The 57,671-nt window shown below is 46.2% G+C and carries 35 protein-coding genes, 1 pseudogene and 1 riboswitch; of the genes and pseudogenes, 6 read left to right on the top strand and 30 right to left on the bottom strand.

Annotation, left to right across the window (positions count from 1 at the left end):
* The 13 genes and pseudogenes from J2Z34_RS08710 to J2Z34_RS08770 all read right to left on the bottom strand — a co-directional run.
* A pseudogene (locus J2Z34_RS08710) lies at positions 1 to 19,615 on the bottom strand (hypothetical protein); the annotation flags it as partial.
* A gap of 1,027 nt (positions 19,616 to 20,642) precedes the next feature.
* Entirely contained in the window at positions 20,643 to 21,965 is a 1,323-nt protein-coding gene (locus J2Z34_RS08715; RefSeq protein ID WP_209459479.1) for a 6-phospho-alpha-glucosidase, read from the bottom strand.
* A 64-nt stretch (positions 21,966 to 22,029) separates the two neighbouring features.
* A complete protein-coding gene (locus tag J2Z34_RS08720; RefSeq protein WP_209459480.1) occupies positions 22,030 to 23,661 on the bottom strand; it encodes a PTS transporter subunit EIIC in 1,632 nt (543 codons plus the stop codon).
* A 30-nt stretch (positions 23,662 to 23,691) separates the two neighbouring features.
* Complete coding sequence (locus J2Z34_RS08725; protein WP_209459481.1) at positions 23,692 to 26,253, bottom strand: glycoside hydrolase family 38 N-terminal domain-containing protein; 2,562 nt, start codon at positions 26,251 to 26,253, stop codon at positions 23,692 to 23,694.
* A gap of 134 nt (positions 26,254 to 26,387) precedes the next feature.
* Entirely contained in the window at positions 26,388 to 27,104 is a 717-nt protein-coding gene (locus J2Z34_RS08730; RefSeq protein WP_209459482.1) for a MurR/RpiR family transcriptional regulator, read from the bottom strand.
* A 36-nt stretch (positions 27,105 to 27,140) separates the two neighbouring features.
* Positions 27,141 to 28,070, bottom strand: a complete 930-nt coding sequence (manA, locus tag J2Z34_RS08735) for a mannose-6-phosphate isomerase, class I (RefSeq protein WP_209459483.1) — start codon at positions 28,068 to 28,070, stop codon at positions 27,141 to 27,143.
* Between the two features lie 206 nt (positions 28,071 to 28,276).
* Positions 28,277 to 28,984 carry a flavodoxin family protein gene (locus J2Z34_RS08740; protein WP_209459484.1) on the bottom strand — a complete coding sequence of 236 codons (708 nt, stop codon included), beginning with the start codon at positions 28,982 to 28,984 and terminating at the stop codon, positions 28,277 to 28,279.
* 15 nt (positions 28,985 to 28,999) lie between these two features.
* Positions 29,000 to 29,605, bottom strand: coding sequence for a TetR/AcrR family transcriptional regulator (locus tag J2Z34_RS08745; RefSeq protein WP_209459542.1), 606 nt, complete (start codon positions 29,603 to 29,605; stop codon positions 29,000 to 29,002).
* A gap of 11 nt (positions 29,606 to 29,616) precedes the next feature.
* Positions 29,617 to 30,030: a hypothetical protein gene (locus J2Z34_RS08750; RefSeq protein WP_209459485.1), complete on the bottom strand. Its 414-nt coding sequence runs from the start codon at positions 30,028 to 30,030 to the stop codon at positions 29,617 to 29,619.
* A gap of 169 nt (positions 30,031 to 30,199) precedes the next feature.
* The gene (locus J2Z34_RS08755) at positions 30,200 to 30,610 is read right to left on the bottom strand and encodes a p24 family protein (protein ID WP_209459486.1); all 411 of its coding nucleotides are present in this window, start codon (positions 30,608 to 30,610) and stop codon (positions 30,200 to 30,202) included.
* Positions 30,611 to 30,615: 5 nt separating this feature from the next.
* Positions 30,616 to 32,478 (bottom strand): alpha-glucosidase, encoded by a 1,863-nt coding sequence (locus J2Z34_RS08760; protein WP_245250582.1) that lies wholly within the window; start codon positions 32,476 to 32,478, stop codon positions 30,616 to 30,618.
* 14 nt (positions 32,479 to 32,492) lie between these two features.
* On the bottom strand, positions 32,493 to 33,854 hold the full coding sequence (locus J2Z34_RS08765; RefSeq protein WP_209459488.1) for a glycoside-pentoside-hexuronide (GPH):cation symporter: 1,362 nt from the start codon (positions 33,852 to 33,854) through the stop codon (positions 32,493 to 32,495).
* Between the two features lie 18 nt (positions 33,855 to 33,872).
* Positions 33,873 to 34,157 (bottom strand): hypothetical protein, encoded by a 285-nt coding sequence (locus tag J2Z34_RS08770; RefSeq protein WP_209459489.1) that lies wholly within the window; start codon positions 34,155 to 34,157, stop codon positions 33,873 to 33,875.
* A gap of 447 nt (positions 34,158 to 34,604) precedes the next feature.
* Here J2Z34_RS08770 and J2Z34_RS08775 point away from each other — a divergent pair, with 447 nt between their 5' ends.
* The 3 genes from J2Z34_RS08775 to J2Z34_RS08785 are packed head-to-tail and all read left to right on the top strand — an operon-like array spanning position 34,605 to position 38,138.
* Positions 34,605 to 35,402 carry an FAD binding domain-containing protein gene (locus tag J2Z34_RS08775; protein ID WP_209459490.1) on the top strand — a complete coding sequence of 266 codons (798 nt, stop codon included), beginning with the start codon at positions 34,605 to 34,607 and terminating at the stop codon, positions 35,400 to 35,402.
* Entirely contained in the window at positions 35,399 to 35,857 is a 459-nt protein-coding gene (locus tag J2Z34_RS08780) for a (2Fe-2S)-binding protein (RefSeq protein WP_209459491.1), read from the top strand. Before J2Z34_RS08775 ends, J2Z34_RS08780 begins: the two co-directional genes overlap by 4 nt.
* Position 35,858: 1 nt before the next feature.
* Positions 35,859 to 38,138, top strand: a complete 2,280-nt coding sequence (locus J2Z34_RS08785) for a xanthine dehydrogenase family protein molybdopterin-binding subunit (RefSeq protein WP_209459492.1) — start codon at positions 35,859 to 35,861, stop codon at positions 38,136 to 38,138.
* Between the two features lie 222 nt (positions 38,139 to 38,360).
* On the opposite strand, the gene J2Z34_RS08790 is transcribed toward J2Z34_RS08785, so the two are convergent.
* The 8 genes from J2Z34_RS08790 to J2Z34_RS08825 all read right to left on the bottom strand — a co-directional run bounded on the left by J2Z34_RS08790 (position 38,361) and on the right by J2Z34_RS08825 (position 44,428).
* Complete coding sequence (locus tag J2Z34_RS08790) at positions 38,361 to 38,648, bottom strand: MoaD/ThiS family protein (protein WP_209459493.1); 288 nt, start codon at positions 38,646 to 38,648, stop codon at positions 38,361 to 38,363.
* Complete coding sequence (locus J2Z34_RS08795) at positions 38,649 to 40,487, bottom strand: aldehyde ferredoxin oxidoreductase family protein (RefSeq protein ID WP_209459494.1); 1,839 nt, start codon at positions 40,485 to 40,487, stop codon at positions 38,649 to 38,651.
* Between the two features lie 35 nt (positions 40,488 to 40,522).
* Positions 40,523 to 40,624: riboswitch (molybdenum cofactor riboswitch) on the bottom strand.
* A gap of 106 nt (positions 40,625 to 40,730) precedes the next feature.
* A complete protein-coding gene (locus J2Z34_RS08800; RefSeq protein ID WP_209459495.1) occupies positions 40,731 to 41,021 on the bottom strand; it encodes a carboxypeptidase-like regulatory domain-containing protein in 291 nt (96 codons plus the stop codon).
* 154 nt (positions 41,022 to 41,175) lie between these two features.
* Positions 41,176 to 41,571 carry a BRcat domain-containing protein gene (locus J2Z34_RS08805; protein WP_209459496.1) on the bottom strand — a complete coding sequence of 132 codons (396 nt, stop codon included), beginning with the start codon at positions 41,569 to 41,571 and terminating at the stop codon, positions 41,176 to 41,178.
* Positions 41,572 to 41,667: 96 nt separating this feature from the next.
* Entirely contained in the window at positions 41,668 to 42,798 is a 1,131-nt protein-coding gene (locus J2Z34_RS08810) for a 4Fe-4S dicluster-binding protein (RefSeq protein ID WP_209459497.1), read from the bottom strand.
* Between the two features lie 26 nt (positions 42,799 to 42,824).
* On the bottom strand, positions 42,825 to 43,175 hold the full coding sequence (locus tag J2Z34_RS08815; protein ID WP_209459498.1) for a hydrogenase maturation nickel metallochaperone HypA/HybF: 351 nt from the start codon (positions 43,173 to 43,175) through the stop codon (positions 42,825 to 42,827).
* 18 nt (positions 43,176 to 43,193) lie between these two features.
* Positions 43,194 to 43,877, bottom strand: a complete 684-nt coding sequence (hypB, locus tag J2Z34_RS08820; RefSeq protein WP_209459499.1) for a hydrogenase nickel incorporation protein HypB — start codon at positions 43,875 to 43,877, stop codon at positions 43,194 to 43,196.
* Positions 43,878 to 44,002: 125 nt separating this feature from the next.
* Positions 44,003 to 44,428, bottom strand: coding sequence for a universal stress protein (locus J2Z34_RS08825; RefSeq protein WP_209459500.1), 426 nt, complete (start codon positions 44,426 to 44,428; stop codon positions 44,003 to 44,005).
* Positions 44,429 to 44,857: 429 nt separating this feature from the next.
* On the opposite strand from J2Z34_RS08825, the gene J2Z34_RS08830 reads away from it, so the two are divergent.
* Positions 44,858 to 45,784, top strand: a complete 927-nt coding sequence (locus J2Z34_RS08830; protein WP_209459501.1) for a DegV family protein — start codon at positions 44,858 to 44,860, stop codon at positions 45,782 to 45,784.
* Positions 45,785 to 45,873: 89 nt separating this feature from the next.
* Here J2Z34_RS08830 and J2Z34_RS08835 read toward each other — a convergent pair whose 3' ends face one another.
* Genes J2Z34_RS08835 through ygiD form a run of 3 tightly spaced genes read right to left on the bottom strand, consistent with a single transcriptional unit; the run spans position 45,874 to position 49,364 of the window.
* Positions 45,874 to 47,898 carry an alpha-amylase family glycosyl hydrolase gene (locus tag J2Z34_RS08835; protein WP_245250583.1) on the bottom strand — a complete coding sequence of 675 codons (2,025 nt, stop codon included), beginning with the start codon at positions 47,896 to 47,898 and terminating at the stop codon, positions 45,874 to 45,876.
* Between the two features lie 37 nt (positions 47,899 to 47,935).
* Positions 47,936 to 48,547: a DUF2238 domain-containing protein gene (locus J2Z34_RS08840; protein ID WP_209459502.1), complete on the bottom strand. Its 612-nt coding sequence runs from the start codon at positions 48,545 to 48,547 to the stop codon at positions 47,936 to 47,938.
* Between the two features lie 37 nt (positions 48,548 to 48,584).
* Positions 48,585 to 49,364: a 4,5-DOPA-extradiol-dioxygenase gene (ygiD, locus tag J2Z34_RS08845; RefSeq protein ID WP_209459503.1), complete on the bottom strand. Its 780-nt coding sequence runs from the start codon at positions 49,362 to 49,364 to the stop codon at positions 48,585 to 48,587.
* A 91-nt stretch (positions 49,365 to 49,455) separates the two neighbouring features.
* Between ygiD and J2Z34_RS08850 the strand changes: the two genes are divergently transcribed.
* Complete coding sequence (locus J2Z34_RS08850) at positions 49,456 to 49,962, top strand: ankyrin repeat domain-containing protein (RefSeq protein WP_209459504.1); 507 nt, start codon at positions 49,456 to 49,458, stop codon at positions 49,960 to 49,962.
* Positions 49,963 to 50,221: 259 nt separating this feature from the next.
* Here J2Z34_RS08850 and J2Z34_RS08855 read toward each other — a convergent pair whose 3' ends face one another.
* A complete protein-coding gene (locus J2Z34_RS08855) occupies positions 50,222 to 51,391 on the bottom strand; it encodes an aminotransferase class I/II-fold pyridoxal phosphate-dependent enzyme (protein ID WP_209459505.1) in 1,170 nt (389 codons plus the stop codon).
* Between the two features lie 123 nt (positions 51,392 to 51,514).
* Between J2Z34_RS08855 and J2Z34_RS08860 the strand changes: the two genes are divergently transcribed.
* Entirely contained in the window at positions 51,515 to 52,066 is a 552-nt protein-coding gene (locus J2Z34_RS08860) for a hypothetical protein (RefSeq protein ID WP_209459506.1), read from the top strand.
* A gap of 93 nt (positions 52,067 to 52,159) precedes the next feature.
* Here the strand turns inward: J2Z34_RS08860 and J2Z34_RS08865 are convergent, their stop codons facing one another.
* From J2Z34_RS08865 to J2Z34_RS08885, 5 genes are all read right to left on the bottom strand, one after another.
* A complete protein-coding gene (locus J2Z34_RS08865) occupies positions 52,160 to 52,603 on the bottom strand; it encodes an arsenate reductase ArsC (RefSeq protein WP_209459507.1) in 444 nt (147 codons plus the stop codon).
* Positions 52,604 to 52,712: 109 nt separating this feature from the next.
* Positions 52,713 to 53,906: a S1C family serine protease gene (locus J2Z34_RS08870; protein WP_209459508.1), complete on the bottom strand. Its 1,194-nt coding sequence runs from the start codon at positions 53,904 to 53,906 to the stop codon at positions 52,713 to 52,715.
* 231 nt (positions 53,907 to 54,137) lie between these two features.
* A complete protein-coding gene (locus J2Z34_RS08875) occupies positions 54,138 to 55,436 on the bottom strand; it encodes a DEAD/DEAH box helicase (RefSeq protein ID WP_209459509.1) in 1,299 nt (432 codons plus the stop codon).
* Between the two features lie 257 nt (positions 55,437 to 55,693).
* Positions 55,694 to 56,302 (bottom strand): alpha/beta hydrolase, encoded by a 609-nt coding sequence (locus J2Z34_RS08880; protein ID WP_209459510.1) that lies wholly within the window; start codon positions 56,300 to 56,302, stop codon positions 55,694 to 55,696.
* A 65-nt stretch (positions 56,303 to 56,367) separates the two neighbouring features.
* On the bottom strand, positions 56,368 to 57,525 hold the full coding sequence (locus J2Z34_RS08885; RefSeq protein ID WP_209459511.1) for a DUF362 domain-containing protein: 1,158 nt from the start codon (positions 57,523 to 57,525) through the stop codon (positions 56,368 to 56,370).
* Positions 57,526 to 57,671 lie beyond the last annotated feature (146 nt).

Genomic DNA, 57,671 nt, shown 5'->3' on the forward strand with positions numbered 1-57,671 from the left:
GGATCTCTGCATCGTCTCCACCTGTCATGATGTCAATTCCGCCGTCTCCTTCAAGTCCTGTCACTATGCTCTGGATTCCAGCTGTTCCAAATACCTTCTCTCCAGCTGAAGCTGTCCTGCTTATTGTTCCATGGTCACCTAGCATCACATTGTTGCCTGCACCACCAGTAATTTCGTCACCTCCGGTTCCGCCCATCATGATGTCTGCTCCAAGGTCTCCTGTCATAATGTCGTCTCCACCATCAGTTCTGACATTCGAGTCTATGGTTACTAGCGTTTCTGTGGCTGCAATATTTCCATGGTCTCCAAGCATTACGTCGTCTCCGCCGTTGCCATACATCTTATCCGCTCCAGGTCCGCCTATCAGGATCTCTGCATCGTCTCCACCAGTTAAGATGTCGTCTCCGCCATTGCCTTCGCTCGTTGACTCTATCCTTTCTATTGTTCCTGGGGCTGATACCTTGTGAAGACCCTGTGTCATACCATTGTATGTGATGTAGCCGTGGTCTCCGAATATAATGTTTTTACCTGCGCCACCATACAGGGTATCACCTGAAGCTGTTTCAGTTGTAATTACAGTGAATGTCCTTACCTCAAGGTCTGCATTTATCCCGGAATCTCCGAAGATTATGTCATCTCCGCCTTCGCCGTAAATTTCATCAGCACCGGATCCTCCAGCAATGTTGTCCGGTCCCTGGCTGCCATTTATAATGTCATTTCCAGGTCCACCATAGATTGTCAGTCCGTGTGATGAAAGTTTTGCATCGATTGTATCGATACCAGGATTAGTAAATGAATTAGCGTCGTACGAAAGCACATTGTATGTTCCATCGTACCTTGATCCATCCTCAGATGTGTCTCCATATACTACCAGCGGTCCTGAATTTCCACTTATTGTTATTTTGTCTTCTCCTCCTCCACCGTGGACTGCAGTTATTGTTCCTCCTGCAGTATCCGTTATGGTAAAGTTGTCGCTGCCGCTTCCAAGCATTATCTCCAGGATTTCCATGTTGGTATAGGTTACTCCACCCTTATGCGTTTTAATTATTGGAACTTCAACTGTTCCTTCGTTGACTGGAAGATCTCCTCCCATGCCTAGACCTGAAAGATTATCTATTGTCAACGTTGCTGATGTTCCTATATTTGTTCCGTCATTGAATGCATACAGCTTGTCCTTCATCTCGTTCTCATTTACCGCAGTAAATTCCGGATCTTCGAGTTCAGGGCTAATCTCATACGGAAGTCCTACTCCGCTCTTAAGCGTGAAGTCAGGAGCTCCGTCATAGTTGAAGCCTTCTAAGTACAGAGGTCCTTGTATGGTTTCCAGATTGTGATCGACTATAGTCAAGATGCTTCTTGTGCTTGAAATGTGTTCATTCACATCTCCCATCAGGTTGAATACATCAGATCCAAGTCCTCCAACAAGCCTTGTTACCATTCCTGCCCTTGTGCTCTGCACGTGGAATATGTCGTCACCCTCCATGCCGTATGCCTCAAAGCTTTCCTCTGCACCCTCGATTATGATGTTCAGTCCGGCACCGCATATTCCATCTGCTGTAACTATGAAAACATCATCCAACTCAGTTCCTACAGCTATTACCGTATCGTATCCGTCGCCTCCGTTGATTGTGACAGGTGCATTTATGTTGTACTCTATGTAATCATCACCTGTTCCTGAATCAACATTCATCAGAGCCTGCCCAGGGGCATTTGGATCTGCCAGCGCGAACGCTCTCAGTATGAATCTGTCATTGTCGTTTTCCCCTTCCAGTTTCAGTGGCTTCATGTTGGCGTATACGGAGAACGAGTCATTCCCGTCGCCTCCATAAAGCTCCATGTTGAAGCTGTTTCCAGGTGTCAGATATCCTCTTGTTGTAAGGACAGTCTTTATCTGGTCACCAGTTTGGATTCCATTGATATTATCAACTTGTCTGTCTGTTTCGAACATCTGGCCAATCTGGAAGAAGTCATCTCCGCCTCCGCTATAGATCTTTGTAATAGCGCTGTTGTCATCGCTGTAGAACCTGTCGTCTCCTCCAAGTGTGCTGATGTCAAGTGCCTCAATCTTGTCATTGTAGTTGATCCTCTCGAAGTAATTTGTATACCCTTCGCCTACGATATGCAGGATAGCTATGAACTTCTCCCTAAGGAGGAATACATCCGGATCAACAGTTCCATTGATATAGAGACTGTCTCCCAGTTCTGTTCCGTTATCCCACACATTTATGATGTTGTGGACATCCTGACCATTGTTGATGTTTATTGTGTAAGTATCGGCTCCGCTTTCACCATCAAGTGTCAGTGTATCCTGAAGTCCGCCATAAGTTTCAGTTTCAAGCGATGGCAGTCTGTTAATCAGGAAGCTGTCGCTTCCGCCCTTGCCGTGCATGCTTATGACTCCTGATGCTTCGTCTACCGTAAGTATGAACGAATCATTGTCGTCGCCACCATATACGTTAATTGAAGGTGCTATTGGAAGCTCCAGTATCTCGATGGTTGCTCCGGTTCCCTTGTCAGGGTCACCAGTATAACTGTAGCTTATTGCTTCGTATCCAGCTCCATTGAAGTCTCCGAAGAGTACTACCTCACCGACTGCTTCAATGATGCTTGTCTTCAGGATATGGATGTCGTCTCCAGACAGGAGGACAACCCTTCCCTCAGAATCTATTTCAGCAAGTGCAGCTATTGTTATGTCGTCACCTGATGCGCTGTCATTTGTCCTTATTATGGTATCTCCACCACTGTAGATGTAGCTCTCAAGTGTGAACGGGCTTCTTACCGTAATCTGGACCTTTCCATCTGCATCGATTCCACTCTTTCCGTCGGCAATTCCTTTAACCGTCAGTGCTCCATCATTGATTATCCATACATCCCCTGCAGCATCTCCTGCTAGCTCACTTACCTTTGTCATTACTGGAACAGCTTCTGTTCCAGCTGATCCGCCTGCTGCCATGCTCAGGCTCAGTCCCTCGGCGTTGTAGCCGGAGGTGAGTCCTATTGCATTCACAATAGCACCAGGAGCTGATATGAATATCCTTGAATCGCTTCTGAGCTTTCCAAGGCTGAGGCTTCCAGTAAGCTCGTCAATGAACATGTCAAGCTTTGCATCAGCATCAAGCTTTCCTGCTCCGCCGTTTGCAGAGTCAATCTCAAGATGGTTGCCTGCGGTTCCAATTGATCCGTTTGTCGCTGTCAGTGTAATGTTCCTTCCAAGTATGTTCGATGGTTTGGTCTCACCTTCAGTCTGAGCATCAAGAATTGATCCCTTTGCCTTCAGTATTAAATCTCCCGTGCTTGTACCGATGACAAGTGCGTTGATGTCGCCTTCAAGCTCCTCAACGTAGATGCCGCCGTTTGTCGCATGGATTTCCATATTTCCGCCAAGAAGGTCAGTCTCGAGCGTTCCTCCAGCTACTCCAACTGAGTCTGCATTAATTAATAGAGACTCACCAACTATCTTATTAAAACCGTCACCAGTCGAATCCTTTATCCAACCGTCCGCATTGATGCTAATAGCGCCAGGCGTATAGATGAAGTCAAGGTTGAACGATCCGGTATCAGCTCCTGATGCGATTCCCCTAAGCCAAATGCCTCCATTGCTCCTTGCTACAAGCCTCTCAGTACCGGCTGAAACTGCAGTTACTCCTATCGGCTTTGCTTCCGTACCAATTGCTCCATTTCCAGCTTCAATGACAAGGCTTCCGCAGACTATGTTCTGTCCTGCTGCCGTAAGTGCGCTTTGTATTCCCTTAGCGCTCCTTATCCTTGTATCCTGGCCCGTCATTGTCATGATCCTTATGTCTTCTTCAGAGCCTATGTAGCTGTCAGCACCGGCAATTACAGTCAGTGTTCCTGTCGATGTGATGTCAAGGTCGTCATGGATTGTTATTATAATGTAGGCTGAACTTGTGCTTCCACTTGAAACCTCTAAATCATTGACATCATAGAACCTGACGTCTCCACGCTCCGCTGCTGCAAGCATGAGCATTGTCTCCTCAGTGAGCAGTGCCTTGCCTTCCTCAAAATCTATCCTTGCAGTCCTCAGGTTTCCAATTCCGCCTGATGCCTTAAGCGATACATCCTGCCCGCTGACATTTACCAGCTCATACCTGTATTCAGTATCCGTCAGCCTCTTATGAAGCGCGTAGGCAAGAAGAGTTGATATCTCATTCGGTGTATACTTGCTGTCTGAGCTGGCAGCTATTCCTGCAGATGTCCACTGGTCCATGAGATTTCCTGCAGTCACATTGTCTCTCAGTACCACGAGCACTCCACCATTGTCACCCTGCTTCTCCGTCTCGTCTCCGTCCGTAAGGCTTCCAGATACAGCTTCGATGCTTACACTTCCGGTCGCTGACACAATACTCAGTATGAACATGTCGCCATCAATTTCCTTTAGGTTAATGCTTCCTTCCGCCTTTGCAATCATTCCGCTTCCAGCTTCTGTACCAGTATCAACTCTAAGAGCTGTACCTGACCCGATGCCTCCGGAACCTGCGTAAAGACTTATTAAATCACCCTTCACTAAAGTCTCCGATGATGCTGCGACAATCCCTGTCTGAGCAGTGAGCCATACGTTACCGTCGTCGGTTGAAACCTCAACGAGTTTAAGTGTTCCACTGATTTCCAGGATACTGATGTCTCCCTCGTCTGTTACAGCCTTAAGGCTTCCACCCTTAAGCTCAATATATATAGGCTGCCCGTTTCCGATTCCAGTTCCGGCAAGAAGCTCTATGTCCTTAGATGTTATTGAAGTGCTTGATGTCTGCAATATTCTTCCATCAGTGTCAAGAGTTGTTTTACCCAGCACATTAGTTACAGGTCCCATGATCACTATGTCCTTATCTGACACTATGCTTATGTTTCCTGCAAGACCTCCCGCAAACTCTATGGCTATAGGGTAATCCGCCTTTATGCTGTTGTAGTGAACGTTCTTCACGTAGGTTCTGTAAATAGCCTCAGTCCAGTATGTCTTCTTAAGTCCCAGGAATCCTCCGGACGTTGTCCATTGCCTTTGGGAAATGAGAATCTTTGCACTCTGTGTTATTGACTGATACCAGTACATGTACGGTATGCTGCTGCTTCCAGGTACATATGCCAGATATTCTCCGTTTTCCAGCGGAACCGGAGTTCCGTAAGTCTGGTAAGCGTAGCTGTACAGAGATCCAGGGTCCTTTGCCAGCCAGTCTATCCCTGCCCAGGATGATGTGGCGTAAGTGTACGTTTCTTTTATTCCTGAATCCTGACCGAGCACATATACATACCTGTAACCGACTGTAGGCTGATATGTAGTGGAGCTTGCATCTGCGATGTTCGTAACAACTGTCGTCGCTGCGTCCTCACTCGTGTTCGACCACCAGGTCTTGACTGTAACTGTGTACTTGCCTGTTCCTGTGTCGTATGCCCTTGTGTACTTGGTGATTTGGTAGTATGTAAAATCATCTGTCTCCGTTTCTGTCTCAGTGCCTGTCTTTATCTGTTTCGAAGTGTCTGTTATCTTGATCGTTCCGTGGCTTCCTATTCCTACATCAAGTGCCTTAATCGCCAGGCTGTACAGCGTTTCGTTTACGACGCTGATTGTACCGAAGCCGTCAAGTGCCTTGATCCTACCTGTGCCTGTTGAGATGATCTGACCGAACAGCTCCACATATCCGCCTCTGACATTTACATCATCAAGAAGTATCCTGTCATTAACCGGATCATAGTAGAACTTCATGTCTGAAATCTGTACCAACGGATAATCAAGGTAGTTCCTAGACAGGAGCCCCCTGTTCTTATAGGTTTGGATCTTGGTATCTATGGAGCCTGCAAGGTAAGCGCTTTGTGTCGCATGTCCAGCTTCGATAAGCCCATTTACGTTCAGGTACCTTGCTGCTATGAATATGTTAGCTGCCCTTAACTCGCTGAGCTTTGCGTCCTGCCTGTTCGTAACTGAAAGTATCCCTGCAAGCAGAGAGTTCATTGCCGCCTTCTCAGCCGGGAAGAGAATATTGTCATAGCCATCAGGATACCTTAACGGTATCTGAATCAATGAAAGCAGATAGTTTGTATTGTTCTGCTGGCGCGTCGCCATGCTGCTGTATTGAACCCTGACCTCTCCACCTACACTCACGAATGTATCCTGGTAGCTCTGGACCATGCTTGCTGAAGCACTGATGCTCAGTGTCCCTGCATTGATGTCAGTCCTTACGTATACGCTTCCGGTGCTGTGTATTATGACTGCACCGACCCTCGATAAGGTACCAATGTTGCTAATAGTTCCAAGGAGAGTTACATCAGGTTTCTTTAATGATCCGCCGTATGCACTGTCTACTGTTATAGTTGGTGCCTTCGAAGTTCCGCTGTATTCTGCCATTATGAAGTTAGCTGACTTAATTCTGTTCAGGTTATTGAGATTCTGGTTGAACAGTTCAATTGATGTTCCCTCCAGATTCCCTCCATTGAATCTTATGTATCCGCCCTCGGTTTCAGGAATCGTAAGCCTGTTCACTATGAGGAATGCAGGACTTGAATTCTGTACTGTTATTTCAGCATCCCCTGGTGCAGACAGCTTTCCTGTGCCGATGAAGCTTGTTCCGATAACGTTGATGTTGGATGACTGTGCCCAGATATCATCAACCCTTATTACATCCACATACACGTCGAGGTCGATCGAGTAATACGTCAAGCCGTTTATGGTAGTTACTACCACGGTGTAGCCCTGCTGTTTCAGTTCTTCAAGCCTGAAGCTTAGCTCCTGCGCAAACGCTGCTCCTGCTTCAGTTCCGGCATACTGTTCCTTGAGCATCTGCAGCCTTTCAAGCTCAGCTATGATACTTGCTGACAGAAGCTCCCTTGTCTTTGTGAATGTGATTCCGTCGGACTTTAAGGTGACATTTCCTTCCGAGTCAAATATTAATCTTTGCTTGTTCCTGATTCCAACGTAAATCTCTCCGTCTACAGTGATCGTTCCGGTACTCGACATAGGTGTGCTCTCATAGCGTATCTCAGCTCCTATTGCGCTCCTATAGTAATCCTTCCCGGTTCCAAGGCTCTCAAGTATTGTTATGCCTGTCTCGCCAATAAGGTTCGCATCCTTCACTGCCTTGATAATGGCTCCGGAATTAACCGTTACGTTGTTTGTCTGGTCGAAGCCAGCTACCGCATCAGGATTTGTATTTACAGGAAGTGCCGTATAGTTCTCGAGATAAGTTGTAGACTTCAGGTTGTAGGTATTAACGTCTCCGTTGCTGTTAGCTCCTGCAAGAAGATTTACTTCTCCTTCTGAGAACAGGTCAGCTCCGGTACTAAGGGTTATTGTATTGACCGCTTTGACAAAGGACTTCGAATCTCCCTGGGCGGCACCTGCTCCACCTGAAGTGTGCACGAAGGTGTCTGTGATGATGTTAGCTATGGTCCTTGCCGAAAGGTCAATGTCGCCTACACTCTTTATGTCAGCGTTTCCTATAGTCACATAAGCTGTCAGTGCATTTGTTTCAACCTTCGAGCTTGCCTTGGCAAGTGCTATTGCTCCACCGCTTACAAGCTTTACCCTGTCTCTTGCGTATACGCTGTTCAGCGCCGAAAGTGCCAGGCTTCCAGGATAATACTTGTCTCCGATTACCTCCAGGCTTGCTCCATCTGCTACTTCGATCCCTGTGGTGTGGCTTATTGTGCTTAAGCTTCTTGTCGCAGGCACATCCACCAGGCCTCCGCCAGATCCTGACCATGCATTGTAGTCGCCGCCGATATAATCTTTGGATGAACTGTTGATGGCTGTCGCGACTATGTTGTATGCAGGTATGGTGACGTCTCCAATCTTGATACTTACCCCTGCATTAACGCTATGTATCGCTTCCGCTCCGCTGTAGCCTAAAAGGGATGCACTTGTGCTGTCCACCTTGCCGTCGAACCTTGAAGTATGGTCAGCATAGATAAGAAGCCCTATGAGGCTGATCCTATCAGCGCTGTTTCCGATTTCCGCCCTGGTTGTACTCGTGCTAGAAGTCTCTGCCTTTGCAGCTGACCCGGCCACAAGTCCTCCAGTTCCGGCTGTTGAATCAGATATGTTCTTCTCGTCTCCGAAAGCGGTTATCCTCAGCTCGTCTGCAGCTATCCTGAGTCCAGTTCCAGTGTATGCGCTTATTGTGCTTGTTGACTCTGCCCTTGCAGTGTTTCCTCCAACTGCCACGATTCCTCCCGTTTTAGAGGTTCCAACAGCCTTCTGATTCGTATATGCATAGGCATTGATTTCAGCTATCCCTGCAGCATCGATCCTGACTCCGGTTCCTGTATACGCATTTACCAGACTTGTCGTCGATGCCAGTGCATTTGTGCTTGAGACTCCAATCAGAAGAGCTCCACTGCTTGCCTTGGCGTCAGCGTTTGCCGTCATTCCGATTCCATTATCCGGTAACAGTACTATCGCGCTTACAGTCAGCTGAGGCTTTATTGCTTCAGGATCGACTATAACAAATGCAGCCGCTGTGGTTATCTCAAGTGTAAGTCTGTCGCTCGATTCAAGTACAAGGAACTTTCCGTCCGTTGAAACGGACTCGACAATATAGGTACCGTCGTTTGATGCAGTTCCCGATACCCTTATCTCCTGTCCTGCCCTGAATCCGTCGCTATACCAATCTCCTGAGCCTCTTCTTATCCTGTCCATGGTGTCCGCAGTCAATGTTATGTTACCTATGACCTCGTTCTTAAGTCCGTAGTTCTGCATGAGGATCAACTCGGTTTCAGTTACACCCTTTATTTCATATGCACCATTATTAAGAGCAGTGCCTGCCACCGTTATCGCCTGTCCGGCTTCGAATCCATCAATGAACCAGCTTCCTGAAGCCCTCGTTATGGTGTCCGACCTGTCCGAATAGACCTTGACGTTTTCTGCCGCACCTGCTGCTACCGCGCCTTTTTCAACTAGTGTGAGCGTTTCTGCCGTCAGTGTGTTTATGACATACTGAGTGGTTACTGTCCCTCTTACAACTACGATGCCGTCTTCAGCCTTGTAGCCATCTGCTATCCAGCTTCCTGAAGCCCTTGTAATGGTATCCCCGTTTACTGCATCCTGTGCAAAGGTCATGGTGCCTATGGTCTCCACGTAGTTGTCCTTGAAAGTCAACGTCGGTGCACCTGACAATATCACAGCGCTCATGAACTTGATATTCGGATTGCCATTAAGGAGTGTCGCTCCGGAATACACCTTCGAATAATCCCCTATCCATGCACTGACATCAGGTTCAGCCTTTGCTGTTGAACTGGAAACTCCTACGCTTACTCCAGCTGATGCTGTAGTACCCTGAACAACCGCTGAAACCTTTGGTGTCACGATCGCCGCTATCTCCACATCACCCTTCGAGAACACATATGCATTGCTTCCTACATAAGCCTTGACTGCAGGCTTTATCGAAACATCAGCGATGTTCGCTGTTATTCCTACAAGGAATCCCCCGGTTGCTGCTTTTCCAGTTGCCTGAGCTGATTCAGCTGATTCCGCCATTATGAGCAGGCTTCCTGCAAGTATATCCGCATAGTCTCCTATGAAGGCATTTGTCTTCTCGTTAGTCCTTACGACAGCTACGACCGCTCCTACTCCAGCTATGCCGAGTGCCAGGTTGTCCATGGAAGCGTCTATGTGTACAATGCTGTCAGCCTTTACTGTCAGCTTTCCGCCTGCCTTTACAACCACTCTGCCTGCTGATGATGCTGCAGCTTCAATGAATGCTGCGGTCACCTTTCCTTCAGTATTTGCAGTTGTTCCAACAAGTGCCGATATGTCAGGCTCCTCCATGGTACTAAGCATGGATCCTGCCCTTGATGATGTGCCGTCGCTTCCTAATCCCATTGACCCGATCTGCGTGTCTCCGCTTACCTGGGTCAGGAGGCTGTCCCCGTTGTCATTAGTGATCGCAAACTCATCACCGGCAGTCTCGTCCATTGCTTCACCGATGCTTATTACGGATACTGCACCGCTTACTCCAAGAAGTCCTCCTGCCTTAGAGGATACCTTTGAGTAGATATTCTTTCTTGACAGGGCTTCGATAGTTATATCGCCAGATGCATAAATCTCTGTTTCAAGTCCCACACTTGCAACTACCCTGTTCCTGATTGCAGCAACGTCTACTGTCGCGCCTATTCCTGCTCCGATTCCACCAGCAAGCGAACCTCCCGTTCCATCGATTGTGGAGGTATTGGTTGCTGAAACCTTTACCGTCTGCTGTGATGAACCCGGATATCCCTTGTTAATCAATGCCGCTGTTGAACCCTTTACTACATTTGCCTCAGTTGTTGATTCGATGGTATTGACCGATACCGCTCCTGCAAGGCCTGCTGCTCCGCCAATACCGATAGTTCCTAAAACCGTTTCGATTGTATCACTTGATACAGCCTTGATCTCCATTGCTCCGTATGCCTTCAGGTTACCACCCTTAGTCTCGGCTAAGGTTGAGCTCTTTATAGTATTCACTGATACTGTGCCGCCAGCTCCCGCGAAGGTTGACGCTGCGAGGAGATACGAGGTTGAACTAACCTTTGCAATGTCGTTTGCAAGTATTGACAGCTTATCAATAGCTGCTACATCCGAATCATTTATATAAGCTCTGTTGTCACAATCAACCAGTGCTACAGAAACCGAACCTGATACCGATACAGAGTACATCGACCCAGATATCGATACTCCTGCAACAACAACTCCTACATCTTCAAGTGTGTCTGTTGTGACCTCAACGTCCTGTCCGTATACTACGGACCTTGTGACATTATCCTTGTCAATATAGGCATATGTGGTGTTCTTTATGCTTGTGTGGTCAACTGCTGCTCCTACAGCGATAGCGCCTACTGTAAGTCCTCCTGCCTTGACATCGACTTCCGTACCCTGATGGACCTTTACCTTGACCCACATGCCAGGCTCAGACAGGCTGTTGATTGTGGATGCCACAATATATGCCTTTGTCGTATCGCTGACAAGTGTTACTGAAAGCTGTCCGGAAAGTGCTAATGCTCCGATTGAAAGAGATCCCGAATCTACAGTGATCTTATCATCACAGTCGGCAACTATGAACAATCCCTTTGCCTTGACCAGGCTCTCGACTCCCAGGTTATCCCATGACTTGACGTCAAGCTCTTCCTTCGTGCCCTTGGCCTTTATGTCAGAGTATGAGCTATAGGCAAGTGTGGTATTCTCCACGTTGTTTACAACCGCAACTGCACCTATTCCGATAGCGCCGCCAGTAAGTGCTCCTCCATAGGCATTTATCCTGTTTATAGAGTCTGCAAGTATATACACGTTTCCTGCCGCTTCAGCCGTCGAATGGTCAACGTATGATTCGGTGCGGTTTCCGATGAGGTTAATTGCTGTAGAGCCTGCAAGGGCTACTGAGCCTCCGCTTCCTCCAGCAGCTATCGTATCAATGGTCGTATCCGACTTCGCGATGATGAGTATGCTCCCTGAAGAAACAAGCTTGGACGCCAAATCAGCGTATGCCTTCACAGTATTGCCAATCTCGTTGTACGCCGCTCCGGCTCCTATTCCCGCGGTACCTGCTATGCTTACCTGGCCTGCTACGGACCTTATGACCGATGTGTCTGAGGCATTTATTCCTATACCCGGCACCGGACTGCCCTCTGCATAAGCCGAGGTGTTCTTTGAAGTGACATCGCTGTCCGAGATGAATGCAAGTACGCTGTTCTCGATCCAGTTCAGCGAAACTGCTAATGCAGCTGAATAGGATCCTCCTGCCAAAGCTGCAGATACTGTCTCAATGCTTGCTGAAGATCTTGCTACAAGTATCACATCACCTGAATCGGATGTCACATCCGAACCAGATATTGATGCTGCCACAGAATTCTTCACGTTGTTCGTAGCAACTCCTGCACCGACTCCTCCTGTTCCTCCTCCTGCAACTGCTCCGGCAAGTGACTGAATGGTCTTCAATGCATGAGTGGTTTCATTCTCATCGAGGGTTCCGTCATTGTCGTCAGGATTTCCATCAAAGCTTGAAGATAATTCGTCTCCACCATCAGCCTGAAGCATTGATGCAGGTATGGTCTCTCTCTTTGCAATAAGAGCTTCCAGCACTATGCTGTTCTTGGCTGTTACCACAGAACCATTTAGGATTTCCGCTGAAGTCTTTGTAGTGACGTTGTTAACTGCAACAGATCCCTGTAATCCGATTCCACCAACGCTTGCACCAGCAGCTATATTGAATATGAAGGAATTTGTCCTGGCCTTCAGGTTTATCGACCCGTTCGGGGATGTTACCCTTGAGCTGTCGATGTACGCCCTGGTCCTGTTGACATGGGTTCCGTCACCTATGTTCACTGTACTTACCGCTGCTCCTGCACCCACAGCTCCTACTGAAACATTTCCGGCAATGGAGCTTGCCGCTGAATTATCGTATGCTTCCAAAGATATGTCCCCTGCTGAGCTTACAAGCTTAACCGCCGGTTCAAGCATATCAATGCAGCCCTTGATGTAGCTTTCCGTATCCATATATATGTTGTTCATGGATATGGCGCCGTTCACCGCAACTAAAGCTCCGCCGCCTGCTGCAGATATGCTCTTTATCATCGAATCCGTCGATGCATTGAGCTTCACAACAGTTCCTGATATTATCCTTGAATTCTCGATCCAGCTCTTAGTTCCAACGGTTGCAATGTCACTTAAAGTTACCTTGGTGCCGTTGTCATTTGTCTGGTCACCCTCCACATACCCGTCATCAACCTCATTTGATTTGCAGCCTATATTGTTGATTGCCAGTGAGCCACCAATAGCTGCAAATGCAGAAGTGCTGAGTGACCCTGCAAGGGAAGATATCTCCGAAGAGTTGACTGAATCAAGGTAAACACCCTTGTCCGCAGATACTGTTGAATTGTAGATGCTTGTAAATACGCTGTTGGCAATTGTATTCTTCGCAACCGACCCGGTAAGGCTCACATACAGTCCGAAGCCTCCGCCTGCAGCTGTAGCCTTGATTTCCGAATCAGAATCCGCATCAAGTGACAGGCTGCTCTTGGATGTTACAGTGGAGTTCTCAACATATGCCCTTACTTCATTTGCAATCTCATTGAATGCACCAGCTGCTCCAAGTCCACCACCCTCTACCGCTACGCTAACCTGCCCCGATAAAGCAATTATGCTCGAGGTATCCTTTGCCGTGAGAACGACTCCCGATACCTTCAGCGGGTCAGTCTCCACATAGTTTGCTGTTACTGTGCTGTCCTTGATATAAGCATTTGTGTCATTTTCAATCTTGTTGATTGATCCAGCCGCTGCAACCGATACATATCCTGTAACGACTATGGCTGCTGACAGCGTCTCGATCGATGCTTCAGAGATGGCCTCGATACTTATCTGTCCATCAGATGAAGTGACTGTCGAGGATACTATAGCCGCATTGACATTCATCCTTACATCATTTGTAGCAACCGCTGCTCCTATGCTTCCTGAGCCTCCCCCTGCAACTGCTCCCGCAAGTGACTGTATTGTTGTTATACGCCGGTCATCCTCCGAATCATCGTCTGAATCCATGTCCAGTGAACCAGTGTTTCCATCCTGCTCTCCTACAGTTACCGCACTCGATGGAATGGAATCCCTGTTGCTTGCATGAGCCTTAAGGCTAACTCCGGTCTTTGCATTCACAACTGAATTGTTCCTGATTTCAGCGTTTGTATTCGTCCTTACATTATTAACTGATACTGAACCCTGAGCACCTGCGTTACCTCCTACTGCTACACCTGCTGTGAAGTTGAATATCACTGCATCAGCCTTTGCTGTAAGTTCCGCCTTGCCGCCTGTTGACTCGACCTTTGAATTGTCGATGTTAGCGCTTATGACATGAGGCTTTGCAAGTGTACCGATATTTACCGTTCCTACAGCTGCGCCTGCTGCAAACTTTCCTGATACTGCAAGTGTTGCGGATATAATACTGACTGTGGAGTGGTCCTCTGCCTTCATAATCAGGTCGCCCATGATGCGTACGTATCTCTCAGTTGTCCCGCAGTCCTTGATGAACGCTTCAATCAATGAATAGATGTTGTTTATTGAAGCAGCTCCGCTGATACCTGCGTCTCCTGCAATGGTTCCTGCTCCGGTCAGGTTCTTTATGACCGAAGTCGAGATGGCACTGATTGTAAGTCCGCCACCTGTTGAAACAACCTTTGAATTCTCGATGAAGCTCCTGGTATTGGTCGGCTTGTCAGCTGTTCCTATGTTGTTCGTAGCAATCGCTAATCCGAAAGCCGCCTTTCCTGCTCCTGCAACCGTACCGGCTATTGCTCCTATCTTCAGGTTGTCAGTTGCCTCAAGGGTTATGCTATTCACTGTCCCCACTTCAGAATTCTTGATATACGTCTCGGTGTCTGCTCCTATGTTATTTACTGATACAGATCCCCCTGCAGCCAGAGTCTTCGCTACTGCACCACCAGCTGTTATGTTGACTATTGTGGCATCAGATGAAGACTTCATTGCAAGTGAAGCAGCATCAAGCTTCGTATCCAGCAAATACGCAGTGACGATCTTGTCTATCTCGTTGTAGGACAATGCGATTCCAAACGAAGCCTTGTCAGATGCCGCAAGAGATCCTGCCAGTGAGAATATGTACGAGTTATCTATGGCATCCATTGTCACTGCACCTTCAATATCCTGACCAAGGGTCTTCTTTCCGCTAACAAACACCTTCGTATCCCCGATTATCGTGTTTACTGAAACTGACAGTGCACCAGCCATGCCTTCCTTGCTTGCACCAAGTGCAGCGGTTATCGCTATGATCTTACCCTTCGTCTCCGCATCCATGTCGAGGAACCCTGCCGCTTTGACATCCGATGCCTCGATTGTAGATACAGTTGAATTTCTCCCTCCAAGAGCCGGTACATCATTGAACGCAATGGATACTCCTATTCCGCCCTTGCCTCCGTATGCCAGAGCGCCTGCAATTGAGAAAATCAGCGAATTGTCCTTGCTCATCAGAATAACATTGTTTGCAGTTATATCCGAAAGGTTGATTATCGACGCTGCCGTCTGGCTTCCTATGGTGTTGATGCTTACCTGCCCTGCAATGCTTACGCTGTTTGAGCTTGTGGACGCTGATCCGCTGGCGCAGATTGATATTATCCTCTCGCTTCCGTCGGCGCTTGAATCATAGCTTCCTGTAAGTACTACATTGGAGTTGTCCGTCAGCGACTTCGTTACGTTTGTAATATCATTCAAAGCGAACGATCCTGCCAATCCTACTGACGTTCCCTTAGTGGTAACCAGAGACATTGATCCACCTGCACCGATGATGAGCGTCTTGTTGCCGGCCTTCATGGTAAGTGAGACAGCCTTAAGCGAAGCATCATGTATAAACGCAACCGCAGTGTCACCCATCTCATTTATGACTACCTCAGCCGATATACCCAGTCCGAACTTGCTCTCGCTCTTAGGCTCTGCAGGCTTGTTCGGATCAGGCGTCTTCTCCTTGACTACAGCCGCGGCGAGTGCCAGTGAGAATATGAAGCCGTCATTCTTCGCCTCAATGGTGACAGGTCCGTTTGCGATTACTGTGAAGAGCGAATCTCCAGGTTTCCCATCAGACGTAGTAGAAAGCAGATCGTTCCCTATGAAGGCTCTTGTATCCCTGGTAATCTCATCTATGGCTATTGACGCCCCTATACCGATGCTGTTTGATGTTGCGATACCGCCCGTAAGGTTAATTATGAAGCCTGAATCCTTTGCATGGATCCTTAATACAGACTCGGTCTTTGGAGTACTGTAATCCCCTATGATTATCCTTGCGCCGTTTTCTATGCCCGCCCACGTCTTGTTGTTGATGTCGATAATGGAGAAGGTTCCGTTGAACGCGAAATCTCCCGCTGAACCGCCTGAAGCCGAGAACGAGAAGCTGAATGAACTCGTATCCGCTGAAACATCAAGCTCATCTGCATATAGTACAACCCCGTCATATATCATCGCAGTAGACACGTTGTCATAGCTGATTATCATCACTGTTCCGCCCATTGCAGCTTTTTCTGCTTCATCTCCGGATGCTGGTGCCGTGAGCTTTATCTTAAGTGACTTCTTCTCTCCCTGTCCCTCCACTCCGACTCCAGGAATCTCGATGTTTCCGCCAAGGTGAATGGCTTCATTCACTACCATGGATGATACAGCAACCTTCTGCACGCCGGTCCTGTAAAGTGCATCTGCAATCTGGTTTATCTTTGCGTTCTTGTCGATATAGGCTTCTGCTGTTCCATTCATGTCAATCACCGACACTGCTCCGCATATGCTTACTTCTGCTCCCTTTGCTGTGCTCTGGGTCCAGGTGTTGACCAGATTGTTATCCACTCCATACTGGTCCAGATATGTTGTGAAAGTCCTTACGAGCTCTCCTCCCCTGTACATCCAGTCAGATCCAAGGTCTTCCCATCTTGCATCATCAGCAAAATTTTCAACAGACAGGTCTAGTGTTTCAGGAAAACTTCCCTTGAATTTGTATAGGTTTCCTTCATCTCCGCCTGCCGTGTGTCCTGCAAGCACTTCAACTATATCGCCTTGTGCTACGTCAGCAGCTACATCACCTGTATCTGCCTGCTCCAGTGATCCAAGGTCGAACCACATGCTGCCATTATAATCTACCGTTGCAAGATCAATTGTCTGTCCGTAGATTATCAGCCCGCTGTCATATTCAGCCAAGTACATGTAGTGATGTCCCGGGGTTCCATTATCTTCATTTTCGTCATCTTTCAGGACCACATCTCCGGTATAAACCATCTTGCTTCCTTCGCTGGCATTATAGGTAGGTTTCCCCCCCAGTGAAAGGTATGTCCTGTATGCATCCTGTATAAGGTTCAATCCCCAGGTGAATTCGAAGTCATTCAGCGACTCAGCCCTTACTATCAGGTTATAGGCGGCATCAACTGATGCATTCTCTGCGATAAACGCCTTGGCATCATTTGTAAATATGCCTATGGCGACTGCAGCTGAGCCTGCAAATTTTGTTCCATCATCCGCAGGTGGTTCTTCATCGATAGGAGGGTCTACCGGCGGGTCTGTTGGCGGCGCTTCCTCTGTCTCGGAAATTGCTCCTGAAGCTGTAATATATGGCTGGCTCTCAATTGTTGCGATAATGAGAACTGATCCCTGTGACTTCACTACCGCTGACGTCAGGCTTGGATAAATCGGATCTACAGGTAGTCCTATCCTTGCCGTTGCATGGTTTATGTCCAGGTATACAGCAACTGCAGCCGCTATTTCAAATGTAGCTGCCTGGTCCTTTGTCTTCTTGTCTGTCTGCTGCTGCTCTGCTGACTTTGAGGATACAAGGTTTTTTATCTTTCCAAAAAGCGCAGTAGCCTTTAATATAACCTGGTCAATTATGTTCCCCTGAGTGTCGTCTAGAATGCTGCCATAGGTACTTGTATTGACTCCAGCCTGTGCGCAGACTCCAACGTTGGTTGATGGTATTGATGCGAAAAGCTTGTTCATCTCTATGGATTCCTTTACCACAGATGCATTTACTTCAATATCCCCTGCAACCTCAGCCTTGCCATCAAGCAGGGCATTAGTGGTCCCATGCTCGTAGGATACTGCCGCAGACATTCCAAGCATTCCTCCATCTCCTGATTTAGACCTTGCTATTGTAACGTTCTTGTCTACAGTTGCAGCAATCAGATTAAGGTTTCCCCCGACTGTCAGGTTCGAGGTTTCTGTAGTCTGCACAGTTGCATCGGAATTTAAAACGCTGACGGCAACTGCAAAGGCTACGCCCTTTATGCCGCCTGCGCTACCAATTACCTGCAGCGTGTTATCGGTTGTTGCACTAAGGTAGCAATCGCCTGAGGTTGTGATGTTTCCATTAACCACTAAATCAGCATTGGAGTTTGCTATTCCGACAGCTACACCTACTCCAAAACTCAAAGGTGATGCTGAAGCCTCGGTAAGGCTCTCTGACTTGGCGCTGAATTTTTCAGCACTTATCTCGGTACCTTCCCCGACAGTAATAGTCGCATCGGCATTTGATATCGATACTCCTGCAAAAAGGTTGAAGTTTTCAAGCATTTCAAGTCCGGTATTTACAGCAACGTCAACAAGACTATTAAAATCCACAACATCTTCATTTAATCTGTACTGATTGATTGAAGATGCAAGAAGAACAATCTCCCCACCCTTCATAGTAACGTCTTCACCGATTTCTATTTTCGTCACTGTCTCATCGAAGTCAAATGACGGTATGAAGTCTCCTATTCCAATTACATTGCTGTCTTCTGCTGTCATCGTTATCGCACCAGCCATAAATGTGTTATCTGCATGTGTGAATATGCTCGCCCTGTCTTTTATGGTTATGAGTGGTGCGGTCATTGTTAAGGATCCTGAATCACCAGCTGACTCTCCGATCTCATGATCAGTTACACCTTCAGCAAGTAATCTTGTTGATATTGTCATGTCTTCTGCCAGAGTTATGCTCTTGATTGGGTTATCTGTATCAGCAGAAGATATTACCAGATTTTCGCCTGACAGCAATATATCCTCTGTTATCGTTACATCGCCATCAAAGCTAATCCATCCCGAGGTGTATGGCAGCAGATAGAAGTCTATCCTGTGAATCGAGATAAACTCAGGTGAAAGGAGTTGTTCGAACTTCAGGGAAGATTCAGCATAACCCTCTTTGCCTGCTACTATCTTGTATGATCCTGCTTCTACCATGTATTCATAGAATCCTTCAGAATTTGTAGACTGTGGATTGACCAAAGTGCCGTTAAGTATATAGTCATAAAGAGTGTAGTTTGCTCCTCCGTCAGTTGTCCTGAATACAGTGACTGTAGCATTCTCAATTGGAAGCTTCGTCATCGCATCATATACATATCCGTTCGGGTCTACAAGTTCCGGCTGAGGAGTTTCTTCATTAGTAACTACTTCAAGCCCTGCTCCGCCTTCAGGTACGGATACTGTTTCAGCAAGTATCTCTTCTCCTGTATCGGCAGGCAAGGCTTCATCAACCGGGGCTTCCGGAGCAGTGACAGCTTCTGTCAGAATCTCCGGTAGTGGCTCTGGTTGTTCGGCTGCTGGCAAAGCGGCTTCAGGAGCAATGTCCTCTGTCACTGCTTCCTCTATTGGCGGCAGTACCTCCTCTATTGGTGGCAGTACTTCCTCTGGCGGCAGTGCCTCCTCGATTGGCGGCAGAACTTCCTCTGGTGGTATCAGTACCTCCTCAATTGGTGGCAGTGCCTCCTCAATTGGTGGTAGAGCCTCCTCTGGTGGTGGCTCAGTCGTCTCCACTATTGGTGGTACCGGCTCCAAAGCCGTCTCCTCTGGTGCGGCAACAACCTCTCCAGTCGGAAGTGCCTCTTCCGGTGGAAGTTCGGTCGTCTCCGTTAATGGCGGTAGAGGATCAGCAGCTGTCTCTTCAGGTGCCGCAGTGACCTCTTCAGGCGGCAGTACATCCTCAGGTGCAGGTTCTGTAACTTCCGTTATTATGGGTACAGGGTCCACTGCAGTTTCTTCAGGAATTGTTTCAACCACAGCCGTCTCTTCAGGCAAAGGATCTGTACCAAGTTCACTAGCAGATACAGAGTGAGATCCAAACATCATCAGGGCCGTGATTACGGCCGCTATAAACATGAGAAGTTTTTTATCAGGGTCACCTCTCACTTGGTGCATACTATCGTCTCCTTTTGACGTAAAGGTAATAGCAGCAAGCTAAAATATAGCAGATATCATACGCAGAGGTCCTTTTCGCAGTCAAATTCAAGCTTCTGATATCGTCGGTCTAAAACTATGGCATTCAACCGAGCCCCTGTTCTCTTCATTTCTGCACCTGTAATAATCCAGTAGCGGTGGCTTAGTATCTGTGATGCGGAATCAATGCATGGATTTTCTCACCTGGCCATACAAGCCTTCAAGTATAGGAAGAATAAACCGGATACATCGCTTCCGTCGTGGCTCCTGCAATAACCTCAGTTCTAATGATTAGTCGACACTAATACGTATGATAATGCCTTGAACATGTCAGTCCGCAATCCTCTGAAATCAGAGCCGATGCAATACATTTAAAATCACACTTTTTTTTAGAACGTAAATATCTGAAGAATAGCAATAGAAAATCTCAAGGAAATTTTAGTGAAGAATAACCAAGATACTAACGAAAAATCGTTGTGCCATGACTTGACTAGCGGAATGGTGTTGCGGGAAAACAACAAAAAAGAGCAGAATATCCCCTAAATGACAAAAACCGACCCCCAAGGGTCGGTTGCCGCGAACATATGAAATAAGAGCTGATTATGGTCATGCGACCCCGGCTCTGATGCATCCATTAAAACCAAAGTAACACTAGAAATAAATAATATCAACATTATCACTTTTTGACATTTGAACGACATTTTATGAATAAATAGCAGTATTTATTGAACTCTCATATTTACTGTCAACAAACCATTGCGGCTCATATGTCCTAAAAAATACTTTGAATATCTTGTCAATAAGCATCAATAGTCATTATTCTTTTGTTCATTTGCTTAATATAATGTTTTTGAAAATTTCTCACTTTTACTGCTAAGTATATGACATATGCTCTAAATCAGCACGTAAATCGGACTTATTGCACTTATACTGAATAACCGGAAAAAGGTTCCGGCCACAATCAAACCCTCTTGATTTGCTAAATGGGCTTCTTAACATTCCGGATGAATTATTTAAGTTCAGGCCAGTAGCCTTCGTTGGCAACTATTAGAGCATCCAATATCTTTCTGGCCTTTTTCGCGTCCGTGACTATCCTGTTCAGTGTCAGTGCCTTAAGTGCCTTATTGTATGATTCTTCAAAATAGGCATCGACAGTAAGCTTTTCAAAAGCCAGCTGCTGTTCAATCATCCCTTTGTAGAAAGTATCTATCTTGCCTACACCGAATGGTCTGGGACCGTTTATTCCCAGGCAGGCTGTTACCTCTACCATGGCATTATCCTGTATGTTGCTTATCAGGCCGTTATTCTCAACAATAACCACATAAAGGCTGTTTTTATTGAATGCGATCGATTCTGCAACTTCAACAATCATGTCTCCATGTGCATCATTGTGAACTACATGTGCATTTTCAACAGTACCCTCTGCAGCAACTCTTCTGCATTCCTCGAAAACCCTTTTCTCTCTCCCATTCATGACCTCATTTGCCCTTGTATGGTTCGGGTCCATCTTTGAGACCTTATACTCAGGGTACAGATAATATTGGAGATATGTGTTTGGCAGGTATTCAGGGAAATCATTCAGCATGTCCTCTACCATTGCATAGGTATCCAGCCATGATTTGTCCCTCTGCTCAGCATCAGCAGGTGCAAATCCCCTTTCCTTGACGATCTTTTTTATGACTGGCACCATATCCACACCGTTCTTGTCATAAAGGTGCTTGAACCAGCCGAAATGATTGAGGCCGAAATATACTGGTTCGAATTCATAAGGATTCATACCAAGTATCTTCCCGTATGATCTAAGCAGATTCACTGGCTGGTCGCATATGTTCAGGATTCGCTTATCATCATTAAATACCCTGTTCACTGCTTCAGCCACAATTGCTGCTGGATTAGTGTAGTTAAGTATCCAGGCTTCCTTTGAATGTTTCCTGACATCTTGAATAAGCTGTATCATGTCCCTTATGGATCTCAAACCATAGGCAAAACCTCCGGGCCCGCATGTCTCCTGGCCTATCACACCAAACTGAAGAGGAATCTTCTCATCCTTTTCCCTCATTTGGTATCCGCCTGTCCTCATTTGACAGAATACGAAGTCAACTTCCTTGAAAGCCATTTCCTTATCTGTAGTGTACATGAAATCCAGGTCAGCGTATCTTTCCTTAAAAAGCACCCTGGCAAATTCTCCAATTACTGCCTGTCTCTCTCCGTTTGTATCATACATGATAAGTTTGCCGAGTGGAAATTCATTCTTCTTCTTTACCAGGCTGTTAAGAAGTCCCGGAGTCCAGGTGCTTCCACCTCCAACGATGACAATGTTATACTTTTTCATAAGTTCCCCTTTCGTGATTCGAACAGGAAAGACCTTCCATTACAAAAGGTCTTCCCTGATACATTTATCCCAATTTCTTGTCAGTATTTCTTAAATCAAATACATAATTATCAACTATGTTTCTGATTTTAGTGATTCTGCCGCCATACACAATATGAATTGTTGACTTGTCTGGTCTTATGATTCCATTGGGATTTGTCTTCTTTATGAGGTCCTCATTGATCTTGTTTGTATCAATGACTTCCACTCTCAGCCTGGTTATGCAATTATCGATATCTGTTATGTTATCAAGTCCGCCAAGGCCTTCAATGATATATTCTGCAGTTTTTTTGTCCTGTTCTGAAATGGAAGTTGCGGCTCCTGTTTCCTCTTCTTCTGTGAAATCAGTATCCTTCCTGCCTATAGTCATGACATTGAACTTGGTTATGATGAACCTGTATGTGAAGTAGTACATTGCAAAGAATATCGGTCCTGCGATCAGGTACAGGTACCACTTCGTCTGAGCACCCTGAAGTACACCGAATACGAACCAGTCTATTATTCCACCCTGAATATTTCCGATGGCTGCTCCAAAAATTGCTGGTACCAGGAACGCAAGTCCCGCAAATATCGCGTTTACTATCCAAAGTATCGGGGAGATGAATATGAATGTGAACTCTATCGGTTCTGTTATTCCTGTCAAAATGACAGCTGTGACACCGGCTATGAAGAATTTGAGAACTCTATCCCTCTTCTCCGGTAAAGCTGAATGATATATGGCCATTACTGCAGCAGGCATTCCAAATACCATATGGAGTATCTTTCCCTGTGCAAGGAACTGTGTAGCCGCTGGAGAGAAAGGCAGCTGATTGTCAAGTTGGTAGAGATATATCTGGAGAGCTCCGACCAGAGATTCTCCGTTGACAGTCTCAACACCGCCGAGTGCTGTAAATCTGAAGGTCTGGTTCAATATGTGATGAAGTCCGGTTGGATTGATCACCTTTTCTGTGAATCCATAAAGGAATACTCCAAACATCCCGCTTTCGCTGATCAGCTTACCCATTGTTATTATTGCAGTATTTACGATCGGCCAGACGAAAGTCAGTGCGATTCCTACAACTACCATGACAAGTGCTGCGACTATCGGAACAAACCTCTTGCCGCTGTAGAAAGTCAGCGAAGGATGAAGTTCGGTCTCCCTGAACCTGTTGTGCAGATATACACCCATAAGTCCTGCGATGATACCGCCTATGACATTCGTGTTGTATACAAAAATTCCAAGAACGTTTGTGAACAATGAATTCCTGAGAGTCGCATCAACCTGGGAAAGACCTCCGGTCTTCATCAGATAATCCACTGAAGTTGTAGCTCCTGTGAATCCCTGCATCTGAAGGACATAGCTCATACTCATGAGCATCGCGATATATCCGACAGCTCCTGCATATACTGAGACACCCTTGTCTCTTTTGACCATTCCCAGAGGAATTGACATTGCAAAGAGAAGAGGCAGTTGACCAAATGGAAGTCCGGCGATTTTACGAATGAGTCCTAATACGGTCTGAACTGTCTGATTGGCAAGGAATGGAATTGAACCAATAATGTTCTTGTTTTGAAGTGCAGCTGCAAGCCCAAGGAAAATAGCCATGAATGACAACAGGCTGATTGGAAACAGCAGTGACTTACCGAAGCTCTGAAAGTTTTTCTTAAAATTTGACATGATCTCGCTCCTTTAATATTGATTATTGGATTAATTACTAACAATAATATTAATGATCTCCTGTGGCTTCAAGATAACATGGTCTACGGACTCCAGCTTCTCTTCCATGGCACTGGCCCTATATGATCCATCTGGCAATACGACTGAAATTTCAATGTTTTCCGGGTTGAACAGCCTGATGAATATATCTCCGGTTTTTTCAGTAAGCTTTACTGCTGAAACAGCTGCTTTTCCAAGTTCCATATTCAGATGTCCTGCAGTTTCCTTCAGTTCCTTTCTCGCATTTATGTTGAACCTGTTGAATTCCTTTCTCTGATATCCAATCAGCGGAGACAGGAACTTCTTGCTTTCCCGTGAAGGGTTCACTTCATTCAGATTGAACGAAAATGCAAATCTGAATGAAAATTCAACATCCTTCAGCTGATTATCAGGTGTCTCGATTTCAATGCCTGAAGGTCTGCCAGGTCTGTTGACCAGATTCCTTTTGCCGAGGTGTGAGAAGCATCTGAACAGTGTAAGGTGAATCCTATCCTCAAGAACCTCATACTCTTTTAGACCATCTGTAAACAGATACGCATTCTTGTTATCCTTTGTCAGATGAACGAAGCTCTGGAAGGTCTCAACACTGATCGGTTTCTCAGCCCATTTTTCATTTTCCCAGACTGCCAGTTCCTCGGTCATATAGACTGGTTTATTGTGTGCAGACAAGAACCCGTCAACATGTGCCATGTCAGTTTCGATTCCAGTGGAAAATACCAACCTGTATCGTGAATCTTTGACTTTATTCACATGATTCAGTGTAGAATAGACTTTCGGGTCATTGTCGTAAAGCCTGAATGCAGCCGTAAATGTGACTAAGTTATCATCAGGTCCGTTCACTCGGCTATCCATATCTGAAGGTACGTCCATCGACCATGAAACCCTGAGTTCTTCAAAGCCTTTCCCGCTTACCTTTTCAGCACTGATCTTGCCTGATTGTGTTGTATCAAGGATCCTGTCCTGTACTGGTGGTGAATAATCATAGCTATCGCCGGCATCACCGGAGTTTTCGATGAACAGCACATTCTTTTTCAGCTGTCCGGTTCTTATGTCCCTGTAGTTCAATGAGTTATTTGAAACAAACAGCTCTCCCCATTGGTTCTTTATTGAGTTATCGGACACCTTTTCAACTGAATTGTATTCATCATTCTCCATGACCTTGAAATACCTTATGCTTAGTCCGTCAATCTCATCAACCTGGAGCAATATGACGCTTTTATACACGCTGAGATCCAAGAGCCTTGCAGCAACCTGACGGTCAATGAGTCCGGCATCAACTTCGCTCTGCTTTAATATGGTGAATTTGAGCTTCCTTCCAGCTTCATCAATTATGTCGAAGCCACGTGACCTGGTGATCATCTCAACCTCGAGATATTCGTCATTCCTATGTTCTGGCAAGGTGTTCACGATAGCAATAACATTCTTTTCATCTCTCTTCGCTAACGTAAGAAGCCTTAGATGCAATTCAATCTGTGTGTCTATCATTTCCCTGGCATTCATCAACCGTTGTTTGATGTCCCTGTTAACTTTGTCAGAGTTGCATCCGCCAAGGCTGTCGTGAGCATGTACCCCGAACAAAGTCTTGAGTATATTTTCTATTACTCCGTGAGGATAAGGAATGCCTGCACCAGCGCCAATTACAGCCAGGGGCTCCAATGAGTTATACAGCTTATGCTCAATTTCAGAATTCAGCAATTTGATGTCCATTCTTGTTGATCCGATTGTCCTGTGTATCCTTGAATGCTTGCTGTGAGTAAGTTCACCTCTTACAACCTCAAGGTCAAGACCTTTAAGTGTATCCATATAGCCTTCAAAATCAGAAACCTCAATATTGTCCTCCGGATATATTTCCCTTAGCTTCCCAACAATATCAACTATGTTGGATTGAATAGGCATCTGGTCATGGCCGTTCATCACCAGTCTTCCTGGCCCTGCTGAATACTTGTCCAGTACTGCCATTACTTTCTTTATTCTTGCTTCCAGCTGCGATCTGTCTTCTTCAAGATACTTTGCACCCTGATAGCCTGTAGAAAGGTTTCCTCCGAATATACGGGTCCCGTCTACCCCTTCCCATGTGAAATCTGATTTCTCCGCCTTCAGTTCACTGAAGCCTCTCCAGAAGAAGGTTGAATTTATCCCAAACTGTGAATATATCTGAGGCATTTGACTCGAGTGTCCAAAAGTATCCGGAGCATATCCTACCAGCATCGGTTTCCCGAAATCCTGTGCCCTTTTAATTCCGTAGTAAAGGTTTCTGTATACTGACTCGCCGTGAACGAGGAGCAGATCTGTTTGTGTGTACCACGGTCCGACCTTTAGCTGTCTGTTCTCTATCAGGTTCTTCATTCTATTTTCAGCATCAGACTCCAGTTCAAGATAATCGTCGATCATGATGCTTTGCCCATCAAGAATGTAGGTATGATCCGGATTTTCTTCAAGGAAACTCATGACTTCCTGCATGTGATTTCTTAATAGCACTTTGGTCTCATCTTTTGTGAAGTACCATTCACGATCCCAATGTGTGTGCATGAGAATCTTAATGTTCCTGTTCATCTCATTACCCCCTTGTTATTACAGCCTTAGTATAACGGTTACAAATACTCTTTCTCTCCAATGTCATGGATAATTATCCACAAATTAAATCCCACCTCAATTTCTCAAGGTGGGATATTCTCGGATGCGTCTGATCAGATATTTAACTTCTGTTTTAGTTGGTCCACAACTTCGTTGATCATAATCATGATATGCAATTGCTGTTCTCGTGAAATACCCTTCATCTTATCTACAGGGACATCATGATAAAAGCAGTAGTCACTTAACTTCATCAGGCTTGATTCGTTCTTCGTTATCGATATGACCTTCATTTTCAATTTTTTTGCTTCCTTGGCAATCTGAAGGCATCTTTGGGTTTCGCCTGAACTGGATAGAACGATAAGCGAGTATCCTTCAAAATTCTTGAACATTTGCATCTCGGCAACAAGCAGTGAAGGAATACCCAAGTACAGCAGCTGCCGCTGAAGATACAATGCGGATATGTTGGAACCGCCTAATCCAAATATCATCAGTTTTCTTCTGCTGTCGATAATGGCATCAGAAACACAGGCTGCTCCATCAAAACTAATTTTCCTCAGAATATATTCGGTATTCGCTATATGCCTTTCACTGGTTGAATTCATCAGATCAATATCTTCCTTGGCAGCATATTTCATTTCACTGAATCCCTGAAATCCTAGCAGCTTGCATGCCCTGTTGACTGTAGCCTGTGAAGTGAAGCTCTCGTTTGCAACCTTTATGACAGATAAGAAAGGTATATTTGTGAAGTTCTTTTCCAGGTAATCCAGAACCTCCAGTTCACTTCTACTCGCTTCCTTGTCAAAATTCCTCTCAGTAAGTTGATGTATCACCCGATATTTCAAATTATACAATCCTTTCTTAACTCATCACACAAACGAGACAATAAGTTCAAGATTCCCGTCGAGCTCTATACTACTTGCAGCCGAAGTAAGGATGAAGTGGTCACCTTTACTGATTTCTGACCCATTTATTGTTCCTGTGCCATTAAGCACACTGAAGAGCTTATAATTTGAGGATTCCATGTTGAAAGGTCCGTCGATGATCCATTTTTCAACCGTAAAAAATTCACTTGCAACGTAGACTGTTCGAACACAGTTTTCCTGGACGAAAGTTGTTGGATTTGGGCTCTTTTCAGTCTTATCCACTGATATGACCGACTTCGCCTTGTCAAAGTGCAATTGTCTTTTAATGCCGTTCTCATCTACCCGATCATAGTCATATATTCTATAAGTCGTATCAGAAGACTGCTGAGTCTCCAGAATCAACGTCCCTTTGCATATTGCGTGGACTGTTCCTGCGGGAACATAAAAGAAATCGCCTGGTTTAATCGGAATGCTGTTCATGAGTGACTCCCACTCGCCATTGTCAAGCATCTGGTTCAGTTCTTCCCTGGTACCTGCGTTATGGCCATAGACAATCCTTGCATCGTCATTACAGTCTATGATATACCAGCACTCAGTCTTTCCAAGGTCGTTCTCAACTTCTTTTGCAAATTCATCATCAGGATGTACCTGTATGCTGAGGTCATCGCTTGCATCTATGATTTTTGTAAGCAATGGAAAAACCGGATCCTTGCTGTTTCCGAAAAGTTCCCTGTGCTCGCTATACACTGAAGATAGTGTATTGCCCTTTAGAAGCCCATTTTTTATTTTGCAGTCTCCATTTTTGTGTGCTGAGATTGCCCAGCATTCACCTATATTAGAATCCTGAATCTGATAACCAAAATGTTCCTTAATCCTTTCCCCACCCCAAAGCCTGCTTACAAAAATCGGATCAAGCATCAGTATTTCCTGCATATCGCACCTCTTCATTCCTAGATTAATCACCTATACCATAACTAATCCATTCCAGATTTGCAATAAGATTCATCTTTCAAGGACCCTCATCCGATTGCAGATGAAACACCGGATTTTACCCATCTCATTGTCATGTGCCAATAATGTATAAGGCTGATCAGACAAAAAAATCATTCGATTGATCCTTCCGATTAACTTTTTAACCATCATGACGCATTCCAGGGCTTCGCCTTGTCAAGCCACCCCATGTTATCCCAGTGGTTTCTGTCAACAAGATTCCATGAGTTTCCTTTCTGCATCCTTGCCATTATGTTGAAAAGCAGTCTATGCTTCAAACCTGGCTTAACTTTCTTTACGCTTCTTCCAGCTTTTATGGAAATAGCTGATATCCTACTCTCTATTTCACCACGGACCTTTTCAGTGACATCCTCCCACTTTGCAGCATTTACGTTCATATTCATCCTGTAGACCTTAGGTACTCCCATCCAGAAAAGCTGCCTTGCCATGGACTTTGTTACACCTTTAGCACCTGCACCTGCTGCTGTCGACACTACTATACCAACCTTATTGAACATGGCCTTGTTAGGTCTGTGGGACAGCCACATGTACCCTAAATGGTCGAAGAGACTCTTCAGGGCTCCGCTCATCTCAAAGCAATAGGTCGGAGAATCGATTATTATGACATCAGAGGATTCCAAGGCCTTTACGATAGGCTGTATCTTGTCCTTATGAGGGCAGAATTCGCAGCCCTTCAGGATGCAGTTGTAGCAGCCGATGCAAAACTTGTCTGCATCCACAGGGAGACTGAACTCATGTATTATTGTGTTGCCGTCATCAAGCGCTTTTGCGATACTTCTAGTCATGTGCCATCCCGACCCCTTGTGGGCCTGCCCGTGGATCAGTGTCATTTCCATTTAACTATGCTCCTTTTATGAATAAATCCTTGAGAATTGCGTTACGTGCCTTGTCAGAAGGTCCAATGCTTCACTTTCCTTCTCAGGAAAGCTGTCGTACTTTGACAGCAGAAGGAAAATCGGAGAATAGAACTGCATAGCCATGACATAAGGGTCAGCCTCCCTGAAGCCGCCTTTCCTTATGAGACTTTTGAACAGCGAGCTTTCAAAATCCAGTGCACCATCGATGAAGAACTTTCTGAACACATCTCCTGCCACATCCCTGAACTGTTCTATGGTCAGCATCCTCCTGAACCTGGATGCGAATTCATCCTTCAGGAAGTATAGGAACAGATTTCTTGCTATTGCTACAAACTGCTCCTCCGAGATTTTCAGGTATGTTTCAGATACTTCTTCCTCTTCTCCATGCGGTACTCTCATCATTCCGATCGCCGTCTCATACCTTTCCGACATCTCCTGTACTATGCTGTCGAATATATCTGCCTTGCTTGAAAAGTGGTTATACAGGGATGATGCCTTTATTCCAACCTTTGCTGCTATATCCCTCATGGACACTCCCTCATATCCCCTTTCAGAGAACAGGTCAAGTGCCTCTACTATTATCATTTGTCTCGTGCTCATCTTATCCAACGTTATCCCCCCATCACTATCCTTGACGCTTCTACAAGGAGAAGCTTAAACACAAATATTCCAGAAACCATGAAAAATGCAGCCTTACTATATTTGTCCTTCCTGATGAACATGGCGGAAAAAGAGACAGCTGCAATAGTAAGTCCTGCCAGGCTTGCTGATACTGACTGGAAGCTTTCAACAGTGAAAAGCCCCGTTTCCCCACCGGTAGTTGCAGCAGCAACAGAAAGAGCGTAGTTGTCACGGATTGCAGCAAGGATGCATACAAGAAGGCCTGCTGCGACCAGTATCAGAAGTCTTCTCCCCCAACCTGCAGCGCGTCCCCTTCCATGGTACTGTAATGCGATGAATAAAGCTATGCCGGCAATAAGCATTGTGTTTACTGAAGAAAGTGTGCTTCCAAAGAAAAGTTCCAACCTGTTGTCCTCCTTGACTAACATTTGTTAGTTTTATTCTAACTAACGGTAGTTAGTCTGTCAATAGGTTGTCAAAAAATTATTTTTCTTCTTCCTGCATAAAAGAAAAGTCCGGCATAAGCCGAACCTCTCAATACTCAATTTTTACTCGGTTATAGTTGGTAGCAGGTCAATGCCATTGGAGACTATAGGCTCCCTTGTGGTCCTTTGCTTCGAACCATATCATATATTCTCCCTTCCCTGAAATGGTTATGGTGAATTCCGAGGTCTGTATATCGTTAGCCCTGTAAACCACCTCACCCTTCTCGTTGTCTCTCGATACGATTATTGATAAGGATCCGCCTTCTGTGACTACTGCTGTCCTGATTTCGACAGTACCGTCATCAGGTATATGGATATATTCACCCATCTTGCTTCCATTGAATTTCATGTACGACATTGAAAGGCTATTCGGAGTATTATATTCCCTTGCGAGTGTTACACTGTTGCTGAATCCACCTGAGCATCCTGAGACAATGACAAGCAAAAGTATAAGCAGGACTGCAGGTTTAATTTTTCCCATTTCTGACTTCCTACTCATCACACTTAATCCTCCTTTGTAATCCAAACCGAAGCCTCATATGGCCTGAGGTGTTCATCTGTATCCTCATAATTCGAAATAAGCATTCTTCCTGTTGGCATAACACCTTTCCTTCTTATATTCTCCCTCCCCAGGTTGCACTCAATGTATAATGTTTCTTTCTCATCTCTCCTGAAGTATGTAAAGATGTCCTTCCTGTCCTTGTTCGTGATTTCAATTTCACCATAGATAAGCGCTGGATGCTTCTTCCTTAGTGCAATCAGGTCCCTGTAGAAGGACCAAAGTGATGCCTTATCTCCCATCTGATCCTCTGCATTGCAGACCTCGATGTCACCTGTACCTATCCATGGAGTGCCGTCAGTGAAGCCGCCGTTTTCCTTTTTGCTCCACTGCATCGGTATCCTGGCGTTGTCCCTGGAGCCTGCGAGTATTCTATTGAATGCCTTTTCTTCACCAATTGTCTCCTTTAGCTCACTGAACTTACCGAAGCTATCCACATCCCTGAGCTCTTCCATTGATTTGAATCTCCCGTTTACCATACCGATCTCCTGTCCCTGGAAAATGAAGGGAGTACCTTTCAAGGTAAGCTGCATGACGGCAAGAAGCTTGCCCAGTATCCACCGGACCTTCTCATCCTTATCCACCTTTGAGATCATCCTCGGGTTGTCATGATTCTCGTAGAATAGGGACATCTGACAATAAGGGCTGTAGCTTTCCATATGCTGAGTCATGAAGCTCTTGTAGTAGTTCAGGTCGTATCTGTATTCATCGAACCTTGAATGCCCAGGAGTCTCAAGATGGTCGAAGGAGAAAGCCATGTCCAGCTCCTTCCTTCCCTCGGCCGTAAGGAGCTTCATCATTTCAATGCCCACTCCCGGAGTTTCGCCGACTGTGAAGGCACCATAGGGCTCGAAGGCATCCCTCTTCAGCTCCCTCAGGTACTCATTGAGCCTCGGTCCGTAGAAGTATGTCTCTACTCCGGTAAATCCCATGAGCTTTCCTATTACCTCACTGCCGTCTGGTAGTCCCTTTGGTTTTGAGATGTAGTTGATTACATCAAGCCTGAAGCCGTCGACCCCTTTCTCAAGCCACCATCTGACCATATCCTTGATGTCTTCCCTGACATCCTTGTTCTCCCAGTTGAGGTCCATCTGCTTCTGCGAGAAAAGATGAAGAGCGTACTCCTTCCTCTCCTCGATGTACCGCCAGGCGCTTCCGCCGAAGTATGATGTCCAGTTGTTCGGCTTATCCCTGAAAAAATAGTAGTCCCCAAATTTTCCAAGAGGTTCCCGAACCGCCTCCTTGAACCATTCATGCTCATCTGAGGTGTGGTTCACAACCAGGTCCATGAGCAGCCTCATGCCTCTCTTATGAAGCTCTGAAAGAAGCTCATCGAAGTCCTCCATTGTACCGAACTCAGCCATGATCTTCCGATAGTCCCTGATGTCGTAGCCATTGTCATCATTTGGCGAGTCGTAAACCGGTGAAAGCCAGACTGCATCAATACCAAGCGCAGAAAGATAATCCAGTCTGCTTATAAGTCCTCTAAGGTCACCTGTTCCATCACCATTTGAATCCATGAAGCTCCTCGGATATACCTGATAGAACACAGCCTCCTTCCACCACGCTCGGGTATTGCTTATCTTATCCTCCGGTATTGAATCCCCGGTATTAAGAAGTGAGATGATGCTCTCAAGAAGTCCCCTGTCCACCCGACCGAAGGATAGCCTTTGGATCCAGCCAAGCCTCAGTGAGCCGATTATCCTGTTATCAATCAGTTTTTCACTCCAACCCAGCTGGAGGAGTATTTTTCTTAAGAGGTCCCTGCCAATCGGATTCCTGTAAATGTCAATAATTCTGCTGCTCATGTCAATCATTGCAATCACTCCTGCCTTCTGATGTCACCTCGTTCAACCAGGTCATCGACTATCTTGTCGAACATTTCCTTGTCAATCCTGTATTTGAGCCTGTACACAATGTAACCTGCAGCTATGAAGAAGAGAGGCAGGATCAGCATTGAGAACTTCATTATGAGGAGGCCTTCTGCTGTGACATCCTCAGGCCTTGCAGCGGAATTGATTCCTGAAAGTATGAGGGTCACGCCCACTATTCCGTTAGCTATCGCTCCGCCTATCTTGTTGATGAATGGCTGAACTGAGAAGGTTATGCTCTCATTCCTCCTTCCAAGCTTCCACTGTCCGTATTCAACGGTGTCAGACATGAACATCAGCATGAGCAGCTGAATGAAGGCCTCAGCCACGAATATGAGAACACCTGAAATTCCAATGAAGACCATGTTCATTGGAGAAAGGAAGAACAGGACATAGCCAACTGCAACCATGACCGTGGCAGCCCCGTAAAGCTGCTTCCTCGTGAATCTCTTCGAGAACATATGGAACATCGATAGAGCCGCAAGCTGTGAAACTCCAAGTATTCCGGCAAAAACCGGATACATGCCTTCATCCCTGAAAGCATATTTGAAGAAATACACTCCGAAGGTAGTCGTGGTGACATATCCGATCATGAAGAGACCCATCGATGCTGCAGTGTACATCAGCTGATCGTTTCTGAAGAGGACTGATACTATCTCCTTTAGTGTCGTATGCTCCTCATCCCTGTAAAGTGACCTGTCTTCCTTCACTCCTATAAGCGTAAACAGAAGGAACAGCCATGTTATGGCTACAACGGACACTGCAAGTATGAACCAGGCTTTCTTGTCTCCTCCAAGGGCATTAGTCACAGGCAGAATCCCGACAACAATGGCGTACATCCCGATATTGGCACAAATCCTGGCAAAGGCTCCTGTCTTCTCCCTCTCCTTCTGGTCAATGGCAAGGGACGGCAGCATGGACCAGTAAGCTATGTCGTTGGTACCGTAGATCAGGTCCCAGAGAAGATATATTATTCCGAAGGACAGTATGAGCGAAGTACCGCTAAGGCCAAGGTCAGTGAACAGCAGGACAGTGAGGATTCCTCCTATCAGTCCGCCAATGACTATCCAGGGCTTGAACTTCCCGTATCTTGAATGCGTATTGTCTACAATATATCCCATGAACGGGTCGTTCACCGCATCGAATATCCGAAGGACTGTGAGTATGCCTGTCATCCACCACATGACGCTGTCAGGCAGGTCCAGGATTTCAGTTAGGTATACCATGAGATACATGCTGATTAGCGTAAAAAGCATGTCGCGTCCGATGGTACCAAGTCCGAATGCAATTCTGTTCCTCTTGTATCTGTCCATATCAAGCCTCCCGATACATCATTTCAGTCCGAACCCCATAAGCTCTACAACGAACGAGTCATTCATCAGCTTCCTCGTGAACACTTCCCTGTATTTGTAGGTCTTTGTCTTTTCTGCATCCCTTAAAGCCTGCAGTTCCTTTGGCAGCTCCTCATGCTCCTTCATGATGTGCTCGAGCATGTTCTCGAATTTTGCCAGCCTTTCAATCAGTTCACCTTGGCAGATACCTTCAGAAACTGATATGCTTCCTGCCTCCGCCACGTATTTCTTTCCGTCCTCAGACAGCCTTGTGAATCGCTCCATTTCAAGCCCTCCTGTGATTGGATGCATCCCTATTCAAATAATCAGAATACTTTGACTTAAGTATATCATTTTTCTTAATTGTCATATACGCCCCTCTGTGGCTGGGGATCTTTATTCCTCCAAAAAGCCCTCCGGTGCATCGTTTAAAAATGCCATATCCCTTTTTTTCATGGTTTTGGTGGAGATGGAGGAAGATGTAAAGTATAATGTATATATCGAACAAAGAACACCTTCATCTGATTTTCATTCGTAATACTTATGGCGGCGGGCACTTTCTGGTCATCCTGGTTAATTCCCTGAGTGACTTCGAAGCGGCCTTATTGGTGCGATACGGCCAAAATTTACCGTATGTTTTCCAATTGTCCAAACCAGGTATGCCAGAAAGGATTATACTTTAGGATTGAAGAGATGTTGTTTGAGGAAAAATAAACTTTTGGGGGGATCGGTGTGGTAAGCATTGAAAAGATCGTCAGGGCCAGCAGTCTTGAGGAAGCCTATGAGCTTAACCAGGACAGGAAGAGGGTCGTCATTGGCGGATTCATGTGGATGAAGATGGGAAACAGAAACATCGCAGAAGCCATTGACCTGTCAGGACTTGGCCTCGATACCATCGAGGAGACAGGTGAGGAATTCAGGATTGGCTGCATGTGCTCATTAAGGAGCCTTGAGCTTCATGAAGGAATAAACAGGGAGTTCAAAGGCTTCATAAGGGAAGCAGTGCACCGTATCATCGGAGTACAGTTCAGAAACGGTGCTACAGTCGGAGGAAGCATATACGGCAGATATGGGTTCTCTGATGTGCTGACAAGCCTTCTGGCCCTCGATACTCACGTCGAGCTATACAAGGGTGGAATCGTTCCTCTCAAGGAATTCGTCCAGGTGAAGCCTGATACAGACATACTTGTAAGTGTCATAATCAAAAAGGACGGAAGGAAGGCATCCTATAAGTCCCAGAGAAACACCAAGACTGACTTCCCTGTGATCACAGCAGCAGTTGCCATGAAGGGAAGCACTGTTTATGTGTCTGTCGGAGCAAGGCCTTCAAAGGCAGGTCTCGTCGAGAGCAATGACAGCGGCCTTGCGGCAGGTTCATCAGCAGAAGAGATCCTGAAGTTTTCAGAATGGGCCAGAGACCAGTTCACCTATGGCAGCGACATGCGTGCAGGTGGAGACTACCGTAAGCACCTGGCATCGGTATACATAAGGCGGGGCATCACGGAACTGCTCGGAGGTGAAAAGGCATGACGATAAAACTGTGGCTGAACGGAAAAGAAATAACAAGGGAAATAGATGACGGCAAGCTTTTAATAGACTTCCTCAGAGAAAATGGATGCGGTAGTGTGAAGCGTGGCTGTGAGACCTCCAACTGCGGACTTTGCAGCGTAATCATGGATGACAAGCCGGTCCTCTCCTGCTCAACACTTGCAGCTAGAGCGAATGGCAAGCATGTATATACCCTGGAGGGACTTCAGAAGGAAGCGATTGAATTCGGAGAGTTCCTTGCAGACCAGGGAGCGGAGCAGTGCGGATTCTGCAGCCCGGGAATAGTCATGAGCGTGATCGCCATGTCAAGGGAGCTCAAGAATCCTACTGATGAAGAGGTCTCACTGTATCTCTCAGGGAACCTTTGCAGATGCACAGGCTACATGGGACAGAAGAGAGCAATAAGGAACTATCTCTCGAGTAGGGGGGAGAAATAATATGCGGCATATAAGCAAGCCTATAAGAAAAAAGGATGCCATGTCCCTTGTCACTGGAAAACCTGTATATACCCAGGACCTTTCACCTAAGGATGCCCTTGTGGTAAAGCTCCTGAGAAGCCCACATGCCCATGCAGTAATAACCGAGATAGATACTGAAAAGGCAGCAGCGGTTCCAGGAATAGAGTGCGTACTCACCTACAGGGAAGTAGCCGGTGAAAGGTTCACTCTGGCAGGTCAGACATATCCTGAGCCGAGTCCATACGACAGGCTCATACTCGACCAGAGGGTAAGGTTTGTCGGAGACCCGGTGGCAATTGTAGCAGGAACTACATCAGCTGCGGTTGATGAAGCACTGAAGCTAATCTCAGTGAAGTATGAGGTCCTCGAGCCGATCCTTGACTTAAGGAAAGCAAAGGATAACCCTGTTGTGATACATCCTGAGGACAACTGGAGAAGCCTTAGACCGGTAGGAGCCGATAACAAGAGGAACCTCTGTGCAAGCGCCTCAGACCAGCACGGGGACATCGATGCAGTGCTTGCAGCCTGTGATTACGTTGTAGAACAGACCTATCATACCAAGGCCAACAACCAGACAATGATGGAAACCTTCCGAACCTTCACATACAAGGACGCCTTTGGAAGGCTCACCTGCGTGTCATCCACCCAGATACCCTTCCATGTAAGAAGGATACTTTCGAATGCACTTGGGATACCCAAGTCCCAGATAAGGGTAATAAAACCCAGGATTGGCGGAGGCTTTGGAGCCAAGCAGACAGCAGTTTCGGAGATATATCCGGCAATCGTGACCATGAAGACCGGAAAGCCTGCTCTTATAGTCTACTCCAGGCAGGAATCACACATAGCAGGATCACCAAGGCATGAGATGGAATTGACTGTAAAGGTAGGAGCAACCAAGGATGGAATAATCCGTGGAATCGACCTTCACACACTATCTAATACTGGTGCCTACGGAGAACACGGACCTACTACGGTAGGACTGTCAGGTCACAAATCAATACCTCTTTATGGAAAGACAGATGCCTTCAAATTCAGCTTCGATGTCGTGTACACAAACGTTATGTCTGCAGGAGCATACAGAGGCTATGGAGCTCCACAGGGAATATTTGCAGTTGAGTCAGCTGTAAATGAGCTGGCTGTGAAGATGAACATGGACCCGGTTAAGCTCAGGGAGCTGAACATGGTCAAGGAAGGCCAGAAGATGTATGCATATTATGGCGAGCAGCTCAACAGCTGCGCACTTGACAGATGCATGGCAAAAGCCAAGGAAATGATCAAATGGGATGAGAAGTATCCGGCAAAGGACCTAGGAAACGGTAAGGTCAGGAGCGTCGGAGTCGCAATGGCCATGCAGGGTTCAGGCATATCCAAGGTTGATACTGCAGCAGTATCCCTTAAGGTCAACGACGACGGATTCTATACCATGGGTATAGGTGCATCAGACATGGGCACAGGCTGCGATACCATACTCGCTCAGATTGCCGCTGACTGCCTTGACTGCTCGGTGGACGACATTGTAGTGCACGGAGTTGACACAGACTCCTCACCTTATGACAAGGGCTCCTACGCTTCAAGCACAGCCTACGTCACAGGAATGGCTACAGTGAAGACCTGCGAAGTTCTGGTCGAAAAGATCAAGAAGGCAGGGGCTTCCAAGCTAAAATGCGACGCTGACAAGGTTGATTTCGACGGGACGAAGGTATATAACGTGGAAACCAATGAATCTATAAGCCTCAAGGATATCGGCAACGCTGAAATGGATGGAAACAGAAACTCCCTGTATGCCACAGAGTCCTTCTCATCACAGACATCACCACCGCCATTTATGGTAGGTATGGCTGAGGTGGAGATTGACAAGGAAACAGGAAAGGTAGACCTCATAGACTATGTAGGAGTAGTAGACTGCGGAACTGTCATCAATTCCAATATCACAAGGATTCAGGCTGAAGGCGGAATTGCACAGGGAATCGGAATGGCGCTCTATGAGGACATCATATACAGCGACAAGGGACAGCTTTACAACAATTCCTTCATGCAGTACAAGATACCGACAAGGCTTGATGTTGGAACCATCCGTGTTGACTTCGAAAGCAGCTATGAGCCTACAGGGCCGTTCGGAGCAAAATCCATCGGTGAGGTCGTCATAAACACCCCTTCTCCGGCTATAGCAGGAGCAGTCCTCAACGGAGTCGGAGTATGCATCAGGGAACTCCCGATTACTGCAGAAAAAGTCTATAATGCAATGCAGGAGCTGAAGTAAGACTCACAGCCTAATGAAGAATACCTGAAACTAATAGTATCGTTTCAAGATAAGAAAGAACGCTTGCGGTAACTCCGCCAGCGTTCTTTCTTTGGTATTCAGTATTCAGTCACCATCTGTTGCTATCAGTTTCTTGTAGAACTTCCTGCCGCACTTTGGGCACCTCACCAGAAGCAATCATAGCTCCCTTTAAGGCTTCCCAGATGCTATGAATCTTTGGATTTAGCCCCCGCCCAATACTGGTATGAACAGCAGTATGTCTTTGTCCTTTACCATGCGGTTCTGGCCCTTCAGAAAAGCTATTTCACGTCCGTTCAGAAGTATCCTGACCCATATATCCTGATTTCCAGCTTCATCGTATACCATGGATTTTAGCATGTAGTCAAAGGTCGCATCCAGCTTGTCCATGCATTCCTCTATGCTGCAGGGTGTTTCAATTTCTACAAAGGTCACTGAATCACCGAACAGTTTTTTGAAGGCTGCATATCCACGGAGCTCAATGGTTCCCATTCAGATAAGTCCCAGTTCCCTGAGCTTTTCTTCACGAGGTATTCCATTCTCATCCCAACCTCTTGCTTCATAATACTCATCCAGCATTGCATTGAGGTCTGCTTCCGTGATGAGTTCTCCTTTGGACAGGCCATCCTTCAGCTCTTCCTTCATGAATCGTTCTGGCAGAGTATCATCCTTGCGTGAAAATCCTTCCCTGACATTGAACATGCGGGTGAGATTATTGAGCCTTTCACCCAGGGCCCAGACATCTTCCTTGGTAAACTCCATTCCTGTTGCACCGGTCAGCTGCATTGCTACTACTTCCTGGGCATTATGCGGCATTGCCAGCTGAGTTGGGAATTCGCAGAGCGTAGCAACATCATATGTCCCGCAAAAATCCTGATTGAATTTGGTAAGTATCCCCTTTCCCTTGATAGCAAGTCTTTCTACCGGGTATGGGAATGGCATGCCGAATACTTCCTGGAATGCATAGCCTCTGTTGTGGTCAGCACCGTTATATGCTGTAGCAAAGTTAAGTCCATGAGCCTTAAGTCCCCTTGGATCATATGCAGGCAGCTCAAGTCCTTTGACATTCATTGCAAATTTTTCTGCCCCGTTTCCAAGCTTCTTTGCAAAAACCCTGGTCCCATCTGACATCATTTCGCCAAGTCCTTCTCTGTAGGCCATCATCCTGACCAGTTTGGCTATGGTATCTTCATTGCCCCAGGTCAGATCCAGACCCTCAGCTCCAGGAAGCAGCCCCTTTTCATACATCTCCATAGCCATGGAAATCGTGACGCCTGCCGAGATGGAATCGATGCCCAATTCATCACATAACCTGTCCATTACAAAAATGAAATCAGGATTTTTGATTCCAAGCATCGAGCCGAAGGAGTAGAGAGTCTCATACTCCGGACCCTCTGTAGCGATTCCAGCGTATTTTCCATTTTTAGCCATTCTGACCTGACTGCAGCCAAGAGGACATCCAAAGCAATTGTTCCTTCTGACCTTATATTCTGAAAGAGCCTCAGGACCTATGGCAGAGTAATCCTGACATCCCGTATCAGTGTAGTTCCTGCTTGGGAATACACCTACTGCCTGAGCTGCATCCACTGCAGAAGATGATCCTACATGGGAGAATACAGGATAGGCAAATGGAGAGTCCTTAAGCGCTTTAGTAAATTCTGCTATACCTGCCTGAAGGATTTCGGGATTGGCTACTGGTACAGTCTGGGTTCCTCTTATTGCAATAGCCTTGAGCTTCTTGCTTCCCATAACAGCCCCTACACCCTTTCTTCCCATGGCTCTCTGCTCATTGATTATCGAGGAAATAAGGCTGATGTGTTCACCGGCCGGGCCAATGCATGCGATTCTGTAATTCTGGTCGTTCAGCTCTTCCTTCATGTAAATCTGAGTATCCAGGGCATTTATGCCCCACAGCTTTTCTGCTGAACGTATGCTTACCTTATCATCCTTTATGGAGATATAGACCGGCACGTCTGAGGCACCTTCAATAACAATAATGTCATAGCCTGCATACTTCAGTTCAACTGGCATGTGCCCACCGCTGAATGAATTGCAGATTGTACCTGTAAGCGGGGACTTTGTCGCAACACCCATTCTGCTGGCACAGATTGCCTTGGTACCTGTCAGCGGCCCGGCAAAAAAGACAAGCTTATTCTCAGGACCTAATGGGTCTATACCGGGAGAAAGCTCATCATACAGCAGCTTATCAGCCAGAAGCGCACCGCCAACATACTTTCTGAACACTTCATCATCAAGCTTTTCTTTCTTGATCGATTTGTCCGTCAGATTGATCCTAAGGAGAGAGTTCCAGAATCCGCCGTGAATTGACATAACAAATACCTCCCGTATTTTAATCATAGGTCACCTAAGAAGTTACCCATAACTCTTTCCAAACACGGGAGGCATTGAATCTCAGGTCAATACCCATTGGCTTTGTCCCTAGACAAAGCTCGAGCTATTACCTAAATTATAAAACTAAATAATAGGAATAACAATTATTCCTCATCACTTTGACTGGTATTTCACCTTAACACAATTAATGGTCTGACATACGGTTGCTACATTTAAGCTAGCTCACCTTATCCCTGAATCGAAGCTTACAACGACTTCGGTAAAGCTGCCCTTTATCACCTCAACCTCGACGGGCTTGAGGAACGGAAGCTGCATGCCACCTGACTCAGATTCCAGCATATACCTTCCTTCCGGAACAAGAATCTGGAATAAACCGTCCTTGTCTGAGACTGCCTTTATCTTCTTACCGGTTGCAAGATTTCTCACAACGAATGCAGCATCAGGATATGGAATAGAATCTGGTTCACCTTGCTTTGAGACAGGACTGACAGGTCCGATGGTTACCGTACCCATAATCCCTGTATCCTGGTCGGTTGGTGCTAAGCCGCACGAAGAAACCAGAATGAATAAAGCTGCAATAATGGTCAATGCGATATATTTCCAATGATTCCGCAATCTGCAGAGAATTCGTCCATTACTCCGATTCATGTCACTACCTTCTTCTTGATCAGCTATTCTTAGAGAACCTGGTGCCACACTTGGGACACTTTACCTCTACCCTACCCTTGCCTTTGGGAACCCTGACCAGCTGCTTGCATCCCGGACAGCTATATACTCTGTAGGTCTTGCTCAGTTTCATTATCTGGATCTGATTGCTTATCTTACGAAGAAACCTGTCTCTCACCTGCATGTACTTAAGGTTCTGGGCTGAGCGCAGCCTTTGATTCTTTGAAAATATCCTTGAATATGAGTATATTATGATCATGAATCCAGCCAGGTTGATATATGGGTTTTTCGCAAAGCTTCCCACAAGCATTACCACAAAGCTGGCATATACCATCATTTTTGATAGCTCGTCCACACCATATCGTCCCTGCATTAGTCTCCTAAGTCTTTCTTTCATTTCCAGCATCCTTCCAACATTTAGTAGTTCTTTACAATATCCTATTCTACATCTGTAACTTTAAAAATAGATTACAGCAATAATGGCAAGTCATCCTCATTCCTTAGGAGCAGACAGCCTGTCCACCTTTGACTTTACAAGCATCCTTACAAGCCTTCCATTCGAGAGCTTACCTCTGTCCTTGCCGAGCCTTATGAAGGTCTGTGTGATAGTCTTAGGGACGTATGGCTGCTCTCCTTCTGCTTTTCTCTTCAGGCTTATAGCCTTTACAGGGCATGTAGTTACACAGAGTCCGCAGCCTATGCACCTGTCCTCGTCAATTGAAGCTTTCCTCTCATTGATCACAACAGCATCCATCTGGCATCTTTTGATACAGATACCGCAGCCTATGCAGGGATCAATGTCTACTACAGCCATGAATGGCGATGATACGAGCCTTCCCGGTTTGGGCTGCTTCTTAAGGGTCTTCAGGACTCCACAGCAGCAGCCGCAGCAGGCACAGATGAACACGGCATCGCGCTCATTGCCTGGTGAAAGCACAAGCCCAGCCTTATCTGCCTTTTTCAGGACCTCAAGGGCTTCTTCCATTGTAATGGCCCTGCCTCTTCCTATGCGCTGGTAGAAGTCTGCTCCCTGCCCGAAGGACAGGCAGGTCTCCTTGGGTTTTCCGCAGCCCTCGCCAATCATCTCCATTTCAGTCCTGCAGATGCATGGGGTAACTGTGAACTTTGTCTGAGCCCTTACCAGTTCCTCAGCCTTCTCATAGGACAATATCTCAGTGTCCCCTCCAACAGATCCTCCTACCGGAACTGTCCGAAGCTGAGGCGTCTTCTTCCAGGTCCTGGAATCAAGCAGATGAGGCGCATACTCCTCGAAGTAACCAATTAGCTCAAGGTCAAGCCTGCCTATCTGATATTCCCAGATGCCGACAACGAACTGTGAAGCCATGTATCTCGGAGGCTGACCTTCCTTTCGTGTTCCGTAGATCAGCCCCTTCTTCTCCATCTCATCAAGCCTTTCTCCAGCCTCATCAACAGGTATTCCCATCCTCCAGGCTACAACCCTCGGCTCTTCCTCGATTATGCTTAGTGCCAGGGCCATTTCTGCATCCTCTGGTGTAAAGAGTTTCTTTAGTATCTTGATCTCAACTCCTGACTCAGTCTCCGGAAACCCGCCAGGCAGGTCATCCAGATGCTTTGCCAGCCTTCTGTACAATTCATCGTTCATTTAGCACCCCAAAAAAATTATTGTCCTCATATTATGGCTATCCTCACTACCTCAAGCTCAGCTCCTGAATATAGTGATACGTCTGTACCATGGCATCTTGGGCAGGCAGTCTTTTCCTTCGTTCTCCAGTCGAAGTTGAAAATTTCACCACAGTCGCTGCAGCTTGCAGCTGCGGGGACCCGGATGAATCTTATCTTCGCACCTTCTGCGATCGTTCCTTTGCTTATGTAGTCCCAGTACTTCTGGGTGATTTCCTCGACGAAATCCCTCATTTCGCCTACCTTAAGGTAGACAGCATCAATCCTTACCGCCCTATTTTCTTCAGCAGCCTTCATGGCCTGGGCAAATATCCTGTGTGTAAGCGGGAGCTCATGCATCTTCAGGTCCCCTTCTGATCATAGTTTGCCTGTCTTAAGTCTATATGCTTCTATCTTCTCTTCAAGGTAACCGCACCATCCATCTAGTCCTTGTCCGGTCCTTGCAGAAACCCTGAACACCCTCATTTCTGGATTAAGCACCCTGACCCTTGATTCAAGTGCTTCGAAATCAAAGTCGAAATACTCGACAGCATCCACCTTGTTGACAAGCAGGACATCACATACCCTGAACATGTTAGGATACTTGAGTATCTTGTCATCACCCTCTGGAACACTGAGTATCATGGCCTTCAGGCTCTCACCGATGTCAAATTCGGCTGGACACACAAGGTTTCCTATATTCTCAACGAATATCACATCAAAATCACTGACTGCCATTGTATCAAGTGCGGAGCTGACCATGGAAGCATCGAGGTGGCAGTCTCCACCGGTTCTCAGCTGCACTGCAAATCCGCCTTCACTGACTATCTTCTCGGAGTCTACCATTGAATCGATATCCCCTTCAATTACCCCTATCCTGTACCTGTCCCCGAGTCTTTTCATCGTTTCAACGATTATGCTCGTCTTGCCGGAGCCTGGAGATGACATGAGGTTCAGCATGAATACCCTGTCATTTCCAAGCCTTTCCCTTACCTTTTCTGCCTCATCACCATTTACCGAAAGGATCGTATCCCTTATATCTATCAGTCTTATCTCGTCCATTGCCTTCCTCCATAAACCTGTCTCATTAATATATGATACCATGTAAGACATCAGGCCGCCGGAATAATCCGGCGGCCCTCATCACTTTTTTATCCTGTATTAATCTTTGATTTCTTCTGGCACAGCTACTTTACTACAAGTACAGGGCAAGGTGCGTTCGATACGACTCTCTGAGTTACGCTTCCCATTATGGCTCCGGCCCATGGTCCATGTCCCTTGGTCCCCATTACTATAAGGTCTGCACCCTTCTTTGCTTCCTCCACTACTGCCTGAGACGGGTAACCGTGCACAATCTTGGTTTCGATCTTAACCTCACCAGCTTCAATACCCTTCATTGTGTCTTCCATGACCGTCTTGCTGAGCGCCTCGTACTCCATACTCGTCATGTCGATACCCACTGTTACCTCGCTAGCTATCATGTTAGGGTGCTTCATTATTACATGAAGCAGTTCAATCTCTGACCCGAACTGTTTGGCAATCTCCAGTGCTGCTGCAAGTGCATGTCTTGAATACTCGGATCCATCTGTTGCTACAAGTATCTTCTTGAACATGATGCCTACCTCCTTCCTTATACCGGAAGCACCACATGCTGAATTCGCTTTAACTAGATATAAATAAAACAAACCGACCCCGCATGAGGCCGGTACAGTGCCTAGTATGTTGGAACGCATATCGGCGCCACCGGCGCAAAGCTTCCATGTTTCTTACAATTATTATATCACACACCCCTGTGAACTTCTTGAACAATTCCGGTCTTTTCTTTGAATATCAAAGGATTTTTCTTGTTGCCATTCATTAGTCATAGAATAAGTAGGAACCTGAGATATGCAAAATCAGCTGCATGTAGAAACCTATTTTTGAAATATCTATTCAGCTTAGTTCTGGATATTGCATGTTGGCCTCTAGAATGATATTGTTTATGAATAGCCGGACTGAAATCGATTTAGCCGGTATTTAATGAAATTGACTAAGGAGTCATTATGAAGATAAAAATTATGGCCGACTCGACCTGCGACCTGTCAGATGAGATTCTTGAAAAATACGATATATCCATTGCCCCGCTTGTTGTTACTATTGACGGCAAGGAATATCGAGACAGGATAGATATCACTGCAGATGAATTTTATTCAAGGCTTGCAACCTATGCAAACCCACCGACAACCTCCATGCCGACCCCCGAATATTATATGGACTGCTTCAGCAAGGCAGAGGAAGCCGGGCATGATGAGATACTCTGCATCTGCATGTCCAGCGGCACAAGCGGATCCTATCAGGGTGCGGTTCTTTCAAAGGACCTTTATTTTGAGAATCATCCTGAATCCAAAGTAAGGATAGAGATCATAGATTCAGTGTCAATGAGCCATGGAAGCGGCTGGCTTTTGATCAAATGCGCAAAGCTCAGAGAAATCGGATACAGTTTCGACGAGCTTGTAGAGTACTGTGAACATGTAAAGTATAGGATAAAGCACTTCTTGTCTGTCGAAGACCTTGAGAACCTTATTAGGAGCGGCAGGATTTCCGGAACAGGGGCTATCATCGGGAAAATGCTTGGAATTCAGCCAATAATGTCCATGAAGAACACAAAAGGCGCAGTGATAGCAAAGAAGCGAGGCCTGAAGCAGGTGCTTAACTTCTACGTACAGGAGTTCATTGAGCGTGTAGATTACGATGAGACAGATTTTGTGATAATCGGCTATACATCAGACATCCACAGGGCTGAGAATCTGAAGAACCTTTTTCTTGCAAAGACCAATTTCACAGGCGATGTTTATATTATGCAAATGGGAGTTGCAGTAGGTACTCATGTAGGACTTGGAGGGTTATCCATGTTCTTCCTTGAAAAACCCCATACTGACTTCGCACAGCATATCAAGGAAAAACTGACAAGAAGGATAAGTAATCAGTAAAAACAACCTGATAGAAGCGGCCAGGAGATATCTCCCGGCCGCTTTCCACTTTCAGTGCATTTCAGTTGAGCATACTCGCGATTCTTTGATTATCTTACCCTCTTCAGAAGCATTCCTGTCCTGCTTGGTGAATATACAGTTATTCCGGTATATTCAGGATTTACCTTAAGCTTATGGCTTTCAAATGTCACATCATGGGATATCCTTCCCTGTCCGCCGAAAAGCTGTTCATCGGTATCCAGGATTACCTTCCATGATGAGTCCTCATGTATTGGAAGCTCGTATTCAGTATAGGAATCCGTGGGGTGGAAGTTGAAAATGAATATATGGTCATCCTTCCTGAACGAGATCACCTTCTTGAGATTATCAATGTCAAGTGGCTGCGGGACTCCACCCATAAGGCCTTCGCCTGACATCATATGGATCATGGCGATATCGAACTGGTTAAGGTCAAAGTACCTGAGATACTCGCTGTCAGCGAGGTTCCACTGCCTTCTGCAGTGTTTGAAGCTCCAGCCGTTTCCTTCCCTTGGGAAATCTATCCATTCGGGATGACCGAACTCATTCCCCATGAAGTTAAGGTAACCCTCAGAACCTAGTGATATGGTTATGAGCCTTGCCATCTTATGGAGGGCTATGGCCCTGTCAATTGCCAGGTTCTGGCTGCTCTTGTTCATGTTCCAGTACATTTCCTTGTCAGCCATCCTGAATATGAGAGTCTTGTCTCCTACAAGTGCCTGGTCATGTGACTCAACATACCCTACTCTCTTCTCCATGTATCTGGTGGTTGAAAGCTCATGGAACATAGAGCTCATGTCCCAGTCATCATCCTTCATTTTAAGTGTCTTAACCCAGAAGTCAGGCATTCCCATGGCAAGCCTGTAATCAAAGCCTATGCCGCCATATTCAATAGGCAGGCACATGCCAGGCATACCGCTCATGTCCTCAGCTATGCTCAGGGCATCCGGCCTCATCTCCCTTATCAGCTCATTTGCGAACTGCAGGTATGTCAGGGCATCAAGGTCAGTGTTCATGCTGAAATACTTGTCATAGCTGTCGAAGGCTGTTCCAAGACCATGGTCGTTGTATATCATGGAGGTGACGCCGTCGAACCTGAAACCGTCGAAATGGTACTCCTCCATCCAGAACTTGATGTTTGAAAGAAGGAAGTGTATGACCTCGTGCTTGCCGTAGTTGAACAGCTTCGAATCCCATGTGCTGTGAGTGCCTCTGGCACCTTCATGGAAGAACTGCTGGACCGTGCCGTCGAATTCGTTTATGCCTTCAGATATGTTCTTCACGGCATGTGACTGCACGATATCCATGAGGACGGTCAAGCCTATCTCATGTGCCTTGTTGATCATGGACTTCAGCTCTTCCGGAATACCGAACCATGACGATGCTGCGAAGTAGTTGGAGACATGGTATCCGAATGAAGCATAGTAAGGATGCTCCATGATGGCCATGATCTGTATGGTATTGTATCCGAGCTTCTTTACCCTCGGAAGCAGATTATCCTCGAACTCCTTGTAGGTTCCGATTCCCTCACGCTCCTGGGCCATACCGATGTGGGTCTCGTAGATGAACGGAGGTTTGTTCCTGTCTATCTTGAAATCACCGTCTGTCCAGTTGAATTGCTCTTTCGGGTCCCATATCATCCCGCTGAAGTCATTAGTCTTCTTGTTCTGTATAACCCTTTTGATATACAGTGGAATCCTGTCCCTCATTACTCCATTATGGTGAACATTTACCTTGACCAGTGATCCGTGCTGAAGTGAATCAGTCCCGGGCAGGAATATCTCCCACACTCCGCCTTCCTTCTTCTCCAGAGGGTGTGAGCCTCTGTTCCAGCCGTTGAAGTCACCTATGAGGTAAAGGGCTTCGGCAGCAGGCGCCCATTCCCTGTAGTACCAGCCATCCTGTGTCTTGTGGAATCCAAAGAAATGGTGGCCGTTGGCGAAGTCATTGAAGGTCTTCCCATCTCCAAGCAGAGCCTTTTTAACCTCCCTGTACCTGCTCATCCTTAGGTCTATGTCACTCTTGTGCGATGAAAGCCATGGGTCAATTTCCAGTATCTTCAGAACTTCTTCATTGCCAAATGTCTTGTCCTTCATATGTACCTCCTGTGTTTTCATATTTTCCATATCATTCCTATTTAATGCCCTTCAAGTGCCTGTCATGGAGCCTGCTGAAGAAAGTGAGAGCCACAATCGAACCTATAAGAGCCATAAGCATATCCCATTGTGAGTCCCAGGGTGAGCCCTGCATTCCCATGACCACATCTACCGGAAGTCCCAGCAGATATGATGAGAAGAGCTCCAGAAGTTCGTAGAGTGCGCTCATCCCAAGACACATGGAAACTATAATGAATGAAAGCATCTTTCCCCGTCTGACATGGTTTCCTCGTATCAGGATCTCCCTCGCCATGAGTGCCGGCCCGAAGCCCTGAAAGAAATGGCCTACCCTGTCATAATAGTTTCTGGAAAGGCCAAGCTGAATCTTGATCGTTTCAAATAGCGGATTCCTTGAATATGTGTAGTGGGCTCCGATGAGTATTACAGTCATATGGATCAGCACCACAGCATAGATGAATCTGGTGAACCTGAACCTCTTGTAGGTGAGGACGAGTACAAGCACCACCAGCAGCGCAGCAAGCGACTGCATCAGCCATACGAGCTGGCCGTAAGGTTTCCATCCAGACCATAGGACAACGCCAAGGTACAGTGCAAGCAGAATCAGGTTATACCTGTCATCCCTGTTCATCACACCCACCTCCGAAGAATTAATGTCTTAAAACGGCCTATCCGAACATATAGCCTGTCATGGATATCGATCCCATGGTGCAGGATTCATTGAAGATTCTTATCCTGTCATCCATACTTGAAGCTCCAAGCACATAAAGAAGAGGCAAGAAGTGCTCAGGTGTCCTGAATGAAAGTTCCTGGGACTTGCCTGCGCTCCTGTAGTCAATGACCGGCCTGTGGTCTCCCTCAAGTATCCTGTCCCTTATGTATCCGTCAAACTCCACAGCCCAACTCTGGCCGCCTTCCATGTCCCAGCTGATCCTGCCAAGGTTGTGGACAATATTTCCTGAACCGAATATCATAACGCCCTCATCCCTGAGTTTAGTCAGCATTTTCCCAATTTCATAATGCCTCTCGGGACTCGAATCAGCATCTATGCTGAGCTGTACAACAGGAATATCAGCCTCAGGGTACATCTTACAGAGCACTGACCAGGTACCGTGGTCGATTCCCCAGCTGTTGTCAACACTGACACCACTTCCAAGGAGATCGAGGATCCTTCCAGAAAGCACCTTTGAACCCCTGGCCTCATACTTTAGCCTGTAGAGTTCATCAGGGAATCCATACATGTCGTATATCTGTTTCGGTTTCTCTGAATCATTGACCCATGTGCCATGTGTGTACCAGTGCGCTGACACGGATAGTATAAGTTCAGGCCTTTCAATCTCCCTGCCGAGCTTCTCCCAGGTCGATGTGTACTCATTGTCAAGTATCGCGTTCATCGGAGATCCGTGTCCTGCAAATATTGCAGGCATTCTTCTAAGCTTAGTTTCCATATCCAGGTTCCTTTCGATGTATAATTTATGTGTGAACCTTCTCTCATCAGTGTGATAAATTGGAGAAGGCAATAAACAAGCATTAGCAGTTATGGAGGCTAAAATGGACAGCATAGATATTCACAGGTCTTTTGTAAATGGAGACCTTGAAGACCTGAAAAAAGCACTGGGGTATCCGCAGGGTTTCCCTAATGATATTGACGATGAAGTATTCGGCAATATTCTGGAATATGCCATTTATCACAGTCCGTTAAGCTTCATACGAAAGCTTCTCTCGCTTGGAGCAGACCCAAACTATTTTGACGGAAGCTATCCAAGCATAATCGCCGCATTATCCACAGACAGACCTGACAAGTTCAATATTATTATACTGTTGCTTCAGCATGGAGCAGATCTTAATATGCGAGGCATAAACGACTACACACCTTTGCATTATGCTGCCTCCCAGAACGATCCTGAAGCCATAAGGCTTCTACTGAACTACTGTGCGGACAGGAATGCGAGGACCGAAATCGATGACTGCGCTACCCCGATCGAAGAGGCGTTGATTCTTGGCTGCCACAAGGCAGTCGAAGAACTCATAGGATCTGACTATTAACAGCTTATTTCCCCAGGTAAAATCATGAGATTTTTCTTAATATTCCAAATATAGTTTACCATATAGTAGTGACCGTGTCATACAATTGAGTACCTGGAGGGCTTTAGGCCTGCCCAATCACCATATGCGCAGTATTGTGAACATCTCTAAGCTAAAAAAGAACAGTACAGGCAGGACTCGCATCTTTTCGGATGCGGGTCCTGCCCTGCTAGTCATCTCTTCCTAATGTTCCTTATCAGATATCTTCAAATTCAAGTGGTCATGCAAGGATCCCGCTCATCCTTATGCTTTCAACTGCCTCTTTTATCACAGTTACCGGTAGTACCAGTGCAAACCTTACGTATCCTTCACCCAGAGTTCCGAATGCGTTGCCCGGAGTGCAAATTACTCCTGTCCTTTCCATTAGCTTTGTACAGAATTCAGTTGAGCTTCCGAATTTCTCAGGTATCCTGGCCCAAACGAACATGGAACCCTTGCTTCTTGGAACGCTCCAGCCTAGGTCTGTCAATCCGTCGCAAAGGGCATCCCTTCTTTTCTGGTACTCTTCGCAGTTTTTTCTGACACTGTCCTGAGGACCTGTCAGTGCGGCGATTGCGGCATACTGGATCGGCTTGAATATTCCGTAGTCAATCTGGGACCTTAGCATCCTGAAGTTCCTTATGATCTCACTGTTTCCAAGAACAAAGGATATCCTGGCTCCGGTCATGTTGTAGGATTTGGACAGTGAATAGAATTCAACTCCGACTTCCTTTGCCCCATCAATTGACAGGAATGATCCTCCCTTATCTCCGTCATAGACTATGTCTGAATATGCATTGTCGTGGATTATTATTATGTTGTTCCTCTTGGCGAAAGCAACAAGCTTTTCATAGAATCCCTTCGGGGCAGTAGCGCATACAGGATTCATCGGATAAGAGACCAGCATGAATTTAGCCCTGGACAGTGTTTCTGCAGGAATCGAATCCAGATCGGGAAGATACATGTTTTCAGGCAGCAGCTGATAAAATGCCAGCTCAGCGCCTGAAAGGTATGGCCCTATCTCAAATATTGGGTAGCCTGGATTCGGAACAAGCACCACATCGCCCTTGTTACAGAGGGAAAACCCTATATGGGTGAGCCCTTCCTGAGATCCGTACAGAGACATTATCTCGTTAGTCTCCATAACTACCCCGAACCTCTCCTCGTAGAAGCCTGATACAGCATCAAGGAGAGCTGGCATATCCCTCAGCGAATATTTCCAGTTTTCAGGATCCCTCGCGGCTTCTATTAGCGCATCAACTACATGCCTGTCAGGCTCAAAGTCAGGAGTCCCTACGGACAGGTTATATACAGTCCTGCCCTCCTTAAGCATTTCAGCCCTCCTGTCATTGAGCACATTGAAGATACCTGTCTGGAAGTATTTCAGGTTATCCGAAAATTTTAAATCCATATGATTACCTCATTTCATTCATTTATCTGTTTCACCTAACCCCTTAATTATATCCCAAAGTACCCTTCATTACATATTCCTGTTGCATTTCTTACTAATGGTTGCTTTAGCGGTATAATCTAATTGAGAATAATGACAGAGGAAGTGAGAACCATGGGCAAGGCACAGAGGATATCAATTCTTTTATTTATAAGCATTGCAGCTCTATCTATGTTATCCGGATGTACTTCAAGGAATGATGAAGGCTTCGCCATATATCTCACTAGAGATGACATACCTCCCGTCAGTATGGAAGTGCTGAGCAACATCGAAAAGTCATCCGAACCTATCCTTACAGAACATGACATAGTTTCTTATGACGCGAAGGACCATTCTATACTTCTTGAACCTGACGCATTTCTGAAATTCAATGACCTTGAACTGTCTACAAGGGGTAAATCATTCCTTGTGTGTGTAGACGGGTTTCCAATATACTGGGGTGCCTTCTGGACTCCTTTATCTTCAATGTCATTTGAAGGAGTAGTCATCATGCTTCCTTCTTTTGCAGGCGAGAATATTGTCAATATAAGCCTCGGTTATCCGGGCGAATCTTTTTATAAAGGCTCTGACCCGAGGAATGACAAAAGGATCCTGGATACCCTTGAAAAGGCCGGCAAGCTCACAGGAAAGCCATAGTACAGTGTATATTGATTCATAAGGCCATACGATTTTTTCGTATGGCCTTATCCTTAACTTATGATTAGAGTAAGATTTACTTTTCTTGTCCTGTCACTTTCTCGAGGTCGAGTAATCCTTATACTCACTTATCAGCTGCTCGACTCTTTCCCTGATCTCATCCCTTACTCTTCTGGTTTCCTGAAGCTTTTCTTCTTCATTCCCCTTGAAGTCAGCAGGGTCTGCGATGTTCCAACTCAAAGTGTGGAGTGCTGACGGGAATATGGGACATCTCTGGCCGTTAATCTCATCGCAAACCTTGATGACTATGGAAAAAGCTTTCCCCTTCCTGTAGAAGTCGAAAACAGAATCTGTCTTGTTTTTGCTTATGTCAATTCCAATCTCATCCATGGCCTTTACAACCAATGGATTTAGAACGCCCTCTTCGAGACCCGCGCTTTCAGCCTCAAAATGCTCACCGCTCAGTCTGTTCAGAAACGCTTCAGCCATCTGGCTTCTTGCAGAGTTGTGCACACATACGAACAATACCTTTAGCATAACCTGATCACCTCAAAAATATGGTAATCAGATTATAGTGCATAAATTGAGAAACTGTTATCCAACTTCCGTTAAGTCCACATTAAGTATATGTTACGCAAATGCTCTGTCAGTCGGATGGCTTGCTTTCTTCCAGAGTCAGAGTCAATGACCTTTCCTCAGAGATTCTTATGACCGTGAATTCAACATCTTCTCCAGCTTCAAAGCTGTCAATTATCGATGTGATCTCAGCTGCGCTCGAAACCTTTGTACCGTCCAATGAAACTACCAGATCTCCGCTCCTGAATCCCGCAGCTGCCGCATTGCTTCCACTCGTGACATTGAGCACATATACTCCTGTCTGGGACACCCTGTACATCATTGCTTCCTGATTTGAGGCGATATCGAGGAATGTCATTCCCAGCTCTATCCTTCCCTGCACATATCCGTGCTCCATGAGCTCCAGCATCACAGACTTCACATCATTGATCGGTATGGCGAATCCAAGTCCCTCAACATCAGTTCCTGATGACTTGGCTACTACGATACCTATAAGGTTGCCTGAACCATCGAAAAGGCCTCCTCCGGAATTGCCTGGATTGATGGCAGCGTTCGTCTGAAGCAGGCTCATTGTCTGGTCATCCAGTGTTATATCCCGGTCCAGTGCGCTTATTATCCCGTCTGTAACCGTACCACCCAGCTGTCCGAGAGGATTGCCTATGGCTACAACCTGGTTGCCGACAACAAGTGTGGATGAGTCGCCTAAAGCGGCTGGTGAAAGCCCTGAAGCTTCTATCTTTATGATTGCTACGTCCGTCTGCTCATCAGTTCCAATCAGCTCTGCCTCATATTCATCTCCTGACACAAGCCTTACGGATATCTTCTGAGCACCTTCAATAACGTGGTTATTGGTTACTATGTAGCCATCCTCGGTTAATATGACTCCGCTGCCAGCTCCTTCAGATATGTACTGTGGTGTCCTCTGGCCGGTAACAAGGACCTCGGTGGTTATTTCAACAACCGTAGGTGCTGCCATTTCAGCTATCTCAGGAATGCTAAGGGTTTCAGATAGGCTGCCAGTCAGAAAAACCGCTTCTACGGACGCAGATTCCGATGATCCATCATCATTACCAGGAAAATTCGCACCTGCACTATTGATGAGCGAGCTGACTGAGACAACAAGACAAATCGAAGCAACGGCAATTATCCTGCCCCACTTCCTTTTTCTTATATTCTTTGGTAGTTCAGCAGAACCCCATTTATTCTGGTTCCCCTCACAGCTTCCATCCTTGATATCTTCCCTGTCTCCATCATTCCCTAACATCTTAATCTCTCCTTTGCTGCATGCTATTTTGAGGATCATGCTATTCACCATGTCTTTCCTCAACTTGATTCTACAGCGGCTAAGGTTTGAATTCCCCGAAGGGAAGGCTCACAATTGAAGCAGGAAGAACGCAAAAATCCGCAAACCTTTGTGAAATTCCGGTTCTTAAAGTCCCATCACTTTACATCCGGGAACGACAAAACCCCCGGAAAAATTTCTGGGGGTTTTCCATTAAAATGCTTTTCTGTTGTATTGCTTTCTCTGCTGCTTGGAATCAGCACCCCTCATGCCTTTAGGCTGCTGGTTCTGCCTGGAGGAATCAGTCCTCCTGTTGCCTGAAGGCTGATTTCCATAGCCCCTTTGAACGGGCTGCGATGGAATGACATCTGCAGGAAGCTCAACCAGTGGGAACGGATGGTCCGAAACCACAGGTATGTTCTTTGAGATCAGCTTCTGTATGTCCTTAAGGAGCGGCTTCTCTTCCTGGTCACAGAATGAGATTGCTGTTCCTCCAAGTCCTGCTCTTCCGGTCCTTCCGATCCTATGTACATAGGTTTCAGGGACCTCAGGAAGATCATATATTATAACGTGGGAAAGCTCATCCACATCTATGCCTCTTGCGGCGATGTCAGTGGCTACAAGAATCCTCGTCTTTCTTTCCTTGAAGTTGCTGAGAGCAAGCTGCCTTGCACCCTGCGACTTGTTTCCGTGTATTGCCTGTGCCTGGAAGCCGCTCTTGTCCAGCTGCTTCACTATCTTGTCAGCTCCATGCTTTGTCCTTGAGAATACAAGGGCAGTATCTATGTCCTTGTCCTTCAGAAGCTTTTCAAGAAGCTTTATCTTGTTTGCCTTGTTCACGAAATATACTGACTGGTCAATGGTGTCAACAGTAGACGCTACAGGAGCGACACTTATTCTTGTAGGATCCTTCAGAATCGAATCAGCAAGCTTCGAAATCTCATCAGGCATTGTAGCTGAAAAGAACATGGTCTGCCTTTCCTTGGGAAGATATCCGATTATTTTCCTGACATCGTGTATCATACCCATATCCAGCATCATATCCGCCTCATCGAGTACGAAGTATTTCACCTTGTCCAGGTGTACGTATCTCTGGCCTATGAGGTCAAGCAGCCTTCCGGGTGTTGCCACCAGTATGTCTGCTCCCCTTGATAGCTCGTCAGTCTGAGGATTCTGTGATACTCCTCCGAAAAGCACCATGGTCTTAAGGCTCAGGTGTCTTCCATAGGATGTGAAGCTGTCCTTTATCTGTATGGCAAGCTCTCTTGTCGGTGCAAGTATAAGCGCCTTGATCTCCTTCTTGCCTTTCTTCTGGTCTCCTGCAAGTCCCTGCAGTATGGGAATTGAAAAGGCTGCTGTCTTTCCGGTGCCTGTCTGTGCAGTGCCTAAAAGGTCTTTGCCTTTAAGCAGTGAAGGTATTGACTGCGCCTGTATGTCTGTGGCCTCTAAATAGCCTTCTTCTTTAAGTGACTTCTGTATTTGCTTTATAATATCCAGGTTTTCAAATAACAATAATTTCTCCTTTTGCAGTATGCGTAGTAACTCTATGATCTTCTGCTTAAAATAAAATGATCCGGTTTCAAAGGACCTTGTCTTACAGCGAACCCTCTGCCAATGCAGCAGACTCCGCTGGAATCAAAGACTGATCCTGTTACGCCGGAATGGATGACCATTGTTATTCATTACAAAAGCGTCAAGCCGCTGAATTTTCGCGGCATTCCAATTATACTCTCAATTTCATGCAATGTAAAATGATTAATTTCTCAGCATCATTTCCCTTCAGAAATCCATCTTACGCCTTTTGCGATGCGCTCTGGAATTTCAAAGAAATGATTTCCCTCATTGATCTCGAAGAAAACCTCGAATCCATCCTCTGCGAGCAGCTCACTCGTCTTCCTTGTCCAATCGCCTACCCTGGCCATCCTCGGATTCCTTGAACGCTCCTCCTTGTCACCAAGGGACAGATAGACCTTCATGTGTCTGTCAGGACCTATCTCCTTCTCCAGGAAATCAATCCAACCATCATACCAGAGTGACCCTGACATGGAGGCAGCTCCAGAAAATTCATTTGTCTTCAATGCAGCATAGAGAGCGAACAACCCTCCCAGCGAGTAACCCGCTATAGACCTGTTTTTATCCGAAACAGTGAGGTCCTTCTCAGCCTCAGGTATTATCTTCTCCAGCATGACCCTAATGAAATCATCCGCCTTGCCGGAAAAGTCTGCTTGCCCCTTGAAGGCTGCTGGCGCCTCCCAGGGAGTAAGGTCCCTCTCCCAGTCTATTCCTTCAATGGAAACAAGAACAATATCCAGGTCTTCCACAAGAGGCAGCAGCTTCTCGGTCTCTTCACCTATTAGATAAATGACTCTTGGATTCATAGATTTAGTGAATGAATGCACTGAAATCCTGTAGCTCTCAATTTCAAAATTCCTTTTTTACATATCTAACCAACCCTGAATATCTTTCCAAGAAGCTTTCTTCTTGTCACTATGGCTCCCTTTGGACATAGCTCCTGGCAGCAGAAGCACCTTATGCATTTGCTGTAATCCCATCTGGGGACCATTTTACCTTTACTCTCTGCAAATGTTATGACATCAGGCCTCCTGGGACATACCTCGTCACACATTTTGCAGCTTATGCATTTATCCTCGATTACAACCGGGTCTGGAGCGGTTAGTGTTCCTATGAGGTTATTGAGCTTCGGGCTCAGGAAATTGACCGCACCGGCACTACGGGACAGCTTAAAATCATTGCTCTTGAGGGAGTCAATAGTCTCACCCAGAACATCTATGTCTTCAGGCATGACTTTTCCCCAGTGAGCCTCATGAGCAGCCTTTAAAAACGGCACGTTAAGTACCTTGTCATAGCCTATGAGCCTTACCGCTACTGAATCAATCGCTGCAAGGTCTTCACCCATGATTATTGAGTCAAGCCTCTTCGGTGTCCCGTTTCTCGGTCCGTTGCCTTCCATGGCCATGATTCCGTCAAGTATGGCAAAGCTTGTTCCTACCAAGGAGTTGAGGTCCAAAAGCATCCTTGCAAAATTCATCGGGTCAGGCTGCTTCGTATGCCAGCCAGCCTTCTGTGCCCCATAGAGACAGCCGAACTGATTTTTTACAGCACCGGTATAATACATCATCGCATGGGTCTTAAGCTTAGGCAGCGAAATTACCACATCAGCCTCATACGGTGCCCTGGCAACATCCCAGTACCTGAACATTATCGGATCATTAAGCTCCACATGGACCTCATCGCTGAAATCGGCAAACTTCACTCCATACCTGTCAGCTACCTCAATAAGACCTCCCTTTTCAGCTGCTTTCCTGGCATCAGAGGAACCTGGTGAATCCCCGAAGGAAATGTCATTCGAATACTCTGAAACGATCCTAATAACTGCCTCAAACATGGCAAAGTGGGTTATCACCGGAGACCCCTTCTCAACCATGCTCAGCAGATTAGGCTTAAGCAGAACTTTACTTCCCGTTGGAATGAGCTTCCTAAGATAAGCATCCCCTCCCAGTATTTCAAAGCCTTCCCTCAGCTTCTTCTCAAGTGCATCCACATCATAGCTGTCATGTCTCAAAAGACAAACCTTTTCCATAAAACAACTCCTCATTTTTGGGCTATGCCAGCTGTAACATCGACTGTTAACAGCATCTCAAACCTTTCCCTTTATTATATATCCCTTCCAGCCTATTAAGCAAAATTCACCGGCAATAACTAAAAATCCTGAATCAGCACCAGTGA

It is taken from the genome of Youngiibacter multivorans, assembly GCF_017873395.1.
In the GTDB taxonomy this organism is placed as follows: domain Bacteria; phylum Bacillota; class Clostridia; order Clostridiales; family Clostridiaceae; genus Youngiibacter; species Youngiibacter multivorans.

Bases quoted from the DNA above. Each gene is read 5' to 3' on its own strand.
- J2Z34_RS08830 (WP_209459501.1), top strand. From the start codon at position 44,858: ATGAAGATAAAAATTATGGCCGACTCGACCTGCGACCTGTCAGATGAG.
- J2Z34_RS08870 (WP_209459508.1), bottom strand. From the start codon at position 53,906: ATGTTAGGGAATGATGGAGACAGGGAAGATATCAAGGATGGAAGCTGT.
- J2Z34_RS08755 (WP_209459486.1), bottom strand. From the start codon at position 30,610: ATGAGTAGGAAGTCAGAAATGGGAAAAATTAAACCTGCAGTCCTGCTT.
- ygiD (WP_209459503.1), bottom strand. From the start codon at position 49,364: ATGGAAACTAAGCTTAGAAGAATGCCTGCAATATTTGCAGGACACGGA.
- J2Z34_RS08850 (WP_209459504.1), top strand. From the start codon at position 49,456: ATGGAGGCTAAAATGGACAGCATAGATATTCACAGGTCTTTTGTAAAT.
- J2Z34_RS08855 (WP_209459505.1), bottom strand. From the start codon at position 51,391: ATGGATTTAAAATTTTCGGATAACCTGAAATACTTCCAGACAGGTATC.
- J2Z34_RS08800 (WP_209459495.1), bottom strand. From the start codon at position 41,021: ATGGGTACGGTAACCATCGGACCTGTCAGTCCTGTCTCAAAGCAAGGT.
- manA (WP_209459483.1), bottom strand. From the start codon at position 28,070: ATGCAGGAAATACTGATGCTTGATCCGATTTTTGTAAGCAGGCTTTGG.
- J2Z34_RS08725 (WP_209459481.1), bottom strand. From the start codon at position 26,253: ATGAACAGGAACATTAAGATTCTCATGCACACACATTGGGATCGTGAA.
- J2Z34_RS08740 (WP_209459484.1), bottom strand. From the start codon at position 28,984: ATGGAAATGACACTGATCCACGGGCAGGCCCACAAGGGGTCGGGATGG.
- J2Z34_RS08765 (WP_209459488.1), bottom strand. From the start codon at position 33,854: ATGGACAGATACAAGAGGAACAGAATTGCATTCGGACTTGGTACCATC.
- J2Z34_RS08790 (WP_209459493.1), bottom strand. From the start codon at position 38,648: ATGGGAACCATTGAGCTCCGTGGATATGCAGCCTTCAAAAAACTGTTC.
- J2Z34_RS08785 (WP_209459492.1), top strand. From the start codon at position 35,859: ATGCGGCATATAAGCAAGCCTATAAGAAAAAAGGATGCCATGTCCCTT.
- J2Z34_RS08810 (WP_209459497.1), bottom strand. From the start codon at position 42,798: ATGAACGATGAATTGTACAGAAGGCTGGCAAAGCATCTGGATGACCTG.
- J2Z34_RS08770 (WP_209459489.1), bottom strand. From the start codon at position 34,157: ATGGAGCGATTCACAAGGCTGTCTGAGGACGGAAAGAAATACGTGGCG.
- J2Z34_RS08885 (WP_209459511.1), bottom strand. From the start codon at position 57,525: ATGGAAAAGGTTTGTCTTTTGAGACATGACAGCTATGATGTGGATGCA.
- J2Z34_RS08780 (WP_209459491.1), top strand. From the start codon at position 35,399: ATGACGATAAAACTGTGGCTGAACGGAAAAGAAATAACAAGGGAAATA.
- hypB (WP_209459499.1), bottom strand. From the start codon at position 43,877: ATGGACGAGATAAGACTGATAGATATAAGGGATACGATCCTTTCGGTA.
- J2Z34_RS08715 (WP_209459479.1), bottom strand. From the start codon at position 21,965: ATGAAAAAGTATAACATTGTCATCGTTGGAGGTGGAAGCACCTGGACT.
- J2Z34_RS08760 (WP_245250582.1), bottom strand. From the start codon at position 32,478: ATGAGCAGCAGAATTATTGACATTTACAGGAATCCGATTGGCAGGGAC.
- J2Z34_RS08880 (WP_209459510.1), bottom strand. From the start codon at position 56,302: ATGAATCCAAGAGTCATTTATCTAATAGGTGAAGAGACCGAGAAGCTG.
- J2Z34_RS08825 (WP_209459500.1), bottom strand. From the start codon at position 44,428: ATGTTCAAGAAGATACTTGTAGCAACAGATGGATCCGAGTATTCAAGA.
- J2Z34_RS08840 (WP_209459502.1), bottom strand. From the start codon at position 48,547: ATGAACAGGGATGACAGGTATAACCTGATTCTGCTTGCACTGTACCTT.
- J2Z34_RS08745 (WP_209459542.1), bottom strand. From the start codon at position 29,605: ATGAGCACGAGACAAATGATAATAGTAGAGGCACTTGACCTGTTCTCT.
- J2Z34_RS08795 (WP_209459494.1), bottom strand. From the start codon at position 40,487: ATGTCAATTCACGGCGGATTCTGGAACTCTCTCCTTAGGATCAATCTG.
- J2Z34_RS08720 (WP_209459480.1), bottom strand. From the start codon at position 23,661: ATGTCAAATTTTAAGAAAAACTTTCAGAGCTTCGGTAAGTCACTGCTG.
- J2Z34_RS08835 (WP_245250583.1), bottom strand. From the start codon at position 47,898: ATGAAGGACAAGACATTTGGCAATGAAGAAGTTCTGAAGATACTGGAA.
- J2Z34_RS08865 (WP_209459507.1), bottom strand. From the start codon at position 52,603: ATGCTAAAGGTATTGTTCGTATGTGTGCACAACTCTGCAAGAAGCCAG.
- J2Z34_RS08815 (WP_209459498.1), bottom strand. From the start codon at position 43,175: ATGCATGAGCTCCCGCTTACACACAGGATATTTGCCCAGGCCATGAAG.
- J2Z34_RS08805 (WP_209459496.1), bottom strand. From the start codon at position 41,571: ATGAAAGAAAGACTTAGGAGACTAATGCAGGGACGATATGGTGTGGAC.